This is a genomic window from Paraburkholderia sp. RL17-368-BIF-A, from assembly GCF_046054045.1.
Lineage (GTDB): Bacteria > Pseudomonadota > Gammaproteobacteria > Burkholderiales > Burkholderiaceae > Paraburkholderia > Paraburkholderia graminis.
Window position 1 is genome coordinate 57,672 of the sequence record NZ_JARESN010000020.1, and the last position, 56,672, is coordinate 114,343.

The following is a 56,672-nucleotide window of genomic DNA, read 5'->3' on the forward strand; positions in this document are numbered from 1 at the left end:
TAAGCCGACGAGCGGCGCGGCAAGCAAGGTGGATGAAGTCGAACGCCGCACCGCTCATCGTCGGACCGTTGCAAAGTGAAGTAGAGAAGCAACGAGTCGGCATGTCACGAAGCGCGCAAGACGACACCGACTGCAAGACCCGCCGCTTCACCAACGCTTCAATCAACGCAGCGACGCAGCGATGAAATGATGCAGCGATGAAACGACGCAGCGAACAACGCAACCGGCCACATGCATCGCGCGACATCGCATTGAACTTCATCTCGCTAACGCGGACGAACCCGCAACGCGCATCGAAGTGCGCATCGAAGTGCAGTACACAGCAACCGCACTCCGCAATACAGATAGATAGAGCAGCGAAACGTCGCTCGGACACGTTGCTCTTCGAGCTCGCGAAGCACCTCGACGACACAGCTTGAAGTCGCATCACTCAAGGCAACGTTCACAGTCTGTTGAACAAAGTGTTGTATGAACGTAGCAACGCGAATCGAAAACAGGATTTTTCGCAAGCGGACTCTTTTATCGCTCGTGAAAAGATGGTACAAACCGTTCTAAATTGATGGTGACATTTATGCTCAACTGGGATGACGAGATCACTGCCGTAACTCCCTCGAGCGCTACGCAACAGAACGTGTTGCGCAACGCTGCGGGATCGGCTGTCGGTTCGCAAGTCGAAACGCGTTCCGCTCCTCATGCTCCCTCGGCTTCAGACATCTTCGCGAACGACATCGCTGTCGCTCCCGCTGCTAACGTTGCTCGTGCTGCTGGAACTGCTGCCGTTTCCGAAGCGCGGGTGAATGTCGCCGACAAGCGCATCATCAACGGCCAGACCGACGTCAATCAGTTGGTGCCGTTCAAATACAAGTGGGCCTGGGAAAAGTATCTGGCTGGTTGCGCCAACCACTGGATGCCGCAAGAAGTGAACATGTCGCGCGACATCGCCCTCTGGAAAGACCCGAACGGTCTGACCGAAGACGAGCGCCGCGTCGTCAAGCGCAACCTGGGCTTCTTCGTGACGGCCGATTCCCTCGCCGCCAACAATATCGTGCTGGGCACCTACCGCCATATCACGGCGCCCGAATGCCGCCAGTTCCTGCTGCGCCAGGCGTTCGAAGAGGCGATCCACACGCACGCATACCAGTACATCGTCGAATCGCTGGGTCTGGACGAAGGCGAGATCTTCAACGCGTATCACGAGGTTCCCTCGATCCGCGCGAAAGACGAGTTCCTGATTCCGTACATCAATGTGCTGACCGATCCGGGCTTCAAGACCGGCACGCTCGAGACAGACCAGACTCTGCTTCGCTCGCTGATCGTGTTCGCCTGTGTGATGGAAGGCCTCTTCTTCTACGTCGGCTTTACGCAAATCCTGGCGCTCGGCCGCCAGAACAAGATGACCGGCGCCGCGGAGCAGTATCAGTACATCCTGCGCGACGAGTCGATGCACTGCAACTTCGGCATCGACCTGATCAACCAGATCAAACTCGAAAACCCGCAACTCTGGACGGCTGAGTTCCGCGCGGAAATCCGCGAGATCTTCCAGCAAGCGGTCGAGCTCGAATATCGTTACGCAGAAGACACGATGCCGCGCGGGGTGCTCGGCCTCAATGCGTCGATGTTCAAGAGCTATCTGCGCTTCATCTGCAACCGCCGTTGCCAGCAGATCGGTCTCGATCCGCTGTACCCGAACGAGGAAAACCCGTTCCCGTGGATGAGCGAGATGATCGACCTGAAGAAGGAGCGCAACTTCTTCGAGACGCGTGTGATCGAATATCAGACTGGCGGCGCGCTGACTTGGGAGTGATCCGGGTTCGTACCGCGATGTATTCATCGATGGGGATGCCGTGGCTTCGGCTGCGGCGATTATGTTTAGGAGCTGAACCGCCTGATGCAAAGCGTGCCTCGTGCGCCGCGTGCCTTCGCGGCCCACAAACATGACCGGCACTTTGCGAACCCTTCAGTGGGATGGGCAAACTTCCCCCCGGAAAAAGCCGTCGGCGGTATCGCCGTCGGCTCGATCAAGCAATTGCCGGCGTTGATTTCCAACGCCGATGACATTTGGCGCGCGGTGCCTTGCGGCACGGCGCGCCTTACCGCATTCATTAGCGTAAGCGCGCGGCACCTGCGTACGCCGATGAATAGCCCGCTTCGTAGCGCGCGCCCTGAGAAGCGTCCGCGGGAAGCGGGTTTTGACGAAGGGTGTAGTTTGAACTGACTCTCATCTGAAAACCTGAAGGAGAAAATGATGGCAACTGCAAAGAAAGCCGCCGCTAAGAAGCCTGCAGCAAAGAAGGTCGCAGCAAAGAAGGCAGCTCCGGCGAAGAAGGCCGCACCGGCCAAGAAGGTAGCAGCGAAGAAGGCTGCTCCGGCTAAGAAGGTAGCGGCGAAGAAGGCAGCGCCGGCGAAGAAGGTAGCAGCGAAGAAGGCTGCGCCGGCCAAGAAGACCGCAGCGAAGAAAGCAGCACCGGCCAAGAAGGTAGCAGCGAAGAAGGCAGCGCCGGCGAAGAAGGCTGCAGCGAAGAAGGCTGCACCGGCGAAGAAGGCGACTGCGAAGAAGGCAGCGCCGGCCAAGAAGGCCGCTGCGAAGAAGGCCGCGCCTGCGAAGAAGGCTGCTGCGAAGAAAGCCGCGCCTGCCAAGAAGGCTGCTGCGAAGAAGGCTGCGCCTGCGAAGAAGGCTGCTGCTAAAAAGGCTGCGCCTGCCAAGAAGGCTGCTCCTGCGAAGAAGGCCGCTGCTGCTCCCGCGAAGAAGGCCGCGCCTGCGAAGAAGGCTGTTGCCAAGAAGGCTGCACCTGCACCCGCTGCGACTTCCGTTTCGAGCGCACCGGCAGCAACGGTGAAGACCGCGCTGAACCCGGCAGCAGCATGGCCGTTCCCGACGGGCAGCCGTCCGTAATCGGGCTGTTCAGCGGTAGCAGTACTTCGACGCATCGCATGATGTGTCGATGATCGAGTAGCGCTTCACACAGTCTCGCGAGCGCTACTCGGTCAGGATCCCGTTGCCGGTTTCGGCGACGGGATTTTTTTCGTCCGTACGAGTCGATACAAACGGAAGCAGCACGAATGCGCAGGCGAAAAAAAACGCATGCACAGGGGAGGGCATGCGTGTGAGGTCGATGCGGCCGCATGAAGCTGGCCGCTCGAGAGGGGAAAGCTTAGTGCGTGACGCGCGTGACGCCGCCGCTGGAAAGCAGCCGGACGCGGTCGCCGGCGCGGAAAATCTCGCCGGTTGAGCTTTGCGTGATCGCGCGAATGTCGCCGTTATCGAGCCGCACGGTAATTTCCAGACCGTCGCGCACGGCCACCCGGTTCTCGACCGAGTTGCCCGCCACCGCACCCGCCAGACCGCCAATAATGCCGGTGACGATCGAGCCCGTGCCGCCGCCGATAGTGCTGCCGGCCACCGCGCCGAGCGCGCCGCCGCCGATCGCACCGAGGCCGCTCGGCTGACCGTTGTTCGAGCTGATCTTGACGGCGCGCACGCTGTCGACCATGCCCATGCGGACCGTTTCCTCGCGCTGCGCCTGCGACGCGGTGTAGACGTCGGCGGAACTGCTGTTATACGCACACCCCGACATGGCCAGCGAACCGGCGATCAAGGCGGCCACTATCAGGCGACTCGTTGTTCTCATTCCCTAACTCCAATAGCTTTCGGTATTACGGCAGGTCGTACCCGAACGCCTGCTTGAACCGTTCGTTGATCTGCGCCCGGGTGGGCGCGTAGTTTTGCGGACCCTGCTGTTCGATCTTCAGCGCGCCCATCAGGCTCGCGAGACGGCCCGTGGTCGCCCAGCCGAGCTTCTTTTCGATGCCGTACAGCAAGCCGCCGCGAAACGCGTCGCCGCATCCTGTCGGGTCGAGCACCTGCTGTGCCTTGACGGCGGGAATGTCTTCGACGCCGCCCGCATGATGAATCTGCGCACCGTGTTCGCCGAGCGTGACGATGAGCGCTTCGACCTTGCCGGCGATCTCCTCGATCGACCAACCCGTCTTGTTGCTCACAAGTTTGGCTTCGTAATCGTTGACAGCTACATAGGTCGCAAGTTCAATCATGCGCCGCAGTGCAGCACCGTCGAAGAGCGGCAGTCCTTGGCCCGGATCGAAGATAAACGGCACGCCCGCTGCGGCAAGATGCTCGGCGTGCTGGATCATGCCGTCGTAGCCGTCCGGCGCGACGATGCCGAGCGTGATGTCCTTCGCTTCGTCCGCGCGGTTCAGATGCGACTGCATCATCGCGCCCGGATGGAACGCGGTGATCTGGTTGTTCTCGAGGTCGGTGGTGATCATCGCCTGCGCCGAATAGGTGCCCGGCACGACCAGCACGTTTTCCGTCGACAGCCCGAGCTGCCTGAAGCGGTCCATGTAAAGCTGCGCGTCGACCTCGCCGAGCGTGCCCATGATGCGCGCGTCGCCGCCGAGCAGATTCAGCGAATAGGCGATGTTGCCCGCGCAGCCGCCGAACTCGCGGCGCATCGTCGGCACCAGAAAACTCACGTTCAGGATGTGGACCTGCTCCGGCAGGATGTGCTCCCGGAACCGGCCTTCGAAAGTCATGATGTTGTCGTAGGCGAGCGAGCCGCAAATCAGCGTAGCCAAGGCGAGCGTTCCTGTAAAAAGAATGAAGAAATCGGAGTGACGATGTGAAAGCGCCGCGCGTGGAGCGCGGCGCCGGAGTCTGCTACGCCGAGGTTTTACTTCAGCGCGGCGAGTGCTGCGTCGTAGTTCGGTTCGTTCTTGATCTCGCTGACCAGTTCCGAGTGAACGACCTTGTCGTTCTCGTCGATCACGACGACGGCGCGCGCGGTGAGGCCCGTCAACGGACCGCTGGTGACGTCGACGCCGTACGCCTGCGCGAAGTCATGGCCGCGGAACGTCGAGGCCGTCACGACGTTCTCGATGCCTTCGGTCGTGCAAAAGCGCGACGCCGCAAACGGCAGATCGCCCGACACGACGATCACGGCCGTGTTGCTGAGCTTCGCGGCGGCTTCGTTGAACTTGCGGGTGGACGTCGCGCAAGTCGGCGTGTCGAGGCTCGGGACGATGTTCAGCACCTTGCGCTTGCCCGCGAAATCGGCGAGCGACAACGGTTTCAAATCCTTGCCGACCAGCGAGAAGGCAGGCGCGGTCTGGCCGGCCGACGGAAAGCTGCCGGCTACTTCGATCGGGTTACCACCCAGCGTGACTTGACTCATGTTGTTGTGCTCCGAAAGTTCGTCTGTGACGACGGTGAGCGCGCCCGAATCGAGCCGGACGCGCGGGGATGCGTTACGGATAGAAAATCTGTACGCGGAAATTCGACGCGACCGCGTTGCCCGTATCGAGGCGGACGATCATGGTTTGCGTCATGTGCGGCGGCAGGCCGGCTGCGATCGGCGTGCCCGGCGCCACGTAGTCTTGCGGAAACAGCACGCGGCGCAGCGCAATGTTGTTCTGGTCGTCGAGCAGCGTGAGTTCGATCGCCGGGTAGGCGAGCGCGACGTTAAAGCGGTTGCGCAGCGGCATGCGCAACTCGAGCTTATGCGGCCCGTCGACTTGCCGCAGATCGGACGGCTCGACCTGCAGACCGTCGATGTCGTGCGGCGCCGTCACCTGGCAACCGAGTTGCGCGCATACCTTCGTGTACAGCGCTTGGCTGCGCGGCATATAGACGAGCACCGTTTCGCGTTGCCACCATGCGAGCTGCGCCAGCAACGCGATGACGAGCAGTCCCGCCGCCACCGATCCGCCGATGATCCACGCGAGGCGGCGCGGCTCGGCAGGGCGCGTTTCGCGCACCACGGGGAACGGATCGGCGTCGTCGTTGACCGGCTGCACGGAGAACGGCTCGCCGTCCGGCGTGGCTGCCGCGCGTGCCGGGCCGCGCAGATCGAGATCGTCGTCGAAATGCGGGTGCGGATGCGTTGTGCCGAGGCCGGCCGCGCCTACGCCGGTCGTGCCGAAATGCGGTTCGTTGTCGGGGAATCCGTGGAAACTTGCCGACTCGTTCAGCACCGGTTCGTCGGGCTCGGAGCCGGGAGCGCGCTCTGTCTTATGCCAGACGCGCGGTGCTTCGCCGGCGGGCGGCTGCGTTGCTGGTTCGTTTGCCGGTTCGCTTGCCGGCTCGTTTGCCGGTTCCGTGTCATACGCGAACGGTTCGAGCGGTGCGTCCGCGAGCAGGGGTTCGTGATCGGCTGCAGCCGTCGGCGCGCTGCCTGCGGGCAAGCGCGGTTCCTTCGGCGCAGCACCCGCTGCACCCGCTGCCGCCGATGGACCTGCGCCCACGTAGCGCGGCTGCGCCGAGACGTTCTCCGCGTTGTGCCTGAGGCGTTCCTCGAAGAGCGGCGTGGGCCTCGGCGCCCACGGGTCCCACGCTGAGGGGCTGAAGTCGGCGCTGCTCGGGCGCGCGCCCGAAAGCGCCTCCATGGCCGCGGCTGCGGAGACCTGTCTTGCAGTGGAGAAGTCGCCGGCTTCGCTGATGTCGTAGAGACTGCCGGATGCATCGAATACTTCGTGGCACTGCCCACAGCGCACGAGCCCGCGACGCAGCGCGAGCTGCGCCGGTTGCAGGCGGAAAACGGTTTCGCAGAAGGGGCAGCGCGTTGCCAGAAGCATAGTGAGCCGGTTAGCCAGGAGGCCGTTGGTTGGACAATGCGCCTTATTCTAATGGCTTTCGCGACGCGTTCCCGTTAAGCATACCCAGCCTTCGTGTTCGCGCCATACGCCGATGTCGATCCACCGCGCGTACACCTGCGCGACTTCGTCGGCCTGGCGCGCCAGGATGCCGGACAATGCGATCCGTCCACCGGGTTTGACCTTCGACGACAGCATCGACGCCATCAGCTTGAGCGGATTGGACAGGATATTGGCGACCACAATCTCGAATTCACCGGTCGGACATTCGTCGGGTAAGCCGTAGGTGACTTCAGCGCGGTTGCGCTCGCTGTTGTGACGCGCCGACTCGACCGCTTGCGGATCGATGTCGATGCCGTACACCGGATTCGCGCCGCACTTTTTGGCGAGAATCGCGAGGATGCCGGAGCCGCATCCGTAGTCGAGCACGGACTGTCCGGGCTTCACCGATTGCTCCAGCCATTCCATGCACAAACGCGTGGTCGGATGGCTGCCCGTGCCGAACGCAAGGCCCGGATCGAGTTCGAGTATCAGCGCGTTCGGGTCCGGCGCGTCGTGCCACGACGGCACGACCCAGATCCGCTCGCCAATCGGAATCGGATCGAATTGCGACTGCGTGAGCCGCACCCAGTCCTGTTCCTCGACTTCACGCACGGTGAAAGGCGGCGCTGCGGCGAGACCGATTTCATTCGATGCCGCCGCGAGCAGCACCGCGGGATCATGCTCTTGCGCAAGCAGCGCGATCACGCGCGAATGCTGCCATGCGGTGCGGTCGGGCGTGAGACCGGGCTCGCCGAAGAGCGGCTGCTCATCGGGCGTGTCCGCGTCCGCATCTTCAACGGACACCGACAGCGCGCCCAACTCGAGCAGCGCGTCGGACAATTCCTCCGCGTGCTCGCGTGCCAGTTCGGCGACCAGTTCCCGGTAACTCATGACTTACGCTTCTTCCGGCGCGGCCTGCTGCTTCGCGGCCAACCGGTTCTCGAGGTAGTGAATGCTCGTGCCGCCTTCGACGAACTTCGCGTCGAGCATCAACTCGCGATGCAACGGGATGTTCGTCTGAATGCCTTCCACGACCATTTCCGACAGCGCAATGCGCATCCGCTTGATCGCCTGCTCGCGCGTCGCGCCGTAAGCGATCAGCTTGCCGATCATCGAATCATAGTTCGGCGGCACGAAATAGCCATTGTAAGCATGCGAATCGACGCGGATGCCGGGACCGCCCGGCATGTGCCACGACGTCAAACGTCCCGGCGACGGAATGAACTTGAACGGGTCTTCGGCGTTGATCCGGCATTCGATCGCATGGCCCTTGAAGACGATGTCGCGCTGACGGAACGCGAGCTTCTCGCCGGCCGCGATGCGGATCTGTTCCTGCACGATGTCGACGCCCGTGATCAGTTCCGTCACCGGGTGTTCGACCTGCACGCGCGTGTTCATTTCGATGAAGTAGAACTCGCCGTTTTCGTACAGGAACTCGAACGTACCCGCGCCAAGATAGCCCATCTTCTTGCAGGCGTCGGCGCAACGATCGCCGATCCGGTCGATCAGACGGCGCGCGATGCCCGGCGCCGGCGCTTCCTCGATCACCTTCTGGTGACGACGCTGCATCGAGCAGTCACGCTCGCCGAGCCAGACCGCGTTCTTGAACGAATCGGACAGCACCTGAATTTCGATGTGCCGCGGGTTCTCCAGGAATTTCTCCATGTAGACCTGCGGGTTGCCGAACGCGCGGCCGGCTTCTTCGCGCGTCATGTTGACCGCGTTGACGAGCGCCGCTTCCGTGTGCACCACGCGCATGCCGCGGCCGCCGCCGCCGCCCGCCGCCTTGATGATGACCGGATAGCCGACCTGGCGCGCAATTTTCACGATCTCTTTCGGATCTTCCGGCAATGCACCTTCAGAACCCGGCACGCAGGGCACGCCGGTTTTGATCATCGTTTGCTTGGCGGTCACCTTGTCGCCCATCATCCGGATCGTTTCCGGGCGCGGGCCGATGAAGGTGAAGCCGGACTGCTCGACACGCTCGGCGAAGTCGGCGTTCTCCGACAGGAAGCCGTAGCCGGGGTGGATCGCTTCGGCGTCCGTGACTTCCGCCGCGCTGATCAGCGCGGGCATGTTCAGATAGCTGAGATTCGAGGGCGCCGGGCCGATGCAGACCGCCTCGTCCGCGAGCTTCACGTACTTGGCTTCCTTGTCGGCTTCCGAATAGACGACGACCGTCTTGACGCCGAGTTCGCGGCAGGCGCGCTGGATACGAAGCGCGATCTCGCCGCGATTGGCAATGAGGATTTTTTCAAACATAGCGGGTTTTCGACTCATCAGTGGGCGCCGGGTTGTTCACAACACCGGCTGCCTCAGAAGATCGGATGCGCGCCGTGCCCAACGGGCGCCAGTAACGCAAGGGGCACAGCGAGCGCAACGGCATGCGCGCGGCAAGGCGCGGTCGCGCCGCCGCGGGTGCGCCACTTAGCCGACCACGAACAGCGGCTGGCCGTATTCCACCGCCTGGCCGTTTTCGACGAGGATTTCCTTCACGACGCCGGACTTGTCCGACTCGATTTCGTTGAGCAGCTTCATCGCTTCGATGATGCAGATCGTCTGGCCTTCCTTGACCGTATCGCCGACCTGGACGAACGGCTCGGCACCCGGCGACGGCGCACGATAGAACGTGCCGACCATCGGCGACGTCACGACGTGGCCCTGCGGAGCGGCTGCAGCCGGCGTCGCCGGAGCGCCTGCCGCGGCGCCTGCGGCCGGAGCTTCGCCGCCGTTGGCCGGCGCACCCTGCGCGAACTGCTGCGGCGCGTACGAAGGGGACTGTTGCACGTAAACCGGCGGCGCATTCTTGACGATGCGCACCTTGCCTTCGCCCTCGGTCACTTCGAGTTCGGAGATGCCGGACTCCGAGACCAGGTCGATCAGAGTTTTCAGTTTACGTAGATCCATCAGGAAGCCCCTTTCAATGCGTGGAAGTGCCGGCGCGTGGGCGGCCGGCGCAAATTAGACGTGTTGTTGATTCAGCCGCGCGACGAACCGGCCGCCAGCCGGTCGAGCGCGAATTCGAGCGCGTACAGATAGCCCTTCCAGCCAAGACCGCAGATCACCCCTTCGGCCTGGTCGGAAAAATACGAGTGGTGCCTGAACGGCTCGCGGCGATGCACGTTCGACAGGTGAATCTCGACGAACGGAATACCGACGCCCGCCAGCGCGTCGCGAATCGCCACGCTGGTGTGCGTGTACGCGGCGGGATTGATCAGAATGAAATCGGTCTTTTCGGTGCGCGCGGACTGGATGCGATCCACGAGCGCGCCTTCGTGGTTGCTCTGGAACGACGCCAGTTCAACCCCGGCGTCCGCTGCGCGATCGGCGAGCGCCTGATCGATCTGCGGGAGCGTCACGCGGCCATAAACCTCGGGTTCCCGTGTGCCGAGAAGATTGAGGTTGGGGCCGTGCAGTACCAGCAGTCGCGTCATGGTCGCTTCTTTTTCCGTGGAATTGGGCGCACTTTAGCGCTGATTAGAGAAACTTGTCTAGTTTCCTTCACGGACGGCGCGTTGGGAGCGCTCTTTTGACGGCTCCGCAGCGGTTCAACTTCTCCCAATTCCGTGCGATTTCCGCGTAACTTCGCGCCTTTCCGCCGCAAACGGATGTCAAAAGATTAGGAAATTTACAGCGCGTCGAGCGTCTGTTTCAGCGCTTTTGGATCGATCTGGCCTAATTTTGTCGCGCGAACGTTGCCGTTGGCGTCGATGACTACGGTGAATGGCAGCCCGCCCGCCGTATTGCCGAAGGCCCGCGCGAGGTCGGCGCCGCCAAAGCCCGTCACGTAGACTGGATAGGCGACTTGCACCTTTTGCAGGAATGTCTGGACGTTTTTCTCCGAATCCACGCCAAGTCCGACGAACTGGATGCCTTTGCCCGCGTAGTCGCGCTGAAGTTGCGACAGCGCCGGCATTTCCTCAACGCAGGGGCCGCACCATGACGCCCAGAAGTTGACGACAATTGGCCGGCCCTTCAGCGCAGTTAGCGATTCGGGCTTGCCGTCGGCTGTCTTGACCGGCATCGCCCAAAGCTGCGCCACGGCGCTTTCTTTCGACGCGGGCTGCTGCGCTGTCTGCGCCACATCGCTCACGCCATCGCCCTCGTGGTGGCGGCCGTTCAGCCAGTGATTGGCCGCGACGCCGCTCGCGGCCGCGATCACGGCGACGAAAACGCCGAAGAGAATCCGTCTGGTGTTCATCATGCGTGTCTAGTTGGTGGAAGGTGCGACGCCGCCGCCGTCGAGCAGCAATTGAACCGCCTGCAGATTCGCGCGCGCCGTGCGTCCGCGCGCGTCGGCCTTGACCGCGCCGCGCAGGTCGTCTGATTGGTAAAGGGCGACGTGAACCCCGACGGGTTCGGCGTCGCGTCCTTCGCTCGCCGACCGCCATAGGAAGCTCAGCGTCTCGACGTAGCCGCGCCCGGCGAAATGGCGCGTCTCCGAAACGTCGTACTGAATGTTCGCGTTCAGAAAGTAGATGGCGACTTCCTTCGGGTCGTCGCAGAACAACTGAAGGTGAATGTCGGAATGCTCGCCGGCCGTGCCGCCGAGCACGGCGCCCGTCAGGTACGGATTGAACGGCGCGAGCCGCTCCATCCATTCGACCGCGATACGCCGCAGGCGCCGCAACAGCGCCGGCTGACTGTCGCCCTGGAAGAGCGACTGGTATTCGCGGATTTCTTCCTCGATCTGGTCGTTATCCGGCAGCCATTCGCCGGCGACGCGGCTTTCCCCGACCACCTGCCGGGCCGCTTTGCGCTTGGCCGTTGCGTAGTCGAGACCGTCTTCCGCAATCAGGCGCGCGGCCGCGACCGCGATTTCCTCGCGCACGCGCTGCGGATCAAAATGTGATTTGCGAACCATTCGTCCATCATACTAGAGATTGATGACAGCCCTTTCCGGCGGCCCGGACCGCTGTGGGCGCGTGCCAGGGGCGTGCCGGGGCGGGCGAGCGCGCTTAGGTCTTCGGGAGGCGTCGGTTACAATAGCGACCTTTGTGGGCAGCCGTTTCGGCTGCTCCCCATCTCACGTCCCTCGCAGCAAAGCGCCGGCCGCCCGGCGTTTTTCTGGCCCCCTCGGGGTCGGGCGCCAAGCGCCGGGTGAGGGGCCTTCCAGGAAAAAACGCCCGCGCGGCACGACAGGCTTATGCACATCCACATCCTCGGTATCTGCGGCACGTTCATGGGCGGTCTCGCGGTCCTCGCGCGCGGCGCGGGCCACACGGTGACGGGCTGCGACGCCGGCGTCTATCCGCCCATGAGCACGCAGCTCGAGGCGCAAGGCATCCGGCTGATCGAGGGCTACGACGCGGAGCAGTTGAACGGCCTGAACGCCGACCTGTTCGTGATCGGCAACGTGGTCACGCGCGGCAATCCGCTGATGGAAGCGATTCTCGACCGCGGCCTGCCGTATGTGTCGGGCCCGCAATGGCTTGGCGAACACGTGCTGAACGGCAAATGGGTGCTCGCCGTGGCCGGCACGCACGGCAAGACGACGACCACGTCCATGCTGACCTGGCTGCTGGAAGACGCCGGTCTGAACCCCGGCTTTCTGATCGGCGGCGTGCCGCTGAATTTCGGCGTGTCCGCGCGGCTCACGGATTCGAGCTTCTTCGTGATCGAGGCGGACGAGTACGACACCGCCTTCTTCGACAAGCGCTCGAAGTTCGTCCACTACCGGCCGAAAACGGCCGTGCTGAACAACCTCGAGTTCGATCACGCCGACATCTTCCCGGATCTCGCCGCCATCGAGACGCAGTTCCACCATCTGATCCGCACCGTGCCGCGCATTGGCCGCGTCGTGACGAACGGTCGCGAAGACGCGCTGGAGCGCGTGCTGACGCGCGGCTGCTGGAGCGAAGTGGAGCGCTTCGGCGTGCAGGGCGGCTGGGAAACGCTGCCCGCGGAAGACGGCGAGCCCGTCGACGAACGCTTTGCCGTGTATCACAACGCCGAGCGTGTGGGCGTGGTCGAGTGGCAGGTGCAGGGCGAACATAACCGGATGAACGCGCTCGCCGCGATCGCCGCCGCGCGCCATGTCGGCGTGCCGCCGGCGCAGGCGGCGAAGTCGCTGGCGAGCTTTCGCAACGTGAAGCGGCGCATGGAAGTGCGCGGCAGCGTGGACGGCGTAACCGTCTACGACGACTTCGCTCATCATCCGACCGCGATCGAAACGACCGTGGCGGGCCTGCGCGCACGCGTGGGCCGCGACAACACGCGCATTCTCGCGGTGCTCGAGCCGCGCTCGAACACGATGAAGCTCGGCGTGATGAAGGCGCAACTGCCCGCCAGTCTCGCCGACGCCGATCTCGTGTTCGGCTACGGCGCGCCGAGCGGCCGCGACGCGCTCGGCTGGAACCTGGGCGAAGCACTCGCGCCGCTCGGCGCCAACGCGCAAGCCTTCGACAATCTCGACGCGCTCGTCAAAGCGGTAGTGCACGCGGCGCGCCCCGGCGATCAAATCCTGGTGATGAGCAACGGCGGCTTCGGCGGCGTGCATCAGAAACTGCTCGACGCCCTTTCCGCGCGAGGCGCCACGTGATTCTTTATCTGCACGGTTTCCGCTCGTCGCCGAATTCTTTCAAGGCGCGCCTGCTGGCGGCGCGCCTTGTCGAACTGGGTCGCAGCGACGAATGGTGCTGCCCGATGCTGCGGGTTTCACCCTCCGAGACGATTGCGCTCGCGGAGTCGCTGGTGGCCGCCGCCGGCACGCAGCGCGTGACCGTTATCGGCAGTTCGCTCGGCGGCTACTTCGCCACGTATCTGGCGGAAAAGCATGGCTGGCCGGCCGTGCTGCTAAACCCCGCGGTCGTGCCGCAACGCGACTTGAGCGCCTATCTCGGCGAGCAGCCGTTGTGGCATGGCGGCGGCAGCATCGTCGTCGAGCCACATCATCTTGACGAATTGCGGGCGCTGAGTGTGACGTCTATCACGCGCCCCGAACGTTATTATTTGCTGGCCGCGACCGGCGACGAAGTGCTCGACTACCGCGAAATGCTCGCGCACTATCCGGGCGCGCGCACGACGCTGATCGAGGGCAGCGACCACGCGATCAGCGAGTTCGCCGATTATGTCGACGACGTACTGGCCTTTTGCGACGCCGAAGACGTCGAGCCGCCTGCGCCGCGCGAAGCAGCTTGAGCAATAGCCGGACTTAACCAGAGTTAGCCAGACATAGCGAACGCCTGGCCGGGTCGAAGCCGAACGTAGCCGGCGCGATCGAGAAAGCGGACCGCGCGGCAGCGGAAGCGCTGCCCGCCATCAGATTCATGCCGCACAGATTCATGCCGCATGCGCGCCTCGCGCGCGGCGGACCCACCATCACGAACACGTTGCCGTGCCGCGCACGCCGGCGGATGCAAGTCAGACGAGAGTATTGAGTGAACGTTTTCTTCGAGGAATCGGGCAGTTTCAAGGCCGGCAGCGTGCTGTCGCGCCAGGGCGATGCGTTTCAGGTCGAGTTGCCGGGCGGCCGCCGCGCCAAGGTGCGCGCCAAGGATGTGCTGATCGAGTTCGACAAGCCAGGCGCGGCCGAGTTGATGCAGGAAGCGGACGCCGTCGCGCAGGACATCGATCTCGACTTCCTGTGGGAATGCGCGCCCGACGACGAGTTTCCGTTCGCCACGCTCGGCGCGGAATATTTCGGCGAGCGTTTCGGTCCGACCGAACGCGCGGCGCTGGTGCTGCGCATGCATGGCGCGCCGGTGTATTTCCGTCGCAAGGGCCGCGGCATGTATCAGCGCGCGCCGCAGGAGCAGCTCAAGATGGCGCTCGCCGGCCTCGAGCGCAAGCGGCAGCAGGCGCTCATCCAGCAGGGCTACGAGGAAGAGCTGAAGGCCGGCCGTTTGCCCGAGGCGTTCACCGGCAAGACGGCGCTCGCGTTGCTGACCAAGCCCGACAAGAACACCATCGAGTACAAGGCGCTCGAAGCCGCCGCGGCCGCGCGCGGCATCTCGCAGGCGCGACTGATGCTGGAATGCGGCGCGATTCCGTCGGCGCGCGCGTTGCACGAGGCCAGATTCCTCGCCGAGTTTTTCCCGCACGGCACCGGTTTTCCGCCGGTCACGCTCGGCAGCTTGCCGGACGATTTGCCGGAAGCCAACGTGCAGGCATTCTCGATCGACGACATCACGACCACTGAAATCGACGACGCGTTCTCCGTCGAGCATCTCGCGGACGGTCGCGTGCGGATCGGCGTGCACATCGCGGCGCCGGCGCTCGGCATTCAGCGCGGCGATGAGGTCGATGCGATTGCGCGCACGCGTCTGTCGACGGTTTATATGCCGGGCGACAAGATCACGATGCTGCCCGACAGCGTCGTCGATGCGTTCACGCTCGCCGAGGGCGGTTTGCGTCCGGCGCTGTCGCTCTATGTGATCGTCAATCGCGAGACGCAGGAAATCGTCGCGAGCGAAACCCGCGCCGAGCGTGTGTTCGTGAAGAACAATCTGCGTCACAACACGCTCGACGAACTGGTCACCGAAGAAGCGCTCGCCGCCGGAACGGGCGAGTATCCGCACAAGGAAGACATCGCGGTGTTGTGGCCGTTCGCGCAGGCGCTGTTCGAAAAGCGTCAGGCCGCGCGCTCGGGCTACGGTCTGCGCCGCGAGGTGCAGCGCAATACCGACTTCAATTTCTACGTCGAAGGCGAGCACATCACGATTACGCCGCGCCGGCGCGGTTCGCCGCTCGACACGATCGTCGCCGAACTGGCGATTCTCGCGAATTCGTCGTGGGGCGCGTTCCTGCACGATCACGGCGTGCCGGGCATTTATCGCACGCAGCGCGCGTTCGGCGCGCCGACCGGGCCGAAGCGCACGCGCATGCAGACCAATGCCGCGCCGCACGAAGGGCTCGGCGTCACGCAGTACGCGTGGAGCACGTCGCCGCTGCGCCGTTACGTCGACCTGGTGAATCAGTGGCAGTTGCTCGCGTGCGTGCAGCATGGCGTGACCGCCAAGCTGGCCGCGCCGTTCAAGCCGAAAGACGCCGATCTGTTCGCCGTCGTGCAAGGTTTCGACGATACGTATACCGCGTACGCCGATCATCAGCGTCGCATGGAATATTTCTGGTGCCTGCGCTGGTTGAAGCAGGAGAACAGGAAGCAGGTGGTGGCGTCGGTGGTGAAGGGCGATCTCGTGCGGCTCGAAGAGATTCCGTTGCTGCTGCATGTGCCGGGGCTCGGCGTGCATGCACGCGGCACGCGCCTGCAGATGGAAGTGATGTCGATCGACGAATTGACTGTCGAGGCGTCCGTGCGTCTTCTGCATGTGCTCGACGCGCCTACTGTGACGAGCGGCAGCGAAGCGGAAGAAGCGGACGAGACAGACGAAGGCGAAGAAGAGGAAATCGTCGAGGCATCGGATGAAAGCGCCGAGAGCGAAGCCGAGGCGCAAGCCGAAGCGGATGCCGAAGGCGATTCCAACGCGAACGATGCTTCGGGCAGCGAAGGTTCGTCGAATGCCGACGCCGGGCAGCACATCACGGAACCCGGACGATGAGCGCGGCAGAAACGAAAGACCGTTACGCGGTGATCGGCAATCCGGTCGGCCATAGCAAATCGCCGTTCATTCACAGCCGCTTCGCCGCGCAGACGGGCGAGGCGCTCGAATACGGCGCGTTGCTCGCGCCAGTGGACGCGTTCGTGCCGCACGTGCGCGCCTTTATCGACGCGGGCGGCCGCGGTCTCAACGTGACAGTGCCGTTCAAGCTCGACGCGCACGCTTTCGCCGACAACCTCTCGCCGCGCGCGGCCGCTGCCGGCGCGGTGAATACGTTGCGCGTCGATTCGAGCGGCATCTACGGCGACAACACCGATGGCTTCGGGCTCGTGCGCGACATCGAAGTGAATCTCGGCGTGCCGCTGAAGGGCGCGCGCGTTCTGCTGCTTGGCGCCGGCGGCGCCGCGCGCGGCGTGGTGCTGCCGATGCTCGAGCGCGCGCCGCATACGCTCACCATCGTCAACCGGACGGCCGAGAAGGCTGAGGCGCTGGTCGCGCAGTTCGCGCAAGCCGCGAGCGACGCCGCTTGCCGTCTGAGCGGCGGCAACGCGCGCGCGATCGAGGCGGGCGCTTACGACGTGATCGTCAACGCGACGGCGGGGAGTCTCGAAGCGTCGGTGCCGGAGTGCGACGAGCGCGCGTTCGGCAGCGGCACGCTGGCCTACGACATGATGTACGGCGCGCATCCGACCGTCTTCATGGAGCACGCGGCGAAGCTCGGCGCGCGTGGCGCCGATGGTCTCGGCATGCTGGTCGAGCAGGCAGCCGAATCGTTTTACGTCTGGCGCGGCGTGCGGCCCGACGGCGCGCCTGTGCTCGCCGAACTGCGCGCGTTGTTGACGGCGCCGTCGCACGCCTGACGCGCGCGTCCGTCACACCTGCATTCACACGAGGCCCCTCACTACGATGACAGCAACGCGGCGCGCGAGCCGGGCGAGTCCGGCGCGATGGATCGTTTATCTTGTCGCCGTGCTGGTGTTCGCGTGGCTCGCGACGCAGCTGTTTTACTTCGCGCAGATCGCGGTGTGGAACTATGTGAATCCGCGCTCGACGGCTTATATGCGCTCGGATGCGTGGCGCTTGTCGCGAGAGCGGCCTGACCTTTCGATGCAGCATACGTGGGTGCCGTATGAGCAGATTTCGCGCAATCTGAAGCGGGCGATCATTGCCTCCGAAGACGCGAATTTCGTCACCAACAACGGCTACGAAACGGACGCGATTTTGCAGGCGTGGGAGCGCAACAAGTCGAAGGGCAAGATTGTGCGCGGCGGCTCTACGATCACGCAGCAATTGGCGCGCAACCTGTTTTTATCGCGTGAGAAGAGTTATATCCGCAAGGGGCAGGAGTTGATCATCACGTGGATGCTGGAGACCTTGATGGACAAGGAGCGCATCTTCGAGATCTATCTGAATTCCGTCGAGTGGGGCAACGGTGTGTATGGCGCCGAGGCGGCGGCGCGTTATTACTATAAGACGTCGGCGAGTGCACTGAGTGCGGCGCAGTCGGCGCGGTTGGCGGTTATGCTGCCGCAGCCCAGGTATTTTGATGAGCATCGGGGGTCCAGGTATCTTTCGCAGAGGTCGCGGGTGATTGGGCGGAGGATGGGGGCGGCTGAGTTGCCCGAGTAGTTTTGCCTGTGGCGCTCTTGTTTACCCTTTGGCCTTTCCTTGATTTCGCGGTGGTCTATTGGCGTTGCCCCTGTGCGGGGCGGCACTTACTTTCTTTGCCGCCGCAAAGAAAGTAAGCAAAGAAAGCGGGCTCAAACCGCCAGCTTGTAGATGGGTCCCCCGGTTCGGAGCGGCCAGTGGTGCGTCTTACATCCGTGCCCTCGCACACTCCGCGCTCGTGACAAGGCCGTCATTCTTCCGGCGACGCTTCGCGCGCCGCAGCGGTCGTTCTTAAAACCGCCCTCCGTTTCCTTCCTTTGATTTCCTGAGCTTTCGTCTGCCAAGCCGACGCTGCCCGCGCTCGCCGAAAGGTCCGGCGCCATTTGCCGCGCCAAAGCCTTCCTGACCACTCACCGCAATTCCGTTAGCGCGTCGCCGAGGCGAAGCCGATGGCCCCCACCGCGCAAAAACGCAAGCGGGCGGTATAAGCGAACCCTTCCGGCGAGCACGCAGTGCGAGGCGGGAAGCATGACTGCCTTGTCACGAGCGCCGAATGCGCGAGGACACGGATGTAAGACGCGCCACTACCCGCTCCGACCCGGGGGGCGCCATCTACAAGCTGGCGGTGTGAGCCCGCTTTCTTTGCTTACTTTCTTTGCGGCGGCAAAGAAAGTGAGTGCCGCCCCGCACAGGGGCAACGCGAAATAGACCACCGCGAAATCAAGGAAAAGGCCAAAGCGAGCGAGTGGGACCCACTTATAAGCCACCGGTGTGAGCCCGCTTTCTTTGCTTACTTTCTTTGCGGCGGCAAAGAAAGTGAGTGCCGCCCCGCACAGGGGCAACGCCAATAGACCACCGCGAAATCAAGGAAAGGCCAAAGCGAGCCAGTGGGACCCACTTATAAGCTGGCGGTGTAAGCCCGCTTTCTTTGCTTACTTTCTTTGCGGCGGCAAAGAAAGTGAGTGCCGCCCCGCACAGGGGCAACGCGAATAGACCACCGCGAATTCAAGGAAAGGCCAAGACACGAACCCAACCCAACAACCAAACCAAGCCCACGGCAACCCAAATCCCATTATCTGACCACTCCAATCACATATTGGAGCTTTCTCAAAAACACCCCTACAATCCAGACCAACAAGCAGACACGTCTGCGACAGCAAAAAAAACCGGAGACAAAGCCCAACCATGCCTAGCCAAATCACCTGGCAGCACCGCCGCGCCCGCAGCGTCGCGCGCACTCAAGGCCCGCTCTCCGGCCCCGCGCTGTAAGCGCAGAAACCACGAAAAGCGAATCGCCATGAACAAAGCGATGCCGAATCACGCCGAGAGCGCTGCCGAAGCCGAACTGACGCCGCGCGCCGACCACGCGTCGAGCCCCGCGCCGCGCGCCTTGGCGACCGCCGCGAAAGCGCCACGCCCCCCGGCCACCGCCGCCAAAGCCCCCGGCGCCGCCGCGCAACCCACCATCGTCAACGAAATCGCGTTGCCGAGCACGCTGCTCGACATCACGCCGCAACAGGCCGGCACGCAGACGCTCCTGCGCGGTCTCGCGATTCTCGAGGCGGCCGCCGCCGGCGTGCGCGATCTGCGCACCTTCGGCGCGGCGCTCGGCACGACGCGCAGCACCACGCATCGGCTGGTGAGCAGCCTCGTGCAGGCGCGCTACCTGCGCCAGGTGCAAGGCGGTTATCTGCTCGGTCCCAAGCTGATCGAACTCGGCACCATCGCGCTCGAGCAGATGCCGCTCACCGCGGTCGCTCGTCCGCATCTAGAATCGCTCGCGGAACAGACGCTCGACACGATTCACCTCGGCGTGCGCGACGGCGATGACGTGCTGTACATCGACAAGATCCCCGGCACGCGCGGCCTCGAAATGCGCTCGCGCGTCGGTCACCGGATGCCGCTCGCGTCGACGGGCATCGGCAAGGCCATGATGCTCGACCTCAAGCCCGAGCTCTGGCAGTCGCTGTTCGACGCGTCGCGCCGCGCGCTCGCCAGCGTCACGTTCAAGCCCGATAACCGTCCGGACGCGCAGACCTTCATGCAGCGCATGACGAACTACGCGGCCGGCGGCTACACGTTCGACCTGGAGGAAAACGAAGCGTCGATTCGCTGCGTCGCGGCTCCCGTGCGCGACGCGTCGGGCGCGATCGTCGCGGCGCTGTCGGTGGCGAGCACGATTCCCTATATGTCGCTCGAACGCATGGACGAACTGATTCCGGTCGTGCAGCGCGAAGCGCGCGCGATCTCCGAAGAACTCGGCTGGCGCGCCCCGCAACCCACCACCCGCAGGATCAAGCGATGAAACAGGCGGGTTCTCCCACACCGTCGGACGCGCAAGTCGCAGCGGGCGCCGGAGCCGACGCACGAGCCGACGCCGGAGCCGACACACAAGCCGGCACACAAGCCGCCAGTCACGCAGCGCTGATCGCGCTCGACTGGGGCACGACGTCGCTGCGTGCGTATCTCTACGACGCGGCCGGCAATGTGCTCGCGACGCGCGCATCGACGGCCGGCATCATGAACCTGCCGCGCAGCGCGGAACACGGCGGCTTCGACGCGGCTTTCGAGGACGCCTGCGGCGCCTGGCTCGACGCCGCGCCCGCCACGCCGGTCATCGCGGCGGGCATGGTCGGCAGCGCGCAAGGCTGGCTCGAAGCACCTTACGTCGATGCACCCGCGAACGCGGACGCGCTCGCCGCCGGCATCGTGCGCGTCGAGGCGGCCTGCGGCGCGACGCTGAACATCGTGCCTGGCGTGCTGCAACGCGGCGAACTGCCCAACGTGATGCGCGGCGAGGAAACGCAGATATTCGGCGCGCTAGGCCAGGATCTGGATAACGCCGATAACGCCGATAACGCCGATAACGCCGATAACGCCGATAGCGCCGATAGCGCCGATAGCACCGACACCAGCAAGCGTGCGCTCATCGGCCTGCCCGGCACGCACGCAAAGTGGGCAGTCGTGCAGGCGGGCCGCATCGAACGTTTTCATACGTTCATGACCGGCGAAGTATTCGGCGCGCTGCGCGAACACACCATTCTCGGCCGCACGATGGTCACGCCCGATCGTCCGGATACCGAAGCGTTTTTGCGCGGCGTGAAAATCGCGCGGGACAAGGGCCAGGCGGGCATGCTCGCGACGGTCTTCAGTTCGCGCACGCTCGGGCTCACCGGGCAACTTTCGCGCGAGCAGCAGCCGGACTATCTGTCCGGCCTGCTGATCGGGCATGAACTGGCCGGCCTCGAAGCCGTGCTCGCGCAGCAGCAGAGTTCGCTCGCGGGCCAAAGCCTGCGCCTCATCGGTAACGAAGCGCTGTGCGAACGCTATCGCGTCGCGCTCGCGCAGTTCGGCTGCACGCAGGCCGAGCTCGTCAGGCAGGCGACAGAGCGCGGCTTGTGGCGCGTCGCCTCGCAGGCGGGGCTCGTCAAGCCGGCCGCCCACGCGGCGCGGGCCGGTTAAGCGGCCACGCCGTCATCCACGAAACAGGGAAACGACATGCAACCTCACATCAATCTGCCCGCTCCGTACATGCCGCACGCGGGTCTGATCGCGGCGTTCGAGGCATGTCCGCTGATCGCGATCATGCGCGGCGTGACGCCCGCCGATGCGGCCGAGCAGGGTCAGGCGCTGTACGAAGCGGGCTTTCGCATCGTCGAAGTGCCGTTGAATTCGCCGCAGCCGTTCGACAGCATCGCCGCGATCCGCAAGGCGCTGCCCGCCGATGCGATCGTCGGTGCGGGCACGGTGCTGCATCCGAGCTTCGTCAAGGACGTGAAGTCGGCCGGCGGCGAACTGATCGTCATGCCGCATAGCGATTCGGAAGTGATCAGCGCCGCGAAAGCGCAAGGCATGGCTTGCTCGCCGGGCGTCGCGACGCCGACCGAGGCGTTCATCGCGCTCAAGCACGGCGCCGACGTGCTGAAGATGTTCCCCGCCGAGCAGCTCGGCTGCCAGGTCGTGAAAGCGTGGCGCGCGGTGATCGCGGCGCAGGTGCCGCTCGTGCCGGTCGGCGGCATCACGCCTGACAACATGGGGCCGTTTCTCAGCGCGGGCGCGAATGGCTTCGGGCTCGGTTCGGCGCTGTACAAGCCGGGTCAGAGCGCGGCCGTGACGGCGTCGCACGCGAAGGCGTTCATCAACGGTTTGCGCGTGGCGCGCGCAGGTGCGAAGAAATGACACGGCTCGCCGGCAAAGTCGCTTTGGTGACGGGCGCAGGCCGCGGCATCGGCGCGGCAATCGCGCTTGCGTTTGCACGCGAGGGCGCGGCAGTTGCGCTCGCCGAACTCGACATCGACACGGCGCGGCAGACGGCTTTGCAGATCGCATCTGAAACCGGCGCGCGCGTGCTGGCCGTGCATACCGACGTCACGCAATCGGCTTCGGTTCAGCACGCCGTGAGCGAGGCGGAACGCGCGCTCGGACCCGTCGACGTGCTGGTGAACAACGCGGGCATCAACGTGTTTTGTGACCCGCTCACCATGACCGACGACGACTGGCGCCGCTGCTTCGCGGTCGATCTCGACGGTGTCTGGAACGGCTGCCGCGCGGTGTTGCCGGGGATGGTCGAACGCGGCGCGGGCAGCATCGTGAACATTGCTTCGACGCATTCGTTCAAGATCATCGCGGGCTGCTTTCCGTATCCGGTCGCGAAGCATGGCGTGATTGGGCTCACGCGCGCTCTCGGCATCGAATACGCGCCGCGCAACGTGCGTGTGAACGCGATCGCGCCGGGCTACATCGAGACGCAACTGGCGCACGACTGGTGGAACGAACAGCCGGACCCGGCCGCCGCGCGACAGGCGACGATCGATTTGCAGCCGATGAAGCGCATCGGCCGCCCGGAAGAAGTGGCGATGACGGCGGTGTTCCTTGCATCGGATGAAGCGCCGTTCATCAACGCGACCTGCATCACCGTGGACGGCGGGCGCTCGGTGCTGTATCACGACTGAGCCGTGAAAGAAGCGCGCAACAGAACAACGCAACAGAACAACGCAGTAAAAAAGAAAAACGCAGCACCGTTTCACCGGACGACGCGCTGGCCGCGTGTGTCACAACCGGTACAAGAAGACGCGGCCGATACCTTCTCGTTATCAATTAGTCAGGAGACACACAACATGAAACGCAGAATATTCCTCACGCTGGCAGCAGCGGCGGCGGGTGTGCTTTTCAACGCAACCGCCGCTCAAGCCGCCGATCCGGTCAAGATCGGTTTTCTCGTGAAGCAGCCGGAAGAACCGTGGTTCCAGGACGAATGGAAGTTCGCCGAAATGGCCGCCAAGGAAAAGGGCTTTACGCTCGTGAAGATCGGTGCGCCGTCGGGCGAGAAAGTGATGAGCGCGATCGACAACCTGTCGGCGCAAAAGGCACAGGGCTTTGTGATCTGCACGCCTGACGTCAAGCTCGGACCGGGCATCGTCGCCAAAGCGAAGGCCGACGGCCTGAAGATGATGACCGTGGACGACCGTCTCGTCGACGGCGCGGGCAAGCCCATCGCGTCGGTGCCGCACATGGGCATCTCGGCGTACAACATCGGCAAGCAGGTCGGCGACGGCCTCGCAGCCGAAATCAAGAAGCGCGGCTGGGACATGAAGGATGTCGGTGCAATCGACGTCACTTACGAACAGCTGCCGACCGCGCATGACCGCACGAGCGGCGCCACCGACGCGCTGCTCGCCGCCGGCTTCCCGAAGGCCAACGTGATCGCCGCGCCGCAAGCGAAGACCGACACGGAAAACGCGTTCAACGCCGCCAACATCGCGCTCACGAAGAACCCGCAGTTCAAGCACTGGGTGGCTTACGCGCTGAACGACGAAGGCGTGCTCGGCGCGGTGCGCGCAGCGGAAGGCCGCGGCTTCAAGGCGGACAACATGATCGGCATCGGCATCGGCGGTTCGGATTCGGCATTGAACGAGTTCAAGAAGCCGAACCCGACTGGCTTCTTCGGCACGGTCATCATCAGCCCGAAGCGTCACGGCGAGGAAACTTCGGCGCTGATGTACGACTGGATCACGCAAGGCAAGGCACCGCCGCCGCTGACGCTGACGACCGGCATGCTGGCGACGCGTGAGAACGTCGGCGAAGTGCGCGAGAAGATGGGTCTGGCTTCGAAGTAAGCCGCTTTGAACGCAGTTCGATGAAGTGAATCGCCGGCGCGTCGGTTGAAATACGACGCGCCGGCAATAGCCATAGAACACCAGTAGTCCAGACATGCCGCGCCTTTGCAAAGACTGGAAGGCCGGCAACGCAGGGCAAGGCTGTTCGAATGAAACAGCGAGGAGGCGAAGTGTCAGCGACGCTACGTTTTGACAATATCGGCAAGGTTTTTCCAGGCGTGCGCGCGCTCGACGGTGTGTCCTTCGACGTCAACGTCGGCCAGGTGCACGGCCTGATGGGCGAGAACGGCGCAGGGAAATCGACCCTGCTCAAGATACTCGGCGGTGAATATCAGCCCGACTCGGGCCGCGTGATGATCGACGGCAAGGAAGTGCGCTTTACGAGCGCGGCTTCGTCGATCGCGGCCGGCATAGCGGTGATTCACCAGGAACTGCAATACGTGCCCGACCTCACGGTCGCGGAAAATCTGCTGCTTGGCCAGTTGCCGAATTCGTTCGGCTGGGTCAAGAAGCGCGATGCGAAGCGTTTCGTGCGCGAACGTCTCGAGGCAATGGGCGTCGCGCTCGATCCGGACGCGAAGCTGCGCAAGCTCTCCATCGCGCAACGGCAGATGGTGGAAATCTGCAAGGCGCTGCTGCGCAACGCGCGCGTGATCGCACTCGACGAACCGACGAGTTCGCTCTCGCATCGCGAGACGGAAGTGCTGTTCAAGCTGGTGCGCGATCTGCGCGCCGACAACCGCGCAATGATCTACATCTCGCATCGCATGGACGAGATTTACGAGCTGTGCGACGCATGCACGATCTTCCGCGACGGGCGCAAGGTGGCTTCGCATCCGACGCTCGAAGGCGTGTCGCGCGACACCATCGTCAGCGAAATGGTCGGGCGTGAAATTTCGGACATCTACAACTATTCGCCGCGGCCGCTCGGCGAAGTGCGCTTCGCGGCGAAGGCCATTGAAGGTCACGCGCTTTCGCAGCCGACCAGCTTCGAAGTGCGGCGCGGCGAGATTGTCGGCTTCTTCGGACTAGTGGGCGCGGGCCGCAGCGAACTGATGCATCTCGTGTACGGCACCGAGCACAAGAAGGGCGGCGAACTGCTGCTCGACGGCAAGCCGATTCGCGTAAAGAGCGCGGGCGAAGCGATCCGTCACGGCATCGTGCTGTGTCCGGAAGACCGCAAGGAAGAAGGCATTGTCGCGATGGCGACCGTGTCGGAGAACATCAACATCAGTTGCAGGCGGCATTACTTGCGCGCGGGCATGTTCCTCGACCGCAAGAAAGAGGCCGAAACCGCGGACCGTTTCATCAAGCTGCTGAAGATCAAGACGCCGAGCCGTCGCCAGAAAATCCGCTTCCTGTCGGGCGGCAATCAGCAGAAGGCGATCCTGTCGCGCTGGTTGGCCGAGCCCGATCTGAAGGTGGTGATTCTCGACGAACCCACGCGCGGCATCGACGTCGGCGCGAAGCACGAGATCTATAACGTGATCTATCAGCTCGCCGAACGCGGCTGCGCGATCGTGATGATCTCGTCGGAATTGCCTGAAGTGCTGGGTGTATCGGACCGCATCGTCGTGATGCGCCAGGGCCGCATTTCCGGCGAGCTCGCGCGCAACGACGCAACGGAACAAGCGGTGTTGAGCCTCGCGTTGCCGCAAAGCTCGACCGCACTGCCAGCAAGCGCCGCTCAACAGGCGGCCTGAACATCATTTGGACGCAAGTCCGCAACCCGTGAGGAACGGGAGGAGTCTTCAAATGCAAGCTAGAGAAAACCTCGCGCAACAGGCCGCCAAGAGCGCCGCCGAAGCGCTGATTCCGCAGGCGAGCGACAAGGCGAAGTGGTGGCAGCAGATCACCGAGTACAGCCTGATCCTGATCTTCGTCGTGATGTTCGTGACGATGTCGCTGACGGTCGATCACTTTTTCTCGATCGAGAACATGCTCGGCCTCGCGCTGTCCATTTCGCAGATCGGCATGGTCGCGTGCACGATGATGTTCTGCCTCGCGTCGCGTGACTTCGACCTGTCGATCGGTTCGACGGTCGCGTTCGCCGGCGTGTTGTGCGCGATGGTATTGAACGCCACCGACAACACGTTTATCGCGATCGTCGCGGCAGTCGCGGCGGGTGCGGTGATCGGTTTCGTCAACGGCGCGGTGATCGCTTATCTGCGCATCAATGCGCTGATTACCACGCTCGCGACGATGGAAATCGTGCGCGGCCTCGGCTTCATCGTGTCGCATGGTCAGGCGGTCGGTGTGTCGTCGGATACGTTCATCGCGCTCGGCGGTCTCAGCTTTTTCGGCGTCTCGCTGCCGATCTGGGTCACGCTGCTGTGCTTCATCGTGTTCGGCGTGATGCTCAATCAGACCGTGTATGGACGTAATACGCTTGCCATCGGCGGCAATCCGGAAGCGTCGCGTCTTGCGGGTATCAACGTCGAACGCACGCGCGTCTACATCTTCCTGATCCAGGGCGCGGTGACCGCGCTCGCCGGTGTGATTCTGGCTTCGCGGATCACGTCCGGTCAGCCGAACGCCGCGCAAGGTTTCGAGCTGAACGTGATCTCGGCGTGCGTGCTCGGCGGCGTGTCGCTGCTCGGCGGACGCGCGACGATTTCGGGCGTCGTGATCGGTGTGCTTATCATGGGCACGGTCGAGAACGTGATGAACCTGATGAACATCGACGCGTTCTATCAGTACCTCGTGCGCGGCGCGATCCTGCTCGCCGCCGTGCTGCTCGACCAGTTGAAGAACCGCGGATCGCGGGATTAATCCACTCGCTCTAAAAGGAATCGAACGATGTCGTCTCCGGCCAACGCAAACGAGCGCCTCGCGAACAACGTATTCGCGCGCTACCCGAGTCTTGTCGACCGCACGGTGCTGATCACGGGCGGCGCGACCGGCATCGGCGCATCGTTCGTCGAGCATTTCGCGGCGCAAGGCGCGCGCGTCGCGTTCTTCGATATCGACGCGACGGCGGGCGAAGCGCTCGCCGACGAACTCGGCGACTCGAAGCACAAGCCGCTGTTCCTGCCGTGCGATCTGACGGACATCGACGCGCTGCAAAAAGCCATCGCCGATGTCAAAGCCGCGCTCGGCCCGATCCAGGTGCTCCTGAACAACGCGGCGAACGACAAACGTCACACGATCGGCGAAGTCACGCGCGAGTCTTTCGACGCGGGCATCGCCGTGAATATCCGCCATCAGTTCTTCGCTGCGCAGGCAGTGATGGAGGACATGAAGGCGGCGCAGAGCGGCTCGATCATCAACCTCGGTTCGATCAGCTGGATGCTGAAGAACGGCGGCTATCCGGTGTACGTGATGTCGAAGTCCGCGGTGCAGGGTTTGACGCGCGGTCTTGCACGCGACCTCGGCCACTTCAACATTCGCGTGAATACGCTCGTGCCGGGCTGGGTGATGACGGAGAAGCAGAAGCGTCTGTGGCTCGACGACGCGGGACGCCGTTCGATCAAGGAAGGCCAGTGCATCGACGCGGAACTCGAGCCCGCCGACCTCGCGCGCATGGCGCTCTTCCTCGCCGCCGACGACAGCCGCATGATCACCGCGCAGGACATCGTCGTGGATGGAGGCTGGGCGTGACGGCGAGTGGGCAAGCGCAAACACGTGCACTTCGCGCGGCGCTTCTCGTCGACAGCAAGTGCACGTTGGGCGAGGGCGCGACGTGGTGCGCGACAACCGGCCGCTTCTACTGGACCGATATCGAAGGCGCGCGCCTGTGGCGCTACGATCCGCGCGACGGCCGCAGCATGTCGTGGACGATGCCCGAGCGCCTCGCTACCTTCGCGCTGTGCGCCGATCCGCATTACCTGCTGCTCGGCCTCGCGTCGCGGCTCGCGTTCTTCGATCTCGCGACCGGCGAGACGCGCCATATCGTCGATGTCGAGCCTGGTCGGAACACGCGCGTGAACGACGGCCGCTGCGATCGGCAGGGGCGTTTTGTGTTCGGCACGAAAGACGAAGGCTCGCCGTTGCGCGCGATGGGCGGGTTTTACCGGCTCGATCGTGATTTGACGCTGGAGCGCTTGCCGTTGCCCGCGCCCGCCATTTCGAACAGCATCGCGTTCAGTCCCGACGGCGCGACGATGTACTACTGCGATTCGCCGACGCGTGAAATTCGCGCCTGCGATTACCTGGCGGACGGCGGCATCGCCAACGACCGCGTCTTTACGCGCCTCACCGATGCAACCGGCGAGCCGGACGGCTCGACCGTCGATCGCGACGGCGGCTTGTGGAACGCGCAATGGGGCGGCGCGCGCGTCGTGCGCTACGGCGCCGACGGCGTCGAAACGGAGCGCGTCGACGTGCCCACGGTGCAGCCGAGTTGCGTCGCGCTGGGCGGCGCGCAGTTGGGCACGCTGTACATTACGAGCGCGCGCGTCGGTCTGGACGCAGCCGCGCTCGCGGGCGACTCGCGCGCCGGCGGCGTGTTTATCGCGACGCCCGCGCGGCGTGGTTTGCCGGAGCCTGTTTTTGCAGGCGCGCCGGCGTAGGGATGTGTGACGCTGCGTCGCTTGCGACGGGGCGGTGCAGCGGTGCAGAACGTAGACAGCAGCGGCGAGTCCGATGCAAGGTGTCGATGCCGATGCCGATGCCGATGTCGATGCCGATGTCGCGACATCGCGCATGAACGCCGGCAACGAAGCCGCGCAGCAACCAGAGTTCGGACCAGAGGCGACCGGTTCAAGAAAATCGCCCGACAGCATCCGTCAGCCATGACGGCAACGTGCAAGCCTCTCGAAGGAGCAGATATGACTGTTGCGAACCCTGTTTCCGCCTTTTCCCAGAACGCTCAGAACTCACCAGGCGCGCAGAGCCGGCGCTCGCGGCTCGCGGCCGCCGCCAATCCGGTGCTGGCGGGGCCGAGCACATCGGCGGTGGCAGTCGGTGAGACTTCGGCCGGCGACGTCGCGTGCGTCACGCTCGCCAATGCGCAGTTGCGGCTCGACGTCGCGCCGACGCTCGGCGGCGGCATCACGCGCTTCGACTGGCGCGACGACGGCGCGCTCACGCCGATTTTCCGGCGCTGCCGCCACGTCGCCGCCGACACGCGGCCGAACGAACTCGCCTGTTATCCGCTGCTGCCGTACTCGAACCGTATCGGCGGCGGGCATTTCAATGTCGCGGGACGGCGCGTCGACGTGGCGCGCAATTGCGCCGACGAGCCTTTCCCGATTCATGGCGACGGCTGGCAGTCCGCGTGGCAAGTCGCCGACTCGGACCGCGAGTACGTGCGGCTCACGCTCGATCGGCGGGACGGCAAGCCGTACGCGTTTCGTGCGGCGCAGACGTATAAGCTCGACGGGCCGTCGCTCGTCATCACGCTCGAAATCGAAAACGCGGGCCGCGAGGCTTTGCCGTTCGGACTCGGCGTGCATCCGTTTTTCGTGCGCGATGCGGACACCGAGTTGTCGGCGGCGGCGGGCGGTCTGTGGCTCGCCGGCGACGACTGGCTGCCGGTGCGTCACGTGCAGGCGCCGCCGGCGTGGCAGTTTGGCGTCGCGTATCCGTTGCCGGAGACCATCGTCAATCATGCGTTCACGGGCTGGAGCGGGCAGGCGGCTGTGGTCTGGCCGAAGCGCCGGCTGTCGCTGAACATTGCCGCCGACACCGATTACTACGTGCTGTACACGCCGCCAGGCGAGGACTTTTTCTGCTTCGAGCCGGTCGATCATCCGATCAACGCGATGAATCTGGCGGGCGGCGCGTGCGAAAACGGCATGACGCTGCTGGGACGCGGCGAGCGGCTCACGAGGAGCTTCCGGTTTACCGTCGAGCGCACCGGTTTGCGTTCGATGCCGGGCGCGCGCGGAACGCGGCGCCGGCAGTAGGGGCGGGCAACCACCGCCGACCCGCCGCGCCGGGCAGGTAAAATACGCGCCTTCCCCGATTACCGGCTCGCCGCGAGACTCACCATGTCCAACTTCATCCAGACACTCAACGACGCCTGGCAGCGCACCAACTCGCTGCTGTGCGTCGGCCTCGATCCCGAGCCGAGCAAATTTCCCGGCGCGCTCGCCGGCCGGCCCGACGCGATCTTCGACTTCTGCCGCGAGATCGTCGATGCGACCGCGCCTTACGCGTCGTCGTTCAAGCCGCAAATCGCCTACTTCGCGGCGCATCGCGCGGAAGACCAGCTTGAGCAGTTGATCGCGCATATTCACGCGCATCATCCGGGCTTGCCGGTGATTCTGGACGCGAAGCGCGGCGACATCGGCAGCACCGCCGAGCAGTACGCGCGCGAAGCGTTCGAGCGCTACCAGGCGGACGCGGTCACGGTCAATCCGTACATGGGTTTCGATTCGATCGAGCCGTACCTTGAGCACGAAGGCAAGGGCGTGATCGTGCTGTGCCGCACGTCGAATGCGGGCGGTTCGGACCTGCAATTTCTGGAGACGGGCGGGCGTCCGCTCTATCAGGTCGTCGCGCAACTGGCGGCGGAGAAGTGGAACGCGAGCGGCCAGCTCGGGCTCGTCGTCGGCGCGACTTTTCCGAAGGAAATCGAAGTGGTGCGCGGGATTGTCGGCGATATGCCGCTCCTGATTCCGGGCATCGGCGCGCAGGGCGGCGACGTTCAGGCGACCGTCGGCGCGGGCCGCACCGCGAACGGCACGGGCATGCTGATCAACTCGTCGCGCGCGATCATCTATGCGGGCAAGGGCGAGGACTTCGCTCAGGCGGCGGCGAAGGCGGCGATGGAAACGCGGGAGCGGATTAACGCGTTTCGGTGAGGGGTGGTTTGGCGGTTTGGCGGGTGTTTCGGTGGTCGACCAGTTGAGTGCTTCGGTGATCGGCTGGTTGGTCGCCTGGTTTATCGCTTGCGTTTGCCGCGTGGGTTTGTCGCTTCCCTAACGGCCCGACGCTAGCCGCTTCCGGCAATCGCAATTCGCGCCAGCCGCGCCACACAGTAGCCGTTTCGCTTCACGCGCCGGCCGTTGGCCCCAGCCGCCCGATAAACGCCGCATGTTGCGGATAGCGCGCTTTCAACGCATCGACATCCGCCAGCTCGAACTCGCTGAACTCGAAACCGGGCGCGACGGTGCAACCAACCAGCGCGAAGCTCGCCGGGTCCGCGCATTCGGCGGCGAACCACAAACCGGCCGGCACCACGGCCTGAAACACCGCGTCGCGGTGAATCAGCGCGTTACCGAGCTTGTGCGTGACCAGCTTGCCGGCTGCGTCGAGTACGTGAACGTTCAGCGGCTCGCCGGCGTAGAAATGCCAGACTTCATCGGATTTGATCCGATGCCAGGCCGAATGCGCGCCGTCGCACAGCAGGTAGTAGATCGCCGTCGACGCCGAGCGCGTCTCCGTCGTTCCGTCCGCCGCGCGGTCCGCGCGGCTCACGCGCTCCGCCGACCGATACGTCTCGCTGAAAAATCCGCCTTCCGGATGCGGCTTCAGATCGAAGCGGCGGATCAATTCGTCTCGGGCTGCATCGGAATCCGGCATTCGTTTCGTCTCCACGCAACTGCAACGGTCAATGTTCGCGCTCGTCGAGCAGCGCGAGCACGCCGCGCAGCGCGTGCGCCGCAGCCTGCACGCGAATCTGCTCGCGGTCGCCCTTGAAAACCTTCGTCTCAACCGATGTATGCAGCCGGTTGCTCCAGCCAAACGACACCATGCCGACCGGCTTGGTTTCCGTGCCGCCGCCCGGACCGGCGACGCCCGTGATCGACAGCGAGACCTGCGCGCGGCTGTTGCGCAGCGCGCCTTCGGCCATCGCGCGCGCCACCTGCTCGCTGACCGCACCGAATTTTTCGATCATGTCGGCGGGCACGCCGATCATTTCGCTCTTCGCCTGATTCGAGTACGTGACGAAGCCGCGCTCGAACCAGCCGCTGCTGCCGGAAATGTCGGTGATCGCGGTCGCGACCATGCCGCCCGTGCACGACTCGGCGGTGACGAGCATCAGGCGCTCGTCGCGCAGGCGGTTGCTCACGCGGATCGCGAGCTGGTGAACGACGGAATCGGTAGGCATGGCGTCAATCCGGAACGGGGCGCAACGGTTAAACGGACATGCGCCAAAGCGCAATCACGAGCAGCGTGAAAAACGCGGCGACGAGGTCGTCGAACATGATGCCAAAACCGCCTTTCAGCCGGCGATCAAAGTAGCCGATAGGCGGCGGTTTCACCATATCGAAGAAACGGAACAGCACGAACGCCCAGAACTGCCCGGTCAGCGTGACCGGCGTGACCATCAGCAGGACGAGCCAGAACGCGACGATTTCGTCCCATACGACCGGCGAGGGGTCGTCGGTGCCGAGCCTCTTCGCGGTAAAACCGCAAATCGCAATGCCGCCGACAAAGCCGACGCCGATCAGCACACCCCATTCGATTACCGTCAGATAGCGGCTGAAGACGGCAAAAGACGCCCACGCGAAGAGCGTGCCGATCGTCCCAGGCGCGAACGGCGACAAGCCGCTGCCGAAACCGAGCGACAGAATATGCAGAGGATGCGACAACATGAAGCGCGCGGTCGCGCGGCGCGGCTGCGGGCGTTGCGGCTTGGGAGGCTGGCCGCCGACGAACTCGTCGGCGGGCCGAAGCGGGGGATCAGTCTGCATGAAAGTGGTCGAAGCCTTGCAACGTCAGGGTGAGCGGCGCGCCGGCGGCGTCGCGCCAGTCGATCGCGGGGCGATCCGCCGCCGATTGAAGAGCGCTTATTGTACCGATGCGGGTGACCGGCACGCCCGCCTTATGCCCGGCGTTTTCCACCGCGCCGCGCGCGGCGGGTGGCGCGGTGAAGCAGAGTTCGTAGTCGTCGCCGCCTGCGAGCGTGCAGCGCCGCTGCGTATCGAGCGGCAGATTGCGCAGCGCGGCGGAACGCGGCACGGCGTCGGCGTCGACGGTGGCGCGCAGCTTCGAGCGATCCAGAATGTGCTTGAGGTCGCCCGCGAGGCCGTCCGATACGTCCAACGCGGCGCGCGCGACGCCGCGCAATGCGAGACCGAGCGCGATGCGCGGCTCCGGGCGTTCGAGCGCGCGGCGGAAGCTTGTGGCGTCGGCCGCATCCGCCTGCCACTCGCCGCGCTGGATGCCGAGGCCGGCGCGCGCATCGCCGAGCGTGCCGGACACCCAGATGTCGTCGCCGGCTTGTGCGGCGTCGCGTCGCAGGGCCGCTTGCGGCGGCACGCTGCCGAACACGGTGATGCACAGGTTCAGCGGCCCGCCGGTCGTATCTCCGCCGATCAGCGCGCAACCGTGCCGTTCCGCGAGCGCGAACAGGCCCTCGCTGAACGCGGCGAGCCACGCCTCGTCGGCTTTGGGCAGCGAAAAGGCAAGCGTGAACGCCTGCGGCTGCGCGCCCATCGCGGCAAGGTCCGACAGATTCACGGCGAGCGCCTTATGGCCGAGCGCCTCGGGATCGACATCGGCAAAGAAATGGCGGCCTTCCACCAGCATGTCCGTCGATATCGCCAGCATTTCGCCGGCGCGCGGCGCGAGCAGCGCGCAGTCGTCGCCGATGCCGAGCGAGCCGTCCGCGGCAGCCGACGGCTGGCCCGCCGCGCGGCGGGCAAAGAAACGTTCGATCAGCGAAAACTCTGAGAGCATTGTGAGGAAAAGTGCAGGCACCACTGGCTTTCGCTACGTTTCGGTCGCGGCAGTTGTACCCGTATTGAAGGAATTGGGCCGGCAATTGGGGCTACAATGCCGTCGAACATCTATTCTAATCCGCACTTCGAAGCCCGCCTTATGTCGACTCCCGTCAATAGCAAACTCCGCGAAGCCGCCCTCGATTACCACGAGTTCCCGACTCCAGGGAAGCTCGCGATCTCCCCGACCAAGCAGATGATCAACCAGCGCGACCTCGCGCTGGCGTACTCGCCGGGCGTCGCGTTCGCGTGCGAGGAAATCGTCGAAAACCCGATGAATGCGGCGCGTTTCACCGCGCGCAGCAACCTCGTCGGCGTCGTCACGAACGGCACGGCGGTGCTTGGCCTCGGCAATATCGGGCCGCTCGCGTCGAAGCCGGTCATGGAAGGCAAGGCCGTGCTGTTCAAGAAGTTCGCCGGCATCGACGTGTTCGATATCGAGCTGAACGAGTCCGATCCGCACAAGCTGGTGGACGTGATCGCGGCGCTCGAGCCGACTTTCGGCGGCATCAACCTGGAAGACATCAAGGCGCCGGACTGCTTCATCGTCGAGCGCGAATGCCGCAAGCGCATGAAGATTCCGGTTTTCCACGACGACCAGCACGGGACGGCGATCGTCGTCGCGGCGGCGATCACCAACGGTCTGAAGGTGGTCGGCAAGGACATCAAGGACGTCAAGCTCGTGGCCTCCGGCGCGGGCGCGGCGGCGCTGGCTTGTCTGGACCTGCTGGTGGACATCGGCCTGCCGCTCGAGAACATTCTCGTGACCGACCTCGCGGGCGTGGTGTACAAGGGCCGGGTCGAACTGATGGACCCGGACAAGGAGCGCTTCGCGCGCGAAACCGAAGCCCGCACGCTCGCCGAGGCGATTGGCGGCGCGGACGTTTTCCTCGGGCTGTCGGCGGGCGGCGTGCTCAAGCAGGACATGGTCAAGCAGATGGCCGACAAGCCGCTGATTCTCGCTCTCGCCAATCCGACGCCGGAAATCCTGCCGGAACTGGCGCTGGAAGTGCGTCCGGACGCCGTGCTGTGCACGGGCCGCACCGACTATCCGAACCAGGTGAACAACGTGCTGGTGTTCCCGTTCCTGTTCCGCGGCGCGCTGGACGCGGGCGCGACCACGGTCACGCGGGAAATGGAAATTGCCGCGGTCAACGCGATCGCGGAACTGGCGCGCCAGGAGCAGAGCGACATCGTCGCGACGGCTTATGGCATTCAGGACCTGTCGTTCGGGCCGGAATATCTGATTCCGAAGCCGTTCGATCCGCGTCTGATCGTCAAGGTCGCGCCGGCGGTGGCGAAGGCCGCGATGGATTCCGGCGTCGCCGAGCGTCCGATCGAGGACATGGAAGCGTACGAACAGCACCTGCAGCAGTTCGTGTATCACAGCGGCACGACGATGAAGCCGATCTTCCAGCTCGCGCGCGGCGTCGAGCCGGAGAAGAAGCGCATTGTGTTCGCGGAAGGCGAGGAAGAGCGCGTGCTGCGCGCGATGCAGATCATCGTCGACGAAAAGCTGGCGAAGCCGATCCTGATCGGCCGTCCGGCCGTGATCGAGCAGCGCATTGCGCGCTATGGGCTGCGCCTCGTCGCGGGCCAGGATTACACGGTCGTCAACACCGATCACGACGAGCGCTACCGCGATTTCTGGCAGGAATACTACAAGATGATGTCGCGCAAGGGCATCACGCAGCAGATGGCGAAGCTCGAAATGCGCCGCCGCACCACGCTGATCGGCGCGATGCTGGTGAAAAAGGGCGAAGCCGACGGCATGATCTGCGGCATGGTGAGCACGACGCATCGCCATTTGCACTTCATCGACCAGGTGATCGGCAAGCGCGAAGGCTGCGCTGTCTACGCCGCGATGAACGCGCTGGTGCTGCCGAATCGCCAGATTTTCCTCGTGGATACGCACGTGAACGTGGATCCGACACCGGAACAACTGGCCGAGATCACGATCATGGCCGCCGAGGAAGTGCGCCGTTTCGGTATCGAGCCGAAGGTCGCGCTGGTGTCGCACTCGAACTTCGGATCGAGCCACGCGCCGACCGCGCAGAAAATGCGCGACACGCTGACGATTCTGCGCGAACGCGCGCCGGATCTTCAGGTGGACGGCGAAATGCACGGCGACGTCGCGCTCGACGCGAATCTGCGCCGCGAAATCCTGCCGGACTCGACGCTCGAAGGCGATGCGAACCTGCTGGTGCTGCCGAACATCGACGCGGCCAACATCTCGTACAACCTGCTGAAGACGGCGGCCGGCAACAACATCGCCATTGGCCCGATGCTGCTCGGCGCGGACAAGCCGGTGCATGTGCTGACGGCGTCCGCAACGGTTCGACGCATCGTCAACATGACGGCGCTGCTGGTCGCGGATGTGATCGCGGCGCGTTGATCGCCGCACGGCGCTGGCTGGTTGCGTAGTAAGCACCGGCCGGCGCACGCAAACCTGCGGGCTACCTTGGCCGGCAATCTCGCCCTGCAAAAAAAGAAGGCGTGTCCGCAATGGACACGCCTTAGGGCGAACAGGGGATAGCCGCCCCAAAACGGCAAACAACAGGCATCGTTACAAGAATCCCGCTTCCGAACTCCGGCGACGGAGGCCCGGCGGGCGGTTGTTTTTGCTTCGTTGGGCTAATACTAGCCCGAGTGAGCAAAATTTTCTGTCAAAAGTCGTCAAAGTGCGGCCAGCAGCGCGTCGCCGTCGATTTGAGCAATTTCGCGCGCCTGGCGAACGTTGATTCCAGGGACCATTAGCGATACCCTTACGACTTTCATGGTCGTCAAACTCGTGATCTAACCGCCGGGAATCTTGGTAAATGGCACGCAGCTGGCAGCGGATCAAGGGCGTGCTGATCGGTGCGGCTGCGCTGTGCGCTTTCTGCGGCCCCGTGCCTTACGCCTTCGCGCGCAACTACACGGCACCCGCCGGCACCGATGCACAGGCACTCGGCACTGTCACGGTGGCGCAACTGCCCCGTCAGGCGGTCGATACATTGAACTTGATTGCCGCAGGCGGGCCTTATCCATATGAAAAGGACGGCGTCGTATTCGGCAACCGCGAACGGTTGCTGCCGCCCAACCGGCGCGGCTACTACCACGAATACACCGTTCCCACGCCTCGCTCACGTAATCGCGGGGCGCGTCGCATCGTCTGCGGAGGTCCGCTGAAGCGAACCGACAATTGTTACTACTCGGACGACCACTACACCAGTTTTAATCGTATTGTTGAATGACATCGGGATGAACGGCATGAGCGACAACGTCTACGCGCACGACACCGGAGTCGCGACGGATCTTTTCGCGGCCGGCGAGGGCAACCTGTTCCAGCGCGTCATGCAGATGCGCGCGGGCGATCAGGGCCGTGAGAACCGGAGCGAGCCTGACAGTGTGGTTTCATCGAACGAGGAGCCCATGAGTCTTTTCAAGACCGTACGACCGAACATCGTACAGTCGATCCGCGCGTTCCGCGTTCAGGATCTCGCGGACGAGGCGAATCAACTAGGTCAGCACTTTCTCTATGCGTATTGCGCCAATGCGCAATCGAAGCAGGAAGTGCTCGAGACCATCGCAACCTCGTTCCTGTTTCCGAAACATTTTGGCAAGAATTACGACGCGCTCTACGATTGCCTGACCGATCTCGTCCACAAGGCCGGTGCGCAGCCGGGTTTCGTGATCGTGCTGGAGCAATTGCCCGTCGCACAGAAGTTCGACAAGGAAGGGCGGGAGACGCTGCTGGACGTGTTCCGCGAGGCCGCCGAATTCTGGGCTGAGCGCAAGGTCGCGTTCCGCGTGTTTTATTCGTTTGCCTGAATAAGCTAAAAACCCTGAGGCTTTCGCGTCCTGGCTGGATTGCAGCCGGAGCTTGCCGCCAGAATGATAAAGGCCCGCCAATTGGCGGGCCTTTGTTTTGGCTTTTGCGCGGAGGCGTTGCGGCCGCTGCTGATGCCGCGGCCTTAGTCAGTGCCGCTGGCCCGGCAAGAGCCCAATCGGCCGCTCACCACCCGCCCCAGCCAGCCGCCAGCGCCGACAGCACGGCCATGCCGGCGGTTTCCGTGCGCAGCACGCGCGGTCCGAGCCCCACAGCCTGGAAGCCGTGATCCATCGCGGCGGCTTCTTCGGCGGCGGAAAAACCGCCTTCCGGGCCGACCAGCACGGTGACGGGCCCCTTCGGCGGAGCCGCGGGCAAGGCCGAGAAAGGGATGCTGGCGCGCGGCGACAGCAGGATGCGCAGTTCGTCGCCGGCGGGAACGCGAGGCATCGCGCTGAGCCATGTGGCGATTTCACGCACCGGCATGACTTCGGGCAGACGGTTGCGCCCGCATTGCTCGCACGACGCCCGCACGATGCCTTCCCAATGCGCATGCCGTCGCGCCGCGCGTTCTCCCGCCAGACGCACCACGCTGCGCGTGGTGGTGAGCGGCACGAAGCTGGATGCGCCGAGTTCCACGGCCTTTTCGATCAGCCAGTCCATCTTGTCGCCGCTCGCAATGCCTTGGGCGAGCGTGAGCCGGTAAGGCGTTTCGACTTCGATATCGCGGAACTCGCGAATTTTTACGGTGACCGCGCGGCGTTCGATGGCGGCGAGTTCGGCGCTGTATTCACCGCCTTCTCCGTTGAAAAGCACGATGGAGTCGCCCACCTGCAAGCGCAGGACAAGGACGTGCCGAACGACGTCATCGGGAAGCTGCACGATGTCGTCGGGCGAAAGGGACGTACCGACGAAGAAGCGAGGCATCAGAAAAATACTCATTAGTTCACGAAAGGTGGCGAGCGAGCGCCCAACGGTAGCCGTCCAGATCCTCGACCTGGGCGAAGCGGTCGCCCCAGAACTGGTCCTGCGGCTCGCTCAGCGATTTTGCCCCGGCGGCGAGCGCCCGGGCGTAAACCGCGTCGACATCGTCGACATAGACATAAAACGATTGCGGCGCAATCGCGCCTGCGCTTCGCGGTGTTTTCGCGGTCGAGCCGAACGCGCCTTCCGGCGCGAACATCACGATCAGCTGGCCCTGATACGTCATCTCGACGTGCATGACGACGCCGTCGTCCTGCACGCTGTCCCTCAACTCGAAGCCGAACGCCGCGGTGTAGAACGCGGTCGTGGCACGCGCGTCGCGCACCGTCAGATAGGGGGTCAACCAGGGCACACCGGCTGGGCGGGAGGCGGTCATGGAGTTCTCCGGATCTATGGGTTGTTTGGGCGTGTGCTCGGAAGCCGGCAGCGAGTCCCGTATCGTCTGTCTATGAGATAGCGCGCACGGGCCAAGCCGAGCATTTTGCCCGGTCGTTAGCGTGCTGGCTTTAAGAATTGACCTAGTTTACCGCTGGCTGACGGCGACGCCGCAAAGAGCCCGGCGTGCGTGGCCGCGCTGTAATGCTTCAATGCGTCGATTCGACGCGCGGCGAGGCGCGCGGTCACGTCATCGGCGGTTAGTGCGGCGGGGTCGAGCGTGTCGCTGGCTGTTGCCATCATCCATAGCGAGCCGTATAGCGGGATGAAGGTGCTCATGTTGCGTACGACGGCGAACGCGCGGCGCAGGTCGTCGAGCAGACCGGCAATTCTGCCGGCGTGGAAATACGGCGAGCCCAGATGGATCGATACCGCGGCAGTCGGGCTCATCACCCGCTTCAATTGGCGGTAGAAGGCTGTCGTGTACAGGCCGGCGGCGGGCGAGTCCGGCGGCGTCAGGTCGAACACGATCAGATCGAACTGCGTGGATTGCGTGTCGGCTACCGCGGCCACGTATTGTGCGGCGTCGCCGATTAGCAGTTCGACGCGCGGGTCGTCGAAGGCGCCGCCGTGCACGTCCGGCAAATACTCGCGCGTCAGGCGAACCACCTGTTCGTCGAGCTCGGCGACGACGATTCTTTCGATTCCGGGATGCGCGAGCAGTTGCCGCGCGGCGCCGCCATCGCCGCCGCCCAGCACGAGCGCCGCCTTCGGCGCCGGATGCGCGAGCGCCGCCGGATGCACCATGCACTCGTGATAGATGAACTCGTCGCCGGTGGACGTCATCGGGCGGCCGTCGAGCGTGAAAAGCCGGCCGAGCTGGCGCGTCTCCCAAACCTCGATGCGTTGATACGGCGAGTCAACGCGCGCAAGCAGCGAAGCGTGCGGAAATCCGTAGACGACGTCGGGTGTGGGGTGAAACAGCAAAGAGTCGCTCAAGGGTTGGCCTGCATAAAAACGCGTTGAGTTACGCCGTTCAATTGTAACGACCGACGGCGTTCCTGGCCCGCCGCCACGCCCGGATCAACAGAGCTTCGACCTGGCGATGCGCACGCCGCCATGCGGCTTGGCGCACTGGGGCCGGTGCGGCCTTCTGTTAGAATGTCACGCTTTCAGCCTTGTCCGTTTGCTCTGCCCGTTTCGCGTCTTGAGGCGCCGCACCGTGCGCCGAAGCGGACTGGCCGCCGAGCTTCCGGGCCTCAAGCGCGCACCGCTTTTTGACTCTGTCTCCGGACTCGACATGACGACCCCGTCTCCCGCACCCACTTCCCTGATGGCCAACGCGATCCGCGCGCTGTCCATGGACGCCGTTCAACAAGCGAATTCCGGCCATCCCGGCATGCCGATGGGCATGGCCGAAATCGGCGTGGCCCTGTGGTCGCGCCATCTGCGCCACAATCCGAAGAATCCGCAATGGGCAGACCGCGACCGTTTCGTGCTGTCGAACGGCCACGGCTCGATGCTGCTGTACTCGCTGCTGCACCTCACCGGCTACGACCTGCCGATCAGCGAGCTCAAGAATTTCCGCCAGATGCATTCGAAGACGCCGGGCCACCCGGAATACGGCATCACGCCGGGCGTCGAAACGACCACCGGCCCGCTCGGCCAAGGTCTCGCGAATGCGGTCGGCATGGCGCTCGCGGAATCGCTGCTCGCCACCGAATTCAACAAGCCTGACGCGAAGATCGTCGACCACCATACGTACGTGTTCGTCGGCGACGGCTGCCTGATGGAAGGCATCTCGCACGAAGCCTGCTCGCTTGCCGGCGTGCTCAAGCTGAACAAGCTTATCGCGTTCTACGACGACAACGGCATCTCGATCGACGGCGAAGTGGTGCACTGGTTCCACGACGACACGCCGAAGCGCTTCGAAGCCTACGGCTGGAACGTGATCCCGAACGTGGTCGGCCACGACGTCGACGCAGTCGACGCGGCCATCAAGCAGGCCAAGCAGTCCGACAAGCCGACGCTGATCTGCTGCAAGACCGTGATCGGCGAAGGTGCGCCGACCAAGGCCGGCAGCCACGATTCGCACGGCGCGCCGCTCGGCGAGAAGGAAATCGCGGCGACGCGCGAAGCCATCGGCTGGAAGTGGGAGCCGTTCGTGATTCCGCAGGAAGTCTATGCGGCATGGGACGCGAAAGAAGCCGGCGCGCGCTTCGAGTCCGACTGGAACAAGGCATTCGCCGCCTACGCTGCGAAATATCCGCAAGAAGCGGCTGAATTCACGCGTCGCAGCGGGAAGCAACTCCCCGCGGACTGGAAGGAAAAAGCGAAGGCGATCATCGCCGGCGCTAACGAGCGCGCGGAAACCATCGCGACTCGCAAGGCGTCGCAGCAGGCTATCGAAGGTTTGTCGGCGGTGCTGCCGGAACTGCTGGGCGGCTCGGCCGACCTGACCGGTTCGAATCTGACCAACTGGAAGGCCGCAAAGCCGGTCCGTGTGAACGAGGAAGGCCGCGCGGCGGGCAACTACGTCAACTACGGCGTGCGCGAATTCGGCATGAGCGCGGCGATCAACGGCCTCGCGCTGCACGGCGGCTTCAAGGCGTTCGGCGGCACGTTCCTGACGTTCTCGGACTACAGCCGCAACGCGCTGCGCGTCGCCGCGCTGATGAAGGCGCCGTCCATCTTCGTGTTCACGCACGATTCGATCGGTCTCGGCGAAGACGGCCCGACGCACCAGTCGGTCGAACACGTCGCGAGCCTGCGCCTGATTCCGCATTTGCAGGTGTGGCGTCCGTCGGATACGGTGGAAACGGCGGTGGCATGGACGCAGGCCGTCGAACACAACGGCCCGTCGTGCCTGATCTTCAGCCGTCAGAACCTGCCGTTCTCGGAGCGCACCGACGCGCAAATCGCCAACATCGAGAAGGGCGGTTATGTGCTGCGCGACTGGAACGACGAGATCGTCGCGCGCAAAATCATCCTGATCGCGACGGGTTCGGAAGTGGAACTGGCGCTGAACGCGGTCGAGCCGCTGGCGCGCGAAGGCATCGCGGCGCGGGTCGTGTCGATGCCGGCGACCACAGTGTTCGACAGGCAGGACGCCGAGTACCGCGAACGCGTGCTGCCGCAAGGCGTCCGCCGCGTCGCGATCGAAGCGGGCGTGACGGATTTCTGGCGCAAGTACGTGGGCCTGGAAGGCGGCGTGGTCGGCATCGACACGTTCGGCGAATCGGCCCCGGCTGGCGTGCTGTTCAAGCATTTCGGCTTCACCGTCGAGCACGTGGTGGAGACGGCTAAAGCCGCACTCGGCTGATTCAGGACAAAGCGTTGCCGCGCGCGTGGAAGCACAACATGAACGCGTGGCGACGCGGCCGGTCAGACGAAACATCGACGTATTTTTTCAGCCATCAGGAGATAGACCATGACGATTCGCGTCGCAATCAACGGCTACGGCCGGATCGGCCGCAACACGCTGCGCGCCTTCTATGAAAACGGCAAGAAGCACGATATCGAAATCGTCGCCATCAACGATCTCGGCGATGCCAAGACCAACGCCCACCTCACGCAATACGACACCGCGCACGGCAAGTTCCCGGGCGAAGTGTCGGTGGACGGCGACTACCTGGTTGTGAACGGCGACAAGATCCGCGTGCTGGCCAACCGCAACCCGGCTGAGCTGCCGTGGGGCGAGCTGAACGTCGACGTCGTGATGGAATGCACGGGCTTTTTCACGACCAAGGAAAAGGCAAGCGCGCACATCAAGGGCGGCGCGAAGAAAGTCATCATCTCGGCGCCGGGCGGCAAGGACGTCGATGCAACGATCGTCTACGGCGTGAACCACAACGTGCTGAAGGCATCGGACACGGTCATCTCGAACGCTTCGTGCACGACGAACTGCCTCGCGCCGCTCGTCAAGCCGCTGAACGACAAGATCGGCCTCGTGAACGGCCTGATGACGACGATCCACGCGTACACGAACGACCAGGTTCTGACGGACGTCTATCACGAAGACCTGCGCCGCGCGCGCTCGGCCACGCATAGCCAGATCCCGACCAAGACGGGTGCGGCTTCGGCGGTCGGCCTCGTGTTGCCGGAACTGAACGGCAAGCTCGACGGCTACGCGATTCGCGTGCCGACGATCAACGTGTCGGTGGTCGACCTGTCGTTCATCGCCGCGCGCGACACGACGGTCGAAGAAGTCAACGCGATCATGAAGGAAGCGTCGCAAGGCGCGCTGAAGGGCATCCTCGGCTATAACGACGCGCCGCTGGTGTCCATCGACTTCAACCACAACCCGGCTTCGTCGACGTTCGACGCTACGCTGACCAAGGTGTCGGGCCGTCTCGTGAAGGTGTCGAGCTGGTACGACAACGAGTGGGGCTTCTCGAACCGCATGCTGGATACGGCGGTTGCGCTCGCCAACGCGAAGTAAGGTTCGAGGCTTCGCTTCGTCGCCAAGGTTGCGCCGGCGGTTCGTCCCGCGGCGCAAGATGCCGACGCAGAACGAAGTCCACTGCCGCTCCAAAGCCGCTCCACGGAGCGGCTTTTTTACGCCTGCGGAGTCGGAAAGTAGACGCCGGCGCGCTGCGCGGCGTTCGAAATATGCGTCTCGATGGCTTTGCCCGCCGCGGCTGAATCGCGTGCCTTGAGCGCGTCCAGAATCGCGCGGTGCTCGGTATAGGTCGACAGCACCAGTTCGCGCCGGTAAAACGGCATGCGCTGGCTTTCCTTCATGACGTCCGCGCTGCTGCTCAGAATCGACTCAATCGCGGCGTTGCCCGCAATGTTCACGATACGCATGTGAAAGTCGTAGTCGAGGCGCGCGGCCTCGTCGAGTTCGTCGCACGCGAGCGCCGTCTGCATGGCCGTGATGTTTTCCTCGAACCAGACGAGGTCGGAATCGCAGACGGCAAGCGCCGCCATGCGCGCGATAAAGCCCTCCAGCGCGTAGCGCATCTGATAGGTGTCGGGCAGCGAAGACTGCGCGGCAAAGCGCCAGGACTGCGCCGCCGCCGACGCCTGCGCGCGCTCCACGTACACGCCTTTGCCGGGCCTGATCACGAGCAGCCCGAGCGCCTCGAGCGTGGACAGCGCCTCGCGCAGCGACGCGCGGCTGATCGCCAGTTCTTCCGAAAGCTGGCGCTGCGCCGGCAGCAGGCTGCCCACCGGATAAACGCCCGCTTCGATGCGCTCGCGAATGGTCGCGATGGCGGCATCGGTGACGGTGTGCGGGACATTTTTCATCGGAATTCACCTCGAAGCGCGGTCTGACCGGCATTGTAGTACGCGGCCCGAAGAACGTGGAATTAACGGCGAACAGGCTGCGTCGCGAACCGCACAAGCGAGCGACACAGCGCGGGTAAACACCGTTTCAAGACGCCTTGACGTCAGTATATCGGCTTCCTACTATCCACCATAACAGGTCTGGTCGGACCAGTCTGAACAGATGGACATCCACCTCAGGAGGAAGCCGTGCTGAAGTTTCTCAATTCGCTGTTTGGCCGGGTCGTGATAGCGCTTCTGATCGGCGTCGCGATCGGCGCGCTCTACCCGCAGTTCGCGCAATCGCTGCGTCCGCTCGGCGACGGCTTCCTCAAGCTGATCAAGATGGTGATCGGTCCGATCGTGTTTTGCGTCGTGGTGAGCGGCATGGCGCACGCGGGCGATCTGCGCAAGGTCGGCCGTGTCGGACTGAAGGCGGTGATCTACTTCGAGGTGATGACGACGATCGCGCTCGTGATCGGCGCGGTGCTGGCCTACGCAACGCGTCCTGGCGCCGGCATGAACATCGACCTCCATTCGCTCGATCCGGCCTCGCTCTCCACCTACACGGAGCACGCGAAGAGCCTGAAGGACACGGCCGGTTTTCTGCTGAAGATCATTCCGGACACCGCGTTCAACGCGTTCGCTACCGGCGACATTCTGCAGATTCTGGTCTTTTCGGTGCTGTTCGGTTCGGCGCTTTCGTTGCTCGGCAGCAAAGGGCAGCGCGTGGGCAGCATGATCGACGAACTCGCGCAGGTGTTCTTCCGCGTGATGGGTTTCATCATCAAGCTGGCGCCGCTCGGCGTGCTCGGCGCGATTGCCTTTACGACCGGCAAGTACGGCGTCGAGTCGCTCAAGCAGCTCGGCATGCTGGTGCTCGTGTTTTACGCGAGCTGCGTCGTGTTCGTGGTGGTCGTGCTGGGCGTCGTCATGCGGCTCGCGGGCTTCAGCATTTTCAAGCTGATCCGTTATCTGCGCGAAGAGTTGTCGATCGTGCTCGGCACCGCTTCTTCCGATGCCGTGCTGCCGCAAGTCATGCGCAAGCTCGAATGGATGGGCGTCAAGGATTCGACGGTCGGTCTCGTGATTCCGACCGGCTACTCGTTCAATCTCGACGGCTTTTCGATCTATCTGACGCTCGCCGTGCTGTTCATCGCGCAGGCGACCAACACGCCGCTTTCCACGCACGATCTGATCGTGGTCGTGCTGGTGTCGCTCGTCACGTCGAAGGGCGCGCACGGCATTCCCGGCTCCGCGATCGTCATTCTGGCGGCGACGCTGTCGGCGATTCCGGCGATTCCCGTGCTTGGCCTCGTGCTGATCCTTCCCGTCGACTGGTTCGTCGGCATTGCCCGCGCGCTGACCAACCTGATCGGCAACTGCGTGGCGACGGTGGTCGTCGCCGTGTGGGAGAAGGACATCGACCGGGCGCGCGCGCATCGTGTGCTGAATGACGATGCGGATTTCCGCTATGTCGCCGGCGGCGAGGAAGCTGCTGTCGAACCGGTAAGCGGTCACAGCGCCCCCGCTGTTTGAGGGCGGCTTTAAGGGCAGTACGAAGGGCAGCACAAATGGCGGCGCGAATGGCGGCGCGTGGCGAGACCTCGAAGCGAGCCACGCCGCCTCGCGCCGGCCGGTTTGGCCAGGCCGCGGGCAGAGCCACCGCTCGCTACCGTTGCTGTCCGCGAAACCCGCTCGCACGTTTGCCTGACGCTTCGCAATCCCACGCCCCGACGCCGCCCGCTTTCTCCGCCGACAAACCCGCTGGACCGCCGGCGCATCTCCAACTTCACGTCGCTTGACTGCAAACCATGGCTAATCCGATCCTCGACCCGAACGCTCCCGCTTTCACCCGCCGCTACATGAATCTCGCCGACCCGCGGCTCGGCGCAAAGGCGCTCTTCGCCAGCGACGAATTCTTCGCGCCGAAAGAACGCATGCTCGATCCGCAGCCGGCGGTATTCATCCCCGGAAAATACGACGACCACGGCAAGTGGATGGACGGCTGGGAAACCCGCCGCAAGCGCACGAGCGGCCACGATTTTTGCGTGATCCGCCTCGCGCGGCCGGGCGTCGTGCACGGCGTCGATCTGGACACGAGCCACTTCACCGGCAATTTTCCGCCGGCGGCGTCGATCGACGCCTGTCACGCGGACGGCGACGTGCCGCCCGACAATGCCGACTGGCAAACGCTGGTTCCCGCGACGACGCTCCAGGGCAACCAGCACCATTACGTCGAAGTGAACGACGCGCGCGCCTTCACGCACTTGCGCGTGAACCTGTACCCGGACGGCGGCCTCGCGCGTTTGCGCGTGTACGGCCAGCCCAGGCGTGACTGGGAACGCGTGGAGCGCGGCGCGCTGCTGGACCTCGCGGCGATTGAAAACGGCGCGTATCTGGTCGCCGCCAACAACCAGCATTTCGGCCCCGCCTCGCAGATGCTGATGCCGGGCCGCGGCGTCAACATGGGCGACGGCTGGGAGACGCGGCGCCGCCGCGAGCCGGGCAACGACTGGGCGATCGTCGCGCTGGCGCGGCCGGGTGTGATCCGCAAAATCGAAGTGGATACCGCGCATTTCAAGGGCAATTTCCCGGATCGCTGCTCGTTGCAGGCCGCGCGCGTCATCGGCGGGACCGACGATTCGCTCGTCACCCAAGCGATGTTCTGGCCCGTGCTGCTCGATGAGCAGAAGCTGCAGATGGATCACGTTCACACGTTCGCGGACGGCCTCGCGTCGCTCGGGCCGGTCACGCACGTGCGTTTCAATATCTTCCCCGACGGCGGCGTGTCGCGGCTGCGCCTGTGGGGCGAGATCGCGTAAATGGAGCGTCACGGATGAAGACCCCGGAAGCGGCTTTGAAACCGACATTGCAACTGCAGCGTCTGACGCGCGAGGCGTTCGCGCCGTTCGGCGACGTGATCGAACTCGAAGGCGCGCGTCATTTTCCGATCAACGGCGGCACGACCGAGCGCTATCACGACCTCGCGCGCGTCGACGTGGCGGACGGCGGCGGGCGGCCGCTCGTCAACCTGTTCCGGGCGCAGCCGCATGCGTTGCCGCTCGACATCGCGATGCTGGAGCGGCACCCGCTCGGCAGTCAGGCTTTCATTCCGTTGACGCCGTGCCGCTATCTGATCGTCGTCGCGCCGGCCGGCGAGCTCGATTGCACGCAGATGCGCGGCTTCTGGACCGACGCCTGGCAGGGCGTCAATTATGCGAAGGGCGTCTGGCATCATCCGCTTCTCGCGCTTGATCGCGTGAGCGATTTTCTCGTCGTCGATCGCGGCGGTGAGGGGCGCAATTGCGACGAGCAGATGTTGCCGCAGCCGTGGCGGCTAGTGTTCGCGGAGAGCGTCGAAATACCGGCGTAAGCGCTGAAGTAAGCAAGTGAAATGCAATAGCGCAACGCACCGCTTTTCATTCGACGAAAAAATGGCCCGGCCGATTCACCACCGGCCGGGCCATTCTGTGCTTATCGCTCAATTTCCGACCGCGCCCCCCGACACGGCCGATGCCACGTCAATGCTTGCGATGCGGGCAGTTTTCCTTCGTGCAGGCACCGTACAGCGCCAACGCGTGTTCCTGCAGCTTGAAGCCGCGTTCCTTCGCAATGGACTGCTGACGATTCTCGATTTCCGAGTCGAAAAACTCTTCCACGAGACCGCAATCGAGGCACACCAGATGGTCGTGGTGCGACCCTTCGTTCAGTTCGAACACCGCCTTGCCCGATTCGAAATTGCTGCGCGACAGCAGGCCGGCCTGCTCGAATTGCGTCAGCACGCGATAAACGGTGGCAAGACCGATATCGAGTTCCTCGTGCAGGAGATTGCGATACACGTCTTCGGCCGTCAGGTGACGGACGGGGCTGTGCTGAAAAATCTCAAGGATTTTGAGGCGCGGAAGGGTCGCCTTGAGCCCGATATTCTTGAGATCGGTTGGATTGGTCATGACAAGGGATCCCTAGAGTACAATGCTGGGCTCTCATAGTAATGTGTTTTTGCCGTTCTGGTCATCTTCGATGGAATGAAACTCGCGCGGCTCGTCAGCGGGCCCGCACGGTGAGTGAAATGATTTCAAAATCTCAATTGATCTACCGGGGGAGCCGCATGCGGGGTACCTTGATCGCTGTTGCGGCTGTCGCGATTCTCGCAGGATGTTCCACGTACGACAGCCTCACGCAGCGGATTGCTCAAAGCATCACGCCGTACCGGATTACCGTTGTGCAAGGCAACTTCGTCTCGAAAGAAGCCGCTTCGCAAATGCAGGTGGGCATGTCGCGCGCGCAGGTGCGTCAGTTGCTCGGCACGCCGCTTCTGGCCGACATGTTCCACGCTGACCGCTGGGACTACGTGTTCTATTTCAAGCGCGGCTCGACCAACGTCGTGCAGCAGCGCGACTTCATCGTCCTGTTCGCCGGCGACCGCGTCGCGAGCTGGAGTGGCGGCGAAGATCTGCCGTCGAACCTCGAACTGCTCGCCGAAATCGACGGCGACAAGCGCGGCAAGAAGGCAGCGGTGCCTAACGTAGCAAGCAGCGCTGCGGGCGCAAGTGCGCCGGTCGCCGCTGCGGCCCCGGTCACCGTGGACACCACGCGCTCGCCGTCCGTCGAGGGTGCAGCGGCCGCCGCCGCGCCGTCCACGGATGCGAACGCCGAAGCCGCACAAGCCGCCAATCGTGCGACGAATGCCGTGCAGGCGCCGTCGCGCAATACGCGCTCGTCGGTGCGCTCAACGGCGCCGACCGCGAATGCCGGCGGCGTGCCGCCGCAAGGCGCCACGTCCGCTGGTCAGCCGCAGTTCCAGTTCCATCGTCCGCCGCCTCCCGCGCCGTCGTCGCAGGACAATCCGGTCGGGCCGAGCGGTTCGTCGCAAAGCGGCAGTAGCCCGACGTACAACGCACCGTTGACCGCGCCGTCCACTTCGGGAACGAGCCAGTAATATCGTTGTCCTTGTTTTAAGACGGTAGCCGCGCAAGCGCCCGCTGCAACGTGACTTTTTGCGTTGCGTCGCGCATGAAGCCAGGTTGCGCGGCGCCGTCCGGTTCTCTGCTGTTCCAGTCATGCGCGGCGCGAGGGCGTGCTGCCCGCCGCCGCTTTTGCCCGCGCTTGCCGGGCCGTTCTTTCGAACCCTCGTAGCCATGAAAATTGCGATTGCTGGCGCATCGGGCCGTATGGGCCGCATGCTCATCGAAACGGTTCTTAACGATTCCGACGCCACGCTGTCCGGCGCGCTCGACCGTCCAGGTTCGCCGCAACTCGGTCAGGACGCCGGCGCTTTTGTCGGCAAACAGACGGGCGTCGCGCTGACGGACGACATCGAGCGCGTGTTCGCCGAGTCCGACTATCTGATCGACTTCACGCGCCCGGAAGGCACGCTCGTGCATCTCGAAGCGGCGCAGCGCCACAACGTGAAAATGGTGATCGGCACGACCGGCTTCGACAACGCGCAGAAGGCGCAATTGCGCGCCGGGGCGGACAACGTCGCGATCATGTTCGCGTCGAATATGAGCGTGGGCGTGAACGTCACGCTGAAGCTGCTCGAATTCGCGGCGAAGCATTTCGCAACCGGCTACGACATCGAGATCATCGAGGCGCATCACCGTCACAAGGTCGACGCGCCGTCGGGCACCGCGCTCACCATGGGCGAGGTGATCGCGAATGCGCTAGGCCGCAATCTCGACGACTGCGCCGTCTACGGCCGCGAGGGCGTGACGGGCGAACGCGATCCGTCCACCATCGGCTTTTCGGCGATTCGCGGCGGCGACATCGTCGGCGATCATACGGTGCTGTTTGCGGGCATCGGCGAGCGCATTGAAATCACGCACAAGTCGGCGAGCCGTCTCTCGTACGCGCAGGGCGCGCTTCGCGCCGTGCGTTTCCTCGAGGGCCATCAGACCGGCTTCTTCGACATGCAGGACGTGCTCGGCTTGCGCTAGGCACAGTCCGGCACATTCTTTCGGCGAGGCCAGATGGCAGGCGGCAGCGGCATCATCCATTACCTTCAAACGAGCGACGCGATCACGCATGGCGTCGCCTATGTGCTGTTGGCGATGTCGGTGGCGAGCTGGTGCTTTCTGATCGTCAAGAGCTGGGTGCTCGTGCGCGCGAAACGCCAGGCGACGCGCGCGATCGCGCGCTTCTGGCAGGCGCCTACGCTCGCTGAAGGCGTCGCTGCGCTGAAGCGCGCCGACCGCGAGCGCGTCTTCTCGCCGCTCGCCGAAGCGGCGCTCCATGCCGCCGAGGTCGATATTCCCGGTGCGTTGCTCGCGCGCGTCGAGCGCGGCGAGCGGGTGCTGAGAGCGCTGCGCCAGGCGCTCAGTGCGTCGCAACGGCGGCTGGAATTCGGGCAAGTGCTGCTCGCTTCGGTCGGCAGCACGGCGCCTTTCGTCGGGCTGCTCGGCACCGTGTGGGGCATTTATCACGCGCTCGGCAGTATCGCGGCGAGCGGGCAGGCACAGATCGAAAACGTCGCGGGCCCGGTCGGCGAGGCGCTCATCATGACTGCCTTTGGCCTCGTGGTCGCGATTCCTGCGGTGCTCGCGTACAACGTGCTCGGGCGTCTCGTGCGGCAGTTGTCGGAGGAACTCGACGGCTTCGCTCACGATCTGCACGCGTACGTCTGCGCGCCCGCCGGCCAGCCGCAAGCGCCGCTGCGCGGCCAGCAGGCGGCCGCTCAGCAAGCTCACTGAGCGCGCGGCGAGGAGGCGACATGGCATTCGGCGGACTCGAGAAAAAGCAGACGGCCGCGCCGATGGCCGAGATCAACATGACGCCGTTGATCGACGTGATGCTCGTGCTGCTCGTGATCTTCATCATTACCGCGCCGTTGTTCACGCACGCTATCCGGCTCGATCTGCCGAAGGTCGCCGCGGCGCCGGCGCGCGAAACGCCGCAAACCATTTCGCTTTCAATCGACGCCGCGGGCAAGCTCTACTGGAACGGCAGCCTCATCACGCTCGAACAGATGCGCAGCCGCTTCGCGCAGGCGGCGAAAGCGGCGGAAGCGAGTGAAGCAGTGCAAGACGGCGAAACCGGCAAAGCCACTGGCCAGCCCGAAATCCACCTGCACGCCGAGCGCAACACGCGCTACGAGGTGATCGCGCAGGTGATGGGCGCCGCGCAGCAGGCCGGTCTCGAGCGGATCGGTTTCGTGACGGACCCGCCGCCGGCCGCGCGGCAGTAAGCGCGCGGCTTCAGAGCGCGGCGCAGCCGTCCGCGAACGGTATAATCAGCCCTTTCCCCCGCAGAAGGGGAAACGACGCCATTTCATCCAGCAAAAGCACCAAAGCAGCATAGCGGCCGGTGCGGAAGCACCGAACCCAGCGACCCATCACACCATGCACGAAAAATACGTTCCCTCCGACGTCGAATCCGCCGCGCAAGGGCAATGGCGCGCCATCGACGCGTACAAGACGACGGAAACCACCGACAAGCCCAAGTTCTATTGCGTCTCGATGCTGCCGTATCCGTCGGGCAAGCTGCACATGGGGCACGTGCGCAACTACACGATCAACGACGTGATGTACCGCTATCTGCGGATGAACGGCTACAACGTGCTGATGCCGATGGGCTGGGACGCGTTCGGCATGCCCGCGGAAAACGCGGCGATGGCGAACAACGTGCCGCCGGCCAAGTGGACCTACGACAACATCGCTTACATGAAGAAGCAGATGCAGTCGATGGGTCTCGCGATCGACTGGTCGCGCGAAGTCGCCACCTGCAGCCCCGACTACTACAAGTGGAACCAGTGGCTGTTCCTGAAGATGCTGGAAAAGGGCATCGCGTACAAGAAAACCGGCACCGTCAACTGGGACCCGGTCGATCAAACCGTGCTCGCGAACGAGCAGGTGATCGACGGCCGCGGCTGGCGCTCGGGCGCGCTCGTCGAAAAGCGCGAAATCCCGATGTACTACATGCGCATCACGCAGTACGCGGACGAACTGCTGAACGATCTCGAAGGCCTCGGCTGGCCCGAGCGCGTGAAGATCATGCAGCAGAACTGGATTGGCAAGAGCTTCGGCGTGAACTTCGGCTTCCCGTATGAAATCGACGGCGAACAGAAACTGCTGCGCGTGTTTACCACCCGCGCCGACACGATCATGGGCGTGACGTTCTGCGCGATCGCCGCCGAGCATCCGCTCGCCACGCGCCTCCTGAAAGACAAGCCGGAGTTGCAGGCTTTCATCGACGAATGCAAGCGCGGCGGCGTCGCCGAAGCCGACGTCGCGACGATGGAAAAGAAGGGCATGGCCACCGGCTTCTACGTCACGCATCCGCTGACGCAGGAACGGGTCGAAGTGTGGATCGGCAACTACGTGCTGATGAGCTACGGCGAAGGCGCGGTGATGGGCGTGCCGGCGCACGACGAGCGCGACTTCGCGTTTGCGAAGAAGTACGGTCTGCCGATCAAGCAGGTGGTGGCGGTCGAAGGCAAGGAATTTTCGACAGACGCGTGGGAAGAATGGTACGGCGAGAAGACGGGCACGCTCGTCAACAGCGGCAAGTACGACGGCCTCGATTACGAACAGGCGGTGGACGCGATCGCCGCCGACCTGAAAGCGCTCGGCCTCGGCGACAAGCAGATCACGTGGCGTCTGCGTGACTGGGGCGTGTCGCGCCAGCGCTATTGGGGCACGCCGATTCCGATCATCCATTGCCCGAAGTGCGGCGACGTGCCGGTGCCGGAAAAAGATCTGCCGGTCGTGTTGCCTGAAGACCTCGTGCCGGACGGCACGGGTAATCCGCTCGCGAAGTCCGAAGCGTTCGTGAACTGCGCCTGCCCGACTTGCGGCGGCGCGGCCAAACGCGAAACCGACACGATGGACACGTTCGTCGATTCGTCGTGGTACTTCTACCGCTACGCGTCGCCGGATGCGAAGACCATGGTCGACGAGCGCACCGATTACTGGGCGCCGATGGACCAGTACATCGGCGGTATCGAGCACGCGATTCTGCACCTGTTGTACTCGCGCTTCTGGGCCAAGGTGATGCGCGACCTGGGTCTCGTCAAGTTCGGCGAGCCGGCCAGGAACCTGCTCACACAGGGCATGGTGCTCAACGAAACCTACTATCGCGAAGACGCGACGGGCAAGAAGACCTGGTACAACCCGGCAGACGTGACCGTCTCGTTCGACGACAAGGGCCGCCCGGTCGGCGCCGTGCTGAACTCGGACGGCGAGCCGGTCGTGCTCGGCGGCGTCGAGAAAATGTCGAAGTCGAAGAACAACGGCGTCGATCCGCAATCGCTGATCGATCAGCACGGCGCGGACACCGCGCGTCTGTTCGTCATGTTTGCCGCCCCGCCCGAGCAGCAGCTCGAATGGTCGGGCTCGGGCGTGGAAGGCGCGAGCCGCTTCCTGCGCCGCGTCTGGAATTTCGCTCAGGCGAACGAAGCCGCGTTGCGCGCGGGCGGGCAGTTCGACGCCGCGCAACTCGGCGACGCCGACAAACTGCTGCGCCGAGAAGTCTATAGCGTGCTGAAGCAGGCCGACTTCGACTACCAGCGTCTGCAGTACAACACGGTCGTGTCGGCCGCGATGAAGATGCTCAACGCGCTCGACAGCGCGAAGGGCGCGCTGCCGGGCGTACTGCGCGAAACGTACAGCGTGATGCTGCGTGTGCTGTATCCGGTCGTGCCGCACCTGACGTTCCAGCTCTGGCAGGAACTCGGTTATGCCGACGAATTCGGTTCGCTGCTCGACGCGCCGTGGCCGAAGGTCGACGAAAAAGCGCTCGAGCAATCGGAGATCGAACTCGTGCTGCAGGTGAACGGCAAGGTGCGCGGCGCGCTGACGGTGGCGAAAGACGCGTCGCGTGAATCGATCGAACAGCTCGCGGCCGCGCATGAAATGGTCGCGAAGTTCAGCGAAGGCAAGGCGCCGAAGAAGATCGTCGTCGTGCCGGGCCGTCTCGTGAACGTGGTCGTTTGACGACACAGCAACACCTGCCGGCCGGCAACGCGCCGCCTCGCGGCGTCGCTTGCCGAGCGCCGGGAATCCACTGCGAACCAGGAGCCAATGTGACTCGCAGATCGCTTTTTGTAACGCTGGCTTGCAGCGTATTGATGTTGTCCGCATGCGGCTTCCAGTTGCGCGGTCAGCAGGACTATGCGTTCAAACGCCTCTTCATCGCGGGCGGCTCGCCGGCCGCGGGCGCGCGGCTCACGCGCATGGTGCAGGGCGGCAGCGACACGGTGGTGGTGAAGTCGGTGGCCAACGCGGACGCGACGTTGCAAATCACCGAAAGCCGCGGCACGAGCACGCTGACGCTGAATTCGCTGGGCGTCGTCTCCGAGTATCAATTGAACCTTGCGATGAACTACACGCTGATCGGCAAGGACGGCACCGTGCTGATTCCGCCGAGCGTGATCGCGTTGAACCGCGCGATGACCTATAGCGACAAGTACTCGCAGGCGAAGACCGCCGAGTCGGAAATCCTCTTTGCCGACATGGAAAACGACGCGATCGACCAGCTCACGCGACGTCTGTCGAGCGTGCGTTCGATGCATCCGGCGCCGGGCGAGCAGGTGCCGGGCGTCGTGCCGCGCGCGCCGTTGCCGCCGCCGCCGCTGTGAGCGGCGGGCACGTCGACCTGACCGGACATCAGCATAGCCATGCAACTGCGACTTGACGCGCTCGAAGCGCATCTGGCCAAGGGACTCGCCGGACTGTACGTTGTGTACGGCGACGAGCATCTGCTCGCGCAGGAAGCGTGCGACCGGATTCGCGCGTCGGCTCGCGCGGCCGGCTTTACCGACCGCTCTGTGTTCACCGTCGAGCGCAGTTTCGACTGGAGTTCGTTGCTCGGCGCGAGCCAGTCCATGTCGCTGTTCGGCGACCGTCAACTGGTCGAATTGCGCATTCCGTCGGGCAAGCCCGGCAAGGAAGGCGCCGAAGCGCTGAAGGCGCTCGCGGGCTCCGTCAACGACGACGTGCTGACCATGATCACGCTGCCGCGGCTCGACGCGGCCACGCAAAAATCGGCGTGGTTCACGGCGCTCGCCGACGCGGGCGTCGCGTTGAAGATCGATCCCGTCGAGCGCGCGCAATTGCCGAACTGGGTCGGCCAGCGGCTCGCGGCGCAGGGTCAGCGGGTGGCCGCGGGCGAGGAAGGGCGGCGCGCGTTGGCGTTTATCGCGGAGCGTGTCGAAGGCAATCTGCTCGCCGCGCATCAGGAAATCCAGAAGCTCGGGCTGCTGTATCCGGCGGGTTCGTTGAGCTTCGAACAGATACACGACGCGGTGCTGAACGTCGCGCGTTACGACGTCTTCAAGCTGAACGAGGCGATGCTTGCCGGCGACGTCGGCCGCTTGTCGCGCATGCTCGACGGGCTGCGCGGCGAAGGCGAGGCGGCGGTGCTGGTGTTGTGGGCCGTCGTCGAGGAATTGCGCACGCTGCTGCGGATCAAGCGCGGCGTCGCGGCCGGCAAGCCGCTTGCCATGCTCGTGCGCGAAAACCGCGTGTGGGGTCCGCGCGAGCGCTTGATCGGGCCGGCATTGTCGCGTGTCACCGAGGCGGCGCTGGAAAAGGCATTGGCGCTGGCGGCGCGGCTGGATCGACAGGTGAAGGGATTGTCGGGCGGGACGCCGGGTAATCATCGCAACGATCCGCCGCCCGATCCGTGGGACGGGCTGTTCGAGCTTGCGATGGTGGTGGCGTCGCCGAGAACGTCTGCTGCGCCGCCGCCACGACCTGCTCGGGGTGCGGCTGCGGCCGCGGTGCGCAGGCCGGCGTGAGGTTCGCTGGTGCTGTAGGCGGCGCGGTTTAGGTGTCGCGGTGCTGAGCTAGCCAGCCGTACAGCTTGGCTCGGTCTAGCGAGCGTAGCGCGGCCCGCCGTGTTGCGGCATCTCAGCGGCGCTAACCGCGCCCTCGCAAGCAAAGCGCCCTGGCCCGACTTACAATCGCTGGATCTTTCGCTAATCAGCTAATCAGCCTGTGCGCCGCGCATCGGCGTGCCCGGCAATACGAGAATCACCATGGATATCGACCAGTACATGACCGACCTCGGCCGGCGCGCGCGCCGGGCATCGCGTGCGATGGCGCGGGCGTCGACGGCTGCGAAGAACGCCGCGCTCGCGGCGGTCGCGGCGGGTATCGAGCGCGATGCCGCGTTGCTCAAGGAAGCCAACGCGCGCGACGTCGCACGCGCTCGCGATAAAGGTCACGACGCGGCTTTCATCGACCGTCTCACGCTGTCGGACAAGGCGCTCAGGACGATGGTCGAAGGTCTGCGCCAGGTCGCGGCACTCGCCGATCCGATCGGCGAGATCAGCAATCTGAAGTACCGGCCGAGCGGCATCCAGGTCGGGCAGATGCGCGTGCCGCTCGGCGTGATCGGCATCATCTACGAATCGCGTCCTAACGTGACGATCGACGCCGCCGCGCTCTGCCTCAAATCGGGCAACGCGACGATTCTGCGCGGCGGTTCGGAAGCGCTCGAATGCAATACCGCGCTCGCGAAGCTGATCGGCGAGGCGCTCGAAGCGGCCGGTTTGCCGCAAGACGCCGTGCAGGTTGTTGCGACGTCGGACCGCGCCGCGGTCGGCAAGCTGATCACGATGACCGAATACGTCGACGTGATCGTGCCGCGCGGCGGCAAGAGCCTGATCGAGCGGCTCATGAACGAAGCGCGGGTGCCGATGATCAAGCATCTGGACGGCATCTGCCACGTATACGTGGACGACCGCGCCGATCTTAAGAAGGCGCTGACCGTTTGCGATAACGCCAAGACGCACCGCTACGGC

Annotated in this window: 55 protein-coding genes (1 of these 55 only partly in view); 36 read left to right on the forward strand and 19 right to left on the reverse strand. The window is 64.3% G+C overall.

Annotated features, from left to right (window positions below; all coding sequences use genetic code 11):
* Positions 1-571: 571 nt before the first annotated feature.
* The 3 genes from P0D87_RS26965 (at position 572) to P0D87_RS26975 (ending at position 2,893) form a co-directional block, all read left to right on the forward strand.
* The gene (locus tag P0D87_RS26965) at positions 572-1,804 is read left to right on the forward strand and encodes a ribonucleotide-diphosphate reductase subunit beta (protein ID WP_081653099.1); all 1,233 of its coding nucleotides are present in this window, start codon (positions 572-574) and stop codon (positions 1,802-1,804) included.
* Positions 1,805-1,888: 84 nt separating this feature from the next.
* Positions 1,889-2,215 (forward strand): hypothetical protein, encoded by a 327-nt coding sequence (locus P0D87_RS26970; protein WP_006051851.1) that lies wholly within the window; start codon positions 1,889-1,891, stop codon positions 2,213-2,215.
* A 30-nt stretch (positions 2,216-2,245) separates the two neighbouring features.
* Positions 2,246-2,893, forward strand: a complete 648-nt coding sequence (locus P0D87_RS26975) for a histone H1-like DNA-binding protein (protein WP_006051852.1) — start codon at positions 2,246-2,248, stop codon at positions 2,891-2,893.
* A gap of 259 nt (positions 2,894-3,152) precedes the next feature.
* Here the strand turns inward: P0D87_RS26975 and P0D87_RS26980 are convergent, their stop codons facing one another.
* The 10 genes from P0D87_RS26980 to P0D87_RS27025 all read right to left on the reverse strand — a co-directional run bounded on the left by P0D87_RS26980 (position 3,153) and on the right by P0D87_RS27025 (position 11,512).
* Positions 3,153-3,629, reverse strand: a complete 477-nt coding sequence (locus P0D87_RS26980; protein ID WP_006051854.1) for an outer membrane lipoprotein — start codon at positions 3,627-3,629, stop codon at positions 3,153-3,155.
* A gap of 25 nt (positions 3,630-3,654) precedes the next feature.
* Positions 3,655-4,593 carry a carbohydrate kinase family protein gene (locus tag P0D87_RS26985; RefSeq protein WP_006051855.1) on the reverse strand — a complete coding sequence of 313 codons (939 nt, stop codon included), beginning with the start codon at positions 4,591-4,593 and terminating at the stop codon, positions 3,655-3,657.
* Positions 4,594-4,688: 95 nt separating this feature from the next.
* Positions 4,689-5,189 carry a thiol peroxidase gene (gene tpx / locus P0D87_RS26990; protein WP_006051856.1) on the reverse strand — a complete coding sequence of 167 codons (501 nt, stop codon included), beginning with the start codon at positions 5,187-5,189 and terminating at the stop codon, positions 4,689-4,691.
* A gap of 73 nt (positions 5,190-5,262) precedes the next feature.
* Positions 5,263-6,588, reverse strand: a complete 1,326-nt coding sequence (locus tag P0D87_RS26995; RefSeq protein ID WP_053858754.1) for a zinc-ribbon and DUF3426 domain-containing protein — start codon at positions 6,586-6,588, stop codon at positions 5,263-5,265.
* Between the two features lie 48 nt (positions 6,589-6,636).
* Entirely contained in the window at positions 6,637-7,539 is a 903-nt protein-coding gene (prmA, locus tag P0D87_RS27000; RefSeq protein WP_006051858.1) for a 50S ribosomal protein L11 methyltransferase, read from the reverse strand.
* A gap of 3 nt (positions 7,540-7,542) precedes the next feature.
* Positions 7,543-8,910 carry an acetyl-CoA carboxylase biotin carboxylase subunit gene (gene accC, locus P0D87_RS27005; protein ID WP_006051859.1) on the reverse strand — a complete coding sequence of 456 codons (1,368 nt, stop codon included), beginning with the start codon at positions 8,908-8,910 and terminating at the stop codon, positions 7,543-7,545.
* 165 nt (positions 8,911-9,075) lie between these two features.
* Complete coding sequence (gene accB, locus P0D87_RS27010) at positions 9,076-9,555, reverse strand: acetyl-CoA carboxylase biotin carboxyl carrier protein (protein ID WP_006051860.1); 480 nt, start codon at positions 9,553-9,555, stop codon at positions 9,076-9,078.
* 71 nt (positions 9,556-9,626) lie between these two features.
* Positions 9,627-10,082, reverse strand: a complete 456-nt coding sequence (gene aroQ / locus P0D87_RS27015) for a type II 3-dehydroquinate dehydratase (protein ID WP_006051861.1) — start codon at positions 10,080-10,082, stop codon at positions 9,627-9,629.
* Positions 10,083-10,276: 194 nt separating this feature from the next.
* The gene (locus P0D87_RS27020) at positions 10,277-10,849 is read right to left on the reverse strand and encodes a TlpA family protein disulfide reductase (protein ID WP_053859093.1); all 573 of its coding nucleotides are present in this window, start codon (positions 10,847-10,849) and stop codon (positions 10,277-10,279) included.
* 9 nt (positions 10,850-10,858) lie between these two features.
* Positions 10,859-11,512 carry a hypothetical protein gene (locus P0D87_RS27025; RefSeq protein ID WP_006051863.1) on the reverse strand — a complete coding sequence of 218 codons (654 nt, stop codon included), beginning with the start codon at positions 11,510-11,512 and terminating at the stop codon, positions 10,859-10,861.
* A gap of 282 nt (positions 11,513-11,794) precedes the next feature.
* Here P0D87_RS27025 and mpl point away from each other — a divergent pair, with 282 nt between their 5' ends.
* The 17 genes from mpl (at position 11,795) to pyrF (ending at position 30,621) form a co-directional block, all read left to right on the forward strand.
* Positions 11,795-13,189: a UDP-N-acetylmuramate:L-alanyl-gamma-D-glutamyl-meso-diaminopimelate ligase gene (gene mpl, locus P0D87_RS27030; RefSeq protein ID WP_053858753.1), complete on the forward strand. Its 1,395-nt coding sequence runs from the start codon at positions 11,795-11,797 to the stop codon at positions 13,187-13,189.
* Positions 13,186-13,788: a YqiA/YcfP family alpha/beta fold hydrolase gene (locus P0D87_RS27035; protein WP_171800539.1), complete on the forward strand. Its 603-nt coding sequence runs from the start codon at positions 13,186-13,188 to the stop codon at positions 13,786-13,788. Before mpl ends, P0D87_RS27035 begins: the two co-directional genes overlap by 4 nt.
* 239 nt (positions 13,789-14,027) lie before the next feature.
* Positions 14,028-16,148 carry a ribonuclease catalytic domain-containing protein gene (locus P0D87_RS27040; protein WP_053858751.1) on the forward strand — a complete coding sequence of 707 codons (2,121 nt, stop codon included), beginning with the start codon at positions 14,028-14,030 and terminating at the stop codon, positions 16,146-16,148.
* Positions 16,145-17,008, forward strand: coding sequence for a shikimate dehydrogenase (gene aroE, locus P0D87_RS27045; protein ID WP_053858750.1), 864 nt, complete (start codon positions 16,145-16,147; stop codon positions 17,006-17,008). The genes P0D87_RS27040 and aroE overlap by 4 nt, the downstream gene beginning before the upstream one ends.
* Positions 17,009-17,054: 46 nt before the next feature.
* Positions 17,055-17,777, forward strand: coding sequence for a monofunctional biosynthetic peptidoglycan transglycosylase (mtgA, locus tag P0D87_RS27050; protein WP_053858749.1), 723 nt, complete (start codon positions 17,055-17,057; stop codon positions 17,775-17,777).
* 1,276 nt (positions 17,778-19,053) lie between these two features.
* A complete protein-coding gene (locus P0D87_RS27055; protein ID WP_053858748.1) occupies positions 19,054-20,061 on the forward strand; it encodes an IclR family transcriptional regulator in 1,008 nt (335 codons plus the stop codon).
* Positions 20,058-21,218 carry a 2-dehydro-3-deoxygalactonokinase gene (locus tag P0D87_RS27060; RefSeq protein WP_053858747.1) on the forward strand — a complete coding sequence of 387 codons (1,161 nt, stop codon included), beginning with the start codon at positions 20,058-20,060 and terminating at the stop codon, positions 21,216-21,218. The genes P0D87_RS27055 and P0D87_RS27060 overlap by 4 nt, the downstream gene beginning before the upstream one ends.
* Positions 21,219-21,254: 36 nt before the next feature.
* Entirely contained in the window at positions 21,255-21,935 is a 681-nt protein-coding gene (locus tag P0D87_RS27065) for a 2-dehydro-3-deoxy-6-phosphogalactonate aldolase (RefSeq protein ID WP_006051871.1), read from the forward strand.
* Positions 21,932-22,708, forward strand: coding sequence for an SDR family oxidoreductase (locus tag P0D87_RS27070; protein ID WP_006051872.1), 777 nt, complete (start codon positions 21,932-21,934; stop codon positions 22,706-22,708). The genes P0D87_RS27065 and P0D87_RS27070 overlap by 4 nt, the downstream gene beginning before the upstream one ends.
* A gap of 165 nt (positions 22,709-22,873) precedes the next feature.
* Positions 22,874-23,872, forward strand: a complete 999-nt coding sequence (locus tag P0D87_RS27075) for an arabinose ABC transporter substrate-binding protein (protein WP_006051873.1) — start codon at positions 22,874-22,876, stop codon at positions 23,870-23,872.
* A 170-nt stretch (positions 23,873-24,042) separates the two neighbouring features.
* Positions 24,043-25,575: an L-arabinose ABC transporter ATP-binding protein AraG gene (araG, locus tag P0D87_RS27080; protein ID WP_006051874.1), complete on the forward strand. Its 1,533-nt coding sequence runs from the start codon at positions 24,043-24,045 to the stop codon at positions 25,573-25,575.
* A gap of 52 nt (positions 25,576-25,627) precedes the next feature.
* The gene (gene araH, locus P0D87_RS27085) at positions 25,628-26,644 is read left to right on the forward strand and encodes an L-arabinose ABC transporter permease AraH (RefSeq protein ID WP_053858746.1); all 1,017 of its coding nucleotides are present in this window, start codon (positions 25,628-25,630) and stop codon (positions 26,642-26,644) included.
* 27 nt (positions 26,645-26,671) lie between these two features.
* Positions 26,672-27,472, forward strand: a complete 801-nt coding sequence (locus tag P0D87_RS27090; RefSeq protein WP_053858745.1) for an SDR family NAD(P)-dependent oxidoreductase — start codon at positions 26,672-26,674, stop codon at positions 27,470-27,472.
* Positions 27,469-28,383: an SMP-30/gluconolactonase/LRE family protein gene (locus P0D87_RS27095; protein ID WP_053858744.1), complete on the forward strand. Its 915-nt coding sequence runs from the start codon at positions 27,469-27,471 to the stop codon at positions 28,381-28,383. The genes P0D87_RS27090 and P0D87_RS27095 overlap by 4 nt, the downstream gene beginning before the upstream one ends.
* Positions 28,384-28,456: 73 nt before the next feature.
* Positions 28,457-28,609, forward strand: coding sequence for a hypothetical protein (locus P0D87_RS27100; protein WP_171800537.1), 153 nt, complete (start codon positions 28,457-28,459; stop codon positions 28,607-28,609).
* A 32-nt stretch (positions 28,610-28,641) separates the two neighbouring features.
* Complete coding sequence (locus P0D87_RS27105) at positions 28,642-29,721, forward strand: aldose 1-epimerase (RefSeq protein WP_053858743.1); 1,080 nt, start codon at positions 28,642-28,644, stop codon at positions 29,719-29,721.
* A gap of 84 nt (positions 29,722-29,805) precedes the next feature.
* A complete protein-coding gene (gene pyrF / locus P0D87_RS27110; RefSeq protein ID WP_006051879.1) occupies positions 29,806-30,621 on the forward strand; it encodes an orotidine-5'-phosphate decarboxylase in 816 nt (271 codons plus the stop codon).
* A gap of 190 nt (positions 30,622-30,811) precedes the next feature.
* Here pyrF and P0D87_RS27115 read toward each other — a convergent pair whose 3' ends face one another.
* Genes P0D87_RS27115 through thiL form a run of 4 tightly spaced genes read right to left on the reverse strand, consistent with a single transcriptional unit; the run spans position 30,812 to position 33,445 of the window.
* Positions 30,812-31,342: a cupin domain-containing protein gene (locus tag P0D87_RS27115; RefSeq protein ID WP_053858742.1), complete on the reverse strand. Its 531-nt coding sequence runs from the start codon at positions 31,340-31,342 to the stop codon at positions 30,812-30,814.
* A gap of 28 nt (positions 31,343-31,370) precedes the next feature.
* The gene (locus tag P0D87_RS27120) at positions 31,371-31,871 is read right to left on the reverse strand and encodes a CinA family protein (protein ID WP_006051881.1); all 501 of its coding nucleotides are present in this window, start codon (positions 31,869-31,871) and stop codon (positions 31,371-31,373) included.
* A gap of 28 nt (positions 31,872-31,899) precedes the next feature.
* On the reverse strand, positions 31,900-32,457 hold the full coding sequence (locus tag P0D87_RS27125; RefSeq protein WP_006051882.1) for a phosphatidylglycerophosphatase A family protein: 558 nt from the start codon (positions 32,455-32,457) through the stop codon (positions 31,900-31,902).
* The gene (gene thiL / locus P0D87_RS27130) at positions 32,447-33,445 is read right to left on the reverse strand and encodes a thiamine-phosphate kinase (RefSeq protein WP_053858741.1); all 999 of its coding nucleotides are present in this window, start codon (positions 33,443-33,445) and stop codon (positions 32,447-32,449) included. The genes P0D87_RS27125 and thiL overlap by 11 nt, the downstream gene beginning before the upstream one ends.
* Positions 33,446-33,541: 96 nt before the next feature.
* Between thiL and P0D87_RS27135 the strand changes: the two genes are divergently transcribed.
* From P0D87_RS27135 to P0D87_RS27145, 3 genes are all read left to right on the forward strand, one after another.
* Positions 33,542-35,881, forward strand: coding sequence for an NADP-dependent malic enzyme (locus P0D87_RS27135; RefSeq protein WP_029971476.1), 2,340 nt, complete (start codon positions 33,542-33,544; stop codon positions 35,879-35,881).
* Between the two features lie 424 nt (positions 35,882-36,305).
* Positions 36,306-36,722 carry a ribonuclease gene (locus P0D87_RS27140; protein ID WP_006051886.1) on the forward strand — a complete coding sequence of 139 codons (417 nt, stop codon included), beginning with the start codon at positions 36,306-36,308 and terminating at the stop codon, positions 36,720-36,722.
* 7 nt (positions 36,723-36,729) lie between these two features.
* Positions 36,730-37,299 carry a barstar family protein gene (locus tag P0D87_RS27145; RefSeq protein ID WP_029971475.1) on the forward strand — a complete coding sequence of 190 codons (570 nt, stop codon included), beginning with the start codon at positions 36,730-36,732 and terminating at the stop codon, positions 37,297-37,299.
* A gap of 184 nt (positions 37,300-37,483) precedes the next feature.
* Here P0D87_RS27145 and P0D87_RS27150 read toward each other — a convergent pair whose 3' ends face one another.
* The 3 genes from P0D87_RS27150 to speE all read right to left on the reverse strand — a co-directional run bounded on the left by P0D87_RS27150 (position 37,484) and on the right by speE (position 39,655).
* The gene (locus P0D87_RS27150; protein ID WP_006051888.1) at positions 37,484-38,224 is read right to left on the reverse strand and encodes a 16S rRNA (uracil(1498)-N(3))-methyltransferase; all 741 of its coding nucleotides are present in this window, start codon (positions 38,222-38,224) and stop codon (positions 37,484-37,486) included.
* 19 nt (positions 38,225-38,243) lie between these two features.
* The gene (locus P0D87_RS27155; RefSeq protein ID WP_006051889.1) at positions 38,244-38,657 is read right to left on the reverse strand and encodes a VOC family protein; all 414 of its coding nucleotides are present in this window, start codon (positions 38,655-38,657) and stop codon (positions 38,244-38,246) included.
* 116 nt (positions 38,658-38,773) lie between these two features.
* Positions 38,774-39,655: a polyamine aminopropyltransferase gene (speE, locus tag P0D87_RS27160; protein ID WP_053858739.1), complete on the reverse strand. Its 882-nt coding sequence runs from the start codon at positions 39,653-39,655 to the stop codon at positions 38,774-38,776.
* 301 nt (positions 39,656-39,956) lie between these two features.
* On the opposite strand from speE, the gene tkt reads away from it, so the two are divergent.
* A complete protein-coding gene (gene tkt / locus P0D87_RS27165; protein WP_006051891.1) occupies positions 39,957-41,978 on the forward strand; it encodes a transketolase in 2,022 nt (673 codons plus the stop codon).
* A 108-nt stretch (positions 41,979-42,086) separates the two neighbouring features.
* Positions 42,087-43,097: a type I glyceraldehyde-3-phosphate dehydrogenase gene (gene gap / locus P0D87_RS27170; RefSeq protein WP_006051892.1), complete on the forward strand. Its 1,011-nt coding sequence runs from the start codon at positions 42,087-42,089 to the stop codon at positions 43,095-43,097.
* 116 nt (positions 43,098-43,213) lie between these two features.
* On the opposite strand, the gene P0D87_RS27175 is transcribed toward gap, so the two are convergent.
* On the reverse strand, positions 43,214-43,909 hold the full coding sequence (locus P0D87_RS27175) for a FadR/GntR family transcriptional regulator (RefSeq protein WP_053858738.1): 696 nt from the start codon (positions 43,907-43,909) through the stop codon (positions 43,214-43,216).
* Positions 43,910-44,137: 228 nt separating this feature from the next.
* Between P0D87_RS27175 and P0D87_RS27180 the strand changes: the two genes are divergently transcribed.
* The 3 genes from P0D87_RS27180 (at position 44,138) to P0D87_RS27190 (ending at position 47,303) form a co-directional block, all read left to right on the forward strand.
* Positions 44,138-45,466, forward strand: a complete 1,329-nt coding sequence (locus tag P0D87_RS27180) for a C4-dicarboxylate transporter DctA (protein ID WP_053858737.1) — start codon at positions 44,138-44,140, stop codon at positions 45,464-45,466.
* 275 nt (positions 45,467-45,741) lie between these two features.
* Positions 45,742-46,752, forward strand: a complete 1,011-nt coding sequence (alc, locus tag P0D87_RS27185; RefSeq protein ID WP_053858736.1) for an allantoicase — start codon at positions 45,742-45,744, stop codon at positions 46,750-46,752.
* A 14-nt stretch (positions 46,753-46,766) separates the two neighbouring features.
* Positions 46,767-47,303 (forward strand): ureidoglycolate lyase, encoded by a 537-nt coding sequence (locus tag P0D87_RS27190; protein ID WP_053858735.1) that lies wholly within the window; start codon positions 46,767-46,769, stop codon positions 47,301-47,303.
* A 148-nt stretch (positions 47,304-47,451) separates the two neighbouring features.
* Here the strand turns inward: P0D87_RS27190 and fur are convergent, their stop codons facing one another.
* Complete coding sequence (gene fur / locus P0D87_RS27195; protein ID WP_006051897.1) at positions 47,452-47,880, reverse strand: ferric iron uptake transcriptional regulator; 429 nt, start codon at positions 47,878-47,880, stop codon at positions 47,452-47,454.
* A 158-nt stretch (positions 47,881-48,038) separates the two neighbouring features.
* On the opposite strand from fur, the gene P0D87_RS27200 reads away from it, so the two are divergent.
* The 8 genes from P0D87_RS27200 to P0D87_RS27235 form a co-directional block, all read left to right on the forward strand.
* Positions 48,039-48,869, forward strand: coding sequence for an outer membrane protein assembly factor BamE (locus tag P0D87_RS27200; protein WP_006051898.1), 831 nt, complete (start codon positions 48,039-48,041; stop codon positions 48,867-48,869).
* Positions 48,870-49,068: 199 nt separating this feature from the next.
* Entirely contained in the window at positions 49,069-49,866 is a 798-nt protein-coding gene (gene dapB / locus P0D87_RS27205) for a 4-hydroxy-tetrahydrodipicolinate reductase (protein WP_029971467.1), read from the forward strand.
* Positions 49,867-49,899: 33 nt separating this feature from the next.
* Positions 49,900-50,619, forward strand: a complete 720-nt coding sequence (locus P0D87_RS27210) for a MotA/TolQ/ExbB proton channel family protein (RefSeq protein ID WP_006051901.1) — start codon at positions 49,900-49,902, stop codon at positions 50,617-50,619.
* A 20-nt stretch (positions 50,620-50,639) separates the two neighbouring features.
* On the forward strand, positions 50,640-51,113 hold the full coding sequence (locus P0D87_RS27215) for an ExbD/TolR family protein (RefSeq protein WP_053858734.1): 474 nt from the start codon (positions 50,640-50,642) through the stop codon (positions 51,111-51,113).
* Positions 51,114-51,267: 154 nt separating this feature from the next.
* Entirely contained in the window at positions 51,268-53,859 is a 2,592-nt protein-coding gene (gene leuS / locus P0D87_RS27220) for a leucine--tRNA ligase (RefSeq protein WP_053858733.1), read from the forward strand.
* An 89-nt stretch (positions 53,860-53,948) separates the two neighbouring features.
* Positions 53,949-54,503 (forward strand): LPS-assembly lipoprotein LptE, encoded by a 555-nt coding sequence (locus P0D87_RS27225; RefSeq protein ID WP_029971464.1) that lies wholly within the window; start codon positions 53,949-53,951, stop codon positions 54,501-54,503.
* 39 nt (positions 54,504-54,542) lie between these two features.
* A complete protein-coding gene (gene holA / locus P0D87_RS27230; RefSeq protein WP_053858732.1) occupies positions 54,543-55,664 on the forward strand; it encodes a DNA polymerase III subunit delta in 1,122 nt (373 codons plus the stop codon).
* Between the two features lie 240 nt (positions 55,665-55,904).
* On the forward strand, positions 55,905-56,672 hold the 5' portion of the coding sequence (locus P0D87_RS27235) for a glutamate-5-semialdehyde dehydrogenase (protein ID WP_053858731.1). The gene runs 504 nt beyond the window's last position; 768 of the gene's 1,272 nt are visible here — the first part of the coding sequence; its start codon is at positions 55,905-55,907; its stop codon lies off the right edge, out of view.

Bases quoted from the DNA above. Each gene is read 5' to 3' on its own strand.
- P0D87_RS26965 (WP_081653099.1), top strand. From the start codon at position 572: ATGCTCAACTGGGATGACGAGATCACTGCCGTAACTCCCTCGAGCGCT.
- P0D87_RS26970 (WP_006051851.1), top strand. From the start codon at position 1,889: ATGCAAAGCGTGCCTCGTGCGCCGCGTGCCTTCGCGGCCCACAAACAT.
- P0D87_RS26975 (WP_006051852.1), top strand. From the start codon at position 2,246: ATGGCAACTGCAAAGAAAGCCGCCGCTAAGAAGCCTGCAGCAAAGAAG.
- P0D87_RS26980 (WP_006051854.1), bottom strand. From the start codon at position 3,629: ATGAGAACAACGAGTCGCCTGATAGTGGCCGCCTTGATCGCCGGTTCG.
- tpx (WP_006051856.1), bottom strand. From the start codon at position 5,189: ATGAGTCAAGTCACGCTGGGTGGTAACCCGATCGAAGTAGCCGGCAGC.
- P0D87_RS26995 (WP_053858754.1), bottom strand. From the start codon at position 6,588: ATGCTTCTGGCAACGCGCTGCCCCTTCTGCGAAACCGTTTTCCGCCTG.
- prmA (WP_006051858.1), bottom strand. From the start codon at position 7,539: ATGAGTTACCGGGAACTGGTCGCCGAACTGGCACGCGAGCACGCGGAG.
- accC (WP_006051859.1), bottom strand. From the start codon at position 8,910: ATGTTTGAAAAAATCCTCATTGCCAATCGCGGCGAGATCGCGCTTCGT.
- accB (WP_006051860.1), bottom strand. From the start codon at position 9,555: ATGGATCTACGTAAACTGAAAACTCTGATCGACCTGGTCTCGGAGTCC.
- aroQ (WP_006051861.1), bottom strand. From the start codon at position 10,082: ATGACGCGACTGCTGGTACTGCACGGCCCCAACCTCAATCTTCTCGGC.
- P0D87_RS27020 (WP_053859093.1), bottom strand. From the start codon at position 10,849: ATGAACACCAGACGGATTCTCTTCGGCGTTTTCGTCGCCGTGATCGCG.
- P0D87_RS27025 (WP_006051863.1), bottom strand. From the start codon at position 11,512: ATGGTTCGCAAATCACATTTTGATCCGCAGCGCGTGCGCGAGGAAATC.
- mpl (WP_053858753.1), top strand. From the start codon at position 11,795: ATGCACATCCACATCCTCGGTATCTGCGGCACGTTCATGGGCGGTCTC.
- aroE (WP_053858750.1), top strand. From the start codon at position 16,145: ATGAGCGCGGCAGAAACGAAAGACCGTTACGCGGTGATCGGCAATCCG.
- mtgA (WP_053858749.1), top strand. From the start codon at position 17,055: ATGACAGCAACGCGGCGCGCGAGCCGGGCGAGTCCGGCGCGATGGATC.
- P0D87_RS27055 (WP_053858748.1), top strand. From the start codon at position 19,054: ATGAACAAAGCGATGCCGAATCACGCCGAGAGCGCTGCCGAAGCCGAA.
- P0D87_RS27060 (WP_053858747.1), top strand. From the start codon at position 20,058: ATGAAACAGGCGGGTTCTCCCACACCGTCGGACGCGCAAGTCGCAGCG.
- P0D87_RS27065 (WP_006051871.1), top strand. From the start codon at position 21,255: ATGCAACCTCACATCAATCTGCCCGCTCCGTACATGCCGCACGCGGGT.
- P0D87_RS27070 (WP_006051872.1), top strand. From the start codon at position 21,932: ATGACACGGCTCGCCGGCAAAGTCGCTTTGGTGACGGGCGCAGGCCGC.
- P0D87_RS27075 (WP_006051873.1), top strand. From the start codon at position 22,874: ATGAAACGCAGAATATTCCTCACGCTGGCAGCAGCGGCGGCGGGTGTG.
- araH (WP_053858746.1), top strand. From the start codon at position 25,628: ATGCAAGCTAGAGAAAACCTCGCGCAACAGGCCGCCAAGAGCGCCGCC.
- P0D87_RS27090 (WP_053858745.1), top strand. From the start codon at position 26,672: ATGTCGTCTCCGGCCAACGCAAACGAGCGCCTCGCGAACAACGTATTC.
- P0D87_RS27100 (WP_171800537.1), top strand. From the start codon at position 28,457: ATGCAAGGTGTCGATGCCGATGCCGATGCCGATGTCGATGCCGATGTC.
- P0D87_RS27105 (WP_053858743.1), top strand. From the start codon at position 28,642: ATGACTGTTGCGAACCCTGTTTCCGCCTTTTCCCAGAACGCTCAGAAC.
- pyrF (WP_006051879.1), top strand. From the start codon at position 29,806: ATGTCCAACTTCATCCAGACACTCAACGACGCCTGGCAGCGCACCAAC.
- P0D87_RS27115 (WP_053858742.1), bottom strand. From the start codon at position 31,342: ATGCCGGATTCCGATGCAGCCCGAGACGAATTGATCCGCCGCTTCGAT.
- P0D87_RS27120 (WP_006051881.1), bottom strand. From the start codon at position 31,871: ATGCCTACCGATTCCGTCGTTCACCAGCTCGCGATCCGCGTGAGCAAC.
- P0D87_RS27125 (WP_006051882.1), bottom strand. From the start codon at position 32,457: ATGCAGACTGATCCCCCGCTTCGGCCCGCCGACGAGTTCGTCGGCGGC.
- thiL (WP_053858741.1), bottom strand. From the start codon at position 33,445: ATGCTCTCAGAGTTTTCGCTGATCGAACGTTTCTTTGCCCGCCGCGCG.
- P0D87_RS27135 (WP_029971476.1), top strand. From the start codon at position 33,542: ATGCCGTCGAACATCTATTCTAATCCGCACTTCGAAGCCCGCCTTATG.
- P0D87_RS27140 (WP_006051886.1), top strand. From the start codon at position 36,306: ATGGCACGCAGCTGGCAGCGGATCAAGGGCGTGCTGATCGGTGCGGCT.
- P0D87_RS27145 (WP_029971475.1), top strand. From the start codon at position 36,730: ATGAACGGCATGAGCGACAACGTCTACGCGCACGACACCGGAGTCGCG.
- P0D87_RS27150 (WP_006051888.1), bottom strand. From the start codon at position 38,224: ATGCCTCGCTTCTTCGTCGGTACGTCCCTTTCGCCCGACGACATCGTG.
- P0D87_RS27155 (WP_006051889.1), bottom strand. From the start codon at position 38,657: ATGACCGCCTCCCGCCCAGCCGGTGTGCCCTGGTTGACCCCCTATCTG.
- tkt (WP_006051891.1), top strand. From the start codon at position 39,957: ATGACGACCCCGTCTCCCGCACCCACTTCCCTGATGGCCAACGCGATC.
- gap (WP_006051892.1), top strand. From the start codon at position 42,087: ATGACGATTCGCGTCGCAATCAACGGCTACGGCCGGATCGGCCGCAAC.
- P0D87_RS27175 (WP_053858738.1), bottom strand. From the start codon at position 43,909: ATGAAAAATGTCCCGCACACCGTCACCGATGCCGCCATCGCGACCATT.
- alc (WP_053858736.1), top strand. From the start codon at position 45,742: ATGGCTAATCCGATCCTCGACCCGAACGCTCCCGCTTTCACCCGCCGC.
- P0D87_RS27190 (WP_053858735.1), top strand. From the start codon at position 46,767: ATGAAGACCCCGGAAGCGGCTTTGAAACCGACATTGCAACTGCAGCGT.
- fur (WP_006051897.1), bottom strand. From the start codon at position 47,880: ATGACCAATCCAACCGATCTCAAGAATATCGGGCTCAAGGCGACCCTT.
- P0D87_RS27200 (WP_006051898.1), top strand. From the start codon at position 48,039: ATGCGGGGTACCTTGATCGCTGTTGCGGCTGTCGCGATTCTCGCAGGA.
- dapB (WP_029971467.1), top strand. From the start codon at position 49,069: ATGAAAATTGCGATTGCTGGCGCATCGGGCCGTATGGGCCGCATGCTC.
- P0D87_RS27210 (WP_006051901.1), top strand. From the start codon at position 49,900: ATGGCAGGCGGCAGCGGCATCATCCATTACCTTCAAACGAGCGACGCG.
- P0D87_RS27215 (WP_053858734.1), top strand. From the start codon at position 50,640: ATGGCATTCGGCGGACTCGAGAAAAAGCAGACGGCCGCGCCGATGGCC.
- leuS (WP_053858733.1), top strand. From the start codon at position 51,268: ATGCACGAAAAATACGTTCCCTCCGACGTCGAATCCGCCGCGCAAGGG.
- holA (WP_053858732.1), top strand. From the start codon at position 54,543: ATGCAACTGCGACTTGACGCGCTCGAAGCGCATCTGGCCAAGGGACTC.